At 68.1% G+C, this 55,056-nt stretch carries 52 protein-coding genes and 1 pseudogene (1 of these 53 only partly in view); 23 read left to right on the plus strand and 30 right to left on the minus strand.

Going from position 1 to position 55,056, the window contains the following annotated elements:
- A pseudogene (locus MAA8898_RS26460) lies at positions 1 to 214 on the plus strand (hypothetical protein); the annotation flags it as partial.
- A gap of 110 nt (positions 215 to 324) precedes the next feature.
- Here MAA8898_RS26460 and MAA8898_RS23765 read toward each other — a convergent pair.
- Genes MAA8898_RS23765 through yajC form a run of 5 tightly spaced genes read right to left on the minus strand, consistent with a single transcriptional unit; the run spans position 325 to position 4,357 of the window.
- Positions 325 to 678: an Mth938-like domain-containing protein gene (locus MAA8898_RS23765; protein WP_094023517.1), complete on the minus strand. Its 354-nt coding sequence runs from the start codon at positions 676 to 678 to the stop codon at positions 325 to 327.
- Positions 679 to 689: 11 nt separating this feature from the next.
- On the minus strand, positions 690 to 1,436 hold the full coding sequence (locus MAA8898_RS23770; RefSeq protein ID WP_094023518.1) for a sulfite exporter TauE/SafE family protein: 747 nt from the start codon (positions 1,434 to 1,436) through the stop codon (positions 690 to 692).
- Complete coding sequence (secF, locus tag MAA8898_RS23775) at positions 1,429 to 2,397, minus strand: protein translocase subunit SecF (RefSeq protein ID WP_094023519.1); 969 nt, start codon at positions 2,395 to 2,397, stop codon at positions 1,429 to 1,431. The genes MAA8898_RS23770 and secF overlap by 8 nt, the downstream gene beginning before the upstream one ends.
- A gap of 1 nt (position 2,398) precedes the next feature.
- Complete coding sequence (gene secD / locus MAA8898_RS23780) at positions 2,399 to 4,063, minus strand: protein translocase subunit SecD (protein ID WP_094023520.1); 1,665 nt, start codon at positions 4,061 to 4,063, stop codon at positions 2,399 to 2,401.
- Positions 4,064 to 4,069: 6 nt separating this feature from the next.
- A complete protein-coding gene (yajC, locus tag MAA8898_RS23785; protein WP_176445302.1) occupies positions 4,070 to 4,357 on the minus strand; it encodes a preprotein translocase subunit YajC in 288 nt (95 codons plus the stop codon).
- Positions 4,358 to 4,585: 228 nt separating this feature from the next.
- Between yajC and MAA8898_RS23790 the strand changes: the two genes are divergently transcribed.
- The 4 genes from MAA8898_RS23790 to lfb1 all read left to right on the plus strand — a co-directional run bounded on the left by MAA8898_RS23790 (position 4,586) and on the right by lfb1 (position 7,757).
- Positions 4,586 to 5,236, plus strand: coding sequence for a trypsin-like serine peptidase (locus MAA8898_RS23790; RefSeq protein WP_176445303.1), 651 nt, complete (start codon positions 4,586 to 4,588; stop codon positions 5,234 to 5,236).
- A gap of 77 nt (positions 5,237 to 5,313) precedes the next feature.
- Positions 5,314 to 6,606, plus strand: coding sequence for a serine--tRNA ligase (serS, locus tag MAA8898_RS23795; RefSeq protein ID WP_094023522.1), 1,293 nt, complete (start codon positions 5,314 to 5,316; stop codon positions 6,604 to 6,606).
- A gap of 31 nt (positions 6,607 to 6,637) precedes the next feature.
- Positions 6,638 to 7,339 carry a TspO-related membrane protein gene (locus tag MAA8898_RS23800; protein WP_094023523.1) on the plus strand — a complete coding sequence of 234 codons (702 nt, stop codon included), beginning with the start codon at positions 6,638 to 6,640 and terminating at the stop codon, positions 7,337 to 7,339.
- Between the two features lie 70 nt (positions 7,340 to 7,409).
- The gene (gene lfb1, locus MAA8898_RS23805) at positions 7,410 to 7,757 is read left to right on the plus strand and encodes an LIC10280 family protein (protein WP_245853608.1); all 348 of its coding nucleotides are present in this window, start codon (positions 7,410 to 7,412) and stop codon (positions 7,755 to 7,757) included.
- A gap of 312 nt (positions 7,758 to 8,069) precedes the next feature.
- On the opposite strand, the gene der is transcribed toward lfb1, so the two are convergent.
- The 3 genes from der to MAA8898_RS23820 all read right to left on the minus strand — a co-directional run bounded on the left by der (position 8,070) and on the right by MAA8898_RS23820 (position 11,871).
- Entirely contained in the window at positions 8,070 to 9,542 is a 1,473-nt protein-coding gene (gene der, locus MAA8898_RS23810; protein WP_094023524.1) for a ribosome biogenesis GTPase Der, read from the minus strand.
- A 274-nt stretch (positions 9,543 to 9,816) separates the two neighbouring features.
- Positions 9,817 to 11,154 (minus strand): PQQ-like beta-propeller repeat protein, encoded by a 1,338-nt coding sequence (locus MAA8898_RS23815; RefSeq protein WP_094023525.1) that lies wholly within the window; start codon positions 11,152 to 11,154, stop codon positions 9,817 to 9,819.
- Positions 11,155 to 11,214: 60 nt separating this feature from the next.
- Complete coding sequence (locus tag MAA8898_RS23820) at positions 11,215 to 11,871, minus strand: tetratricopeptide repeat protein (RefSeq protein ID WP_094023526.1); 657 nt, start codon at positions 11,869 to 11,871, stop codon at positions 11,215 to 11,217.
- Between the two features lie 355 nt (positions 11,872 to 12,226).
- Between MAA8898_RS23820 and MAA8898_RS23825 the strand changes: the two genes are divergently transcribed.
- The 3 genes from MAA8898_RS23825 to MAA8898_RS23835 all read left to right on the plus strand — a co-directional run bounded on the left by MAA8898_RS23825 (position 12,227) and on the right by MAA8898_RS23835 (position 18,275).
- Positions 12,227 to 14,173: an efflux RND transporter periplasmic adaptor subunit gene (locus MAA8898_RS23825; protein ID WP_245853610.1), complete on the plus strand. Its 1,947-nt coding sequence runs from the start codon at positions 12,227 to 12,229 to the stop codon at positions 14,171 to 14,173.
- Positions 14,170 to 17,886, plus strand: coding sequence for an efflux RND transporter permease subunit (locus MAA8898_RS23830; RefSeq protein WP_094023527.1), 3,717 nt, complete (start codon positions 14,170 to 14,172; stop codon positions 17,884 to 17,886). The genes MAA8898_RS23825 and MAA8898_RS23830 overlap by 4 nt, the downstream gene beginning before the upstream one ends.
- Positions 17,887 to 18,044: 158 nt before the next feature.
- A complete protein-coding gene (locus MAA8898_RS23835) occupies positions 18,045 to 18,275 on the plus strand; it encodes a hypothetical protein (protein ID WP_094023528.1) in 231 nt (76 codons plus the stop codon).
- Between the two features lie 63 nt (positions 18,276 to 18,338).
- Here MAA8898_RS23835 and MAA8898_RS23840 read toward each other — a convergent pair whose 3' ends face one another.
- The gene (locus tag MAA8898_RS23840; RefSeq protein WP_094023529.1) at positions 18,339 to 18,509 is read right to left on the minus strand and encodes a DUF2256 domain-containing protein; all 171 of its coding nucleotides are present in this window, start codon (positions 18,507 to 18,509) and stop codon (positions 18,339 to 18,341) included.
- Positions 18,509 to 20,020 (minus strand): FAD-binding domain-containing protein, encoded by a 1,512-nt coding sequence (locus MAA8898_RS23845; protein WP_094023563.1) that lies wholly within the window; start codon positions 20,018 to 20,020, stop codon positions 18,509 to 18,511. The genes MAA8898_RS23840 and MAA8898_RS23845 overlap by 1 nt, the downstream gene beginning before the upstream one ends.
- A 105-nt stretch (positions 20,021 to 20,125) precedes the next feature.
- Between MAA8898_RS23845 and pepN the strand changes: the two genes are divergently transcribed.
- The 5 genes from pepN to MAA8898_RS23865 all read left to right on the plus strand — a co-directional run bounded on the left by pepN (position 20,126) and on the right by MAA8898_RS23865 (position 25,302).
- On the plus strand, positions 20,126 to 22,678 hold the full coding sequence (pepN, locus tag MAA8898_RS23850) for an aminopeptidase N (protein ID WP_094023530.1): 2,553 nt from the start codon (positions 20,126 to 20,128) through the stop codon (positions 22,676 to 22,678).
- Positions 22,679 to 22,889: 211 nt separating this feature from the next.
- Entirely contained in the window at positions 22,890 to 23,021 is a 132-nt protein-coding gene (locus MAA8898_RS27145; protein ID WP_281252917.1) for a hypothetical protein, read from the plus strand.
- Positions 23,018 to 23,761, plus strand: coding sequence for an SDR family oxidoreductase (locus MAA8898_RS23855; protein ID WP_094023531.1), 744 nt, complete (start codon positions 23,018 to 23,020; stop codon positions 23,759 to 23,761). Before MAA8898_RS27145 ends, MAA8898_RS23855 begins: the two co-directional genes overlap by 4 nt.
- Positions 23,758 to 24,186 (plus strand): hypothetical protein, encoded by a 429-nt coding sequence (locus MAA8898_RS23860; RefSeq protein ID WP_094023532.1) that lies wholly within the window; start codon positions 23,758 to 23,760, stop codon positions 24,184 to 24,186. The genes MAA8898_RS23855 and MAA8898_RS23860 overlap by 4 nt, the downstream gene beginning before the upstream one ends.
- A gap of 252 nt (positions 24,187 to 24,438) precedes the next feature.
- Positions 24,439 to 25,302: a lysophospholipid acyltransferase family protein gene (locus MAA8898_RS23865; protein ID WP_094023533.1), complete on the plus strand. Its 864-nt coding sequence runs from the start codon at positions 24,439 to 24,441 to the stop codon at positions 25,300 to 25,302.
- Positions 25,303 to 25,357: 55 nt separating this feature from the next.
- Here the strand turns inward: MAA8898_RS23865 and MAA8898_RS23870 are convergent, their stop codons facing one another.
- Positions 25,358 to 26,176, minus strand: coding sequence for a transglycosylase SLT domain-containing protein (locus tag MAA8898_RS23870; protein ID WP_094023564.1), 819 nt, complete (start codon positions 26,174 to 26,176; stop codon positions 25,358 to 25,360).
- A 259-nt stretch (positions 26,177 to 26,435) separates the two neighbouring features.
- On the opposite strand from MAA8898_RS23870, the gene MAA8898_RS23875 reads away from it, so the two are divergent.
- Positions 26,436 to 27,671: a hypothetical protein gene (locus MAA8898_RS23875; RefSeq protein ID WP_141194937.1), complete on the plus strand. Its 1,236-nt coding sequence runs from the start codon at positions 26,436 to 26,438 to the stop codon at positions 27,669 to 27,671.
- A 72-nt stretch (positions 27,672 to 27,743) separates the two neighbouring features.
- The gene (gatB, locus tag MAA8898_RS23880) at positions 27,744 to 29,258 is read left to right on the plus strand and encodes an Asp-tRNA(Asn)/Glu-tRNA(Gln) amidotransferase subunit GatB (protein WP_094023535.1); all 1,515 of its coding nucleotides are present in this window, start codon (positions 27,744 to 27,746) and stop codon (positions 29,256 to 29,258) included.
- Between the two features lie 475 nt (positions 29,259 to 29,733).
- Here the strand turns inward: gatB and MAA8898_RS23885 are convergent, their stop codons facing one another.
- Entirely contained in the window at positions 29,734 to 29,991 is a 258-nt protein-coding gene (locus MAA8898_RS23885; protein ID WP_094023536.1) for a BolA family protein, read from the minus strand.
- Between the two features lie 73 nt (positions 29,992 to 30,064).
- On the opposite strand from MAA8898_RS23885, the gene MAA8898_RS23890 reads away from it, so the two are divergent.
- Positions 30,065 to 30,688: a J domain-containing protein gene (locus MAA8898_RS23890; RefSeq protein WP_094023537.1), complete on the plus strand. Its 624-nt coding sequence runs from the start codon at positions 30,065 to 30,067 to the stop codon at positions 30,686 to 30,688.
- Between the two features lie 156 nt (positions 30,689 to 30,844).
- Here the strand turns inward: MAA8898_RS23890 and msrB are convergent, their stop codons facing one another.
- Together msrB and MAA8898_RS23900 are read right to left on the minus strand one after the other, a co-directional pair.
- Complete coding sequence (gene msrB / locus MAA8898_RS23895) at positions 30,845 to 31,309, minus strand: peptide-methionine (R)-S-oxide reductase MsrB (protein WP_094023538.1); 465 nt, start codon at positions 31,307 to 31,309, stop codon at positions 30,845 to 30,847.
- A 114-nt stretch (positions 31,310 to 31,423) separates the two neighbouring features.
- Positions 31,424 to 31,978, minus strand: coding sequence for a fasciclin domain-containing protein (locus MAA8898_RS23900; RefSeq protein ID WP_094023565.1), 555 nt, complete (start codon positions 31,976 to 31,978; stop codon positions 31,424 to 31,426).
- Between the two features lie 234 nt (positions 31,979 to 32,212).
- Here MAA8898_RS23900 and MAA8898_RS23905 point away from each other — a divergent pair, with 234 nt between their 5' ends.
- The gene (locus tag MAA8898_RS23905) at positions 32,213 to 33,586 is read left to right on the plus strand and encodes an L-serine ammonia-lyase (protein WP_094023539.1); all 1,374 of its coding nucleotides are present in this window, start codon (positions 32,213 to 32,215) and stop codon (positions 33,584 to 33,586) included.
- A 73-nt stretch (positions 33,587 to 33,659) separates the two neighbouring features.
- On the opposite strand, the gene MAA8898_RS23910 is transcribed toward MAA8898_RS23905, so the two are convergent.
- From MAA8898_RS23910 to MAA8898_RS23960, 12 genes are all read right to left on the minus strand, one after another.
- Entirely contained in the window at positions 33,660 to 34,220 is a 561-nt protein-coding gene (locus MAA8898_RS23910; protein ID WP_094023540.1) for a helix-turn-helix transcriptional regulator, read from the minus strand.
- Between the two features lie 167 nt (positions 34,221 to 34,387).
- Entirely contained in the window at positions 34,388 to 35,146 is a 759-nt protein-coding gene (locus MAA8898_RS23915) for an ATP-binding cassette domain-containing protein (protein WP_094023541.1), read from the minus strand.
- Positions 35,147 to 35,377: 231 nt separating this feature from the next.
- Positions 35,378 to 36,706: a sigma-54-dependent transcriptional regulator gene (locus MAA8898_RS23920; protein WP_094023542.1), complete on the minus strand. Its 1,329-nt coding sequence runs from the start codon at positions 36,704 to 36,706 to the stop codon at positions 35,378 to 35,380.
- Positions 36,707 to 36,732: 26 nt separating this feature from the next.
- On the minus strand, positions 36,733 to 36,858 hold the full coding sequence (locus tag MAA8898_RS27150) for a hypothetical protein (RefSeq protein ID WP_281252918.1): 126 nt from the start codon (positions 36,856 to 36,858) through the stop codon (positions 36,733 to 36,735).
- The gene (locus tag MAA8898_RS23925; RefSeq protein ID WP_094023543.1) at positions 36,855 to 38,141 is read right to left on the minus strand and encodes a c-type cytochrome; all 1,287 of its coding nucleotides are present in this window, start codon (positions 38,139 to 38,141) and stop codon (positions 36,855 to 36,857) included. Before MAA8898_RS23925 ends, MAA8898_RS27150 begins: the two co-directional genes overlap by 4 nt.
- Entirely contained in the window at positions 38,138 to 39,352 is a 1,215-nt protein-coding gene (locus MAA8898_RS23930; protein ID WP_094023566.1) for a formate dehydrogenase subunit gamma, read from the minus strand. Before MAA8898_RS23930 ends, MAA8898_RS23925 begins: the two co-directional genes overlap by 4 nt.
- A 189-nt stretch (positions 39,353 to 39,541) precedes the next feature.
- A complete protein-coding gene (fdh3B, locus tag MAA8898_RS23935) occupies positions 39,542 to 40,135 on the minus strand; it encodes a formate dehydrogenase FDH3 subunit beta (RefSeq protein WP_094023544.1) in 594 nt (197 codons plus the stop codon).
- A 12-nt stretch (positions 40,136 to 40,147) separates the two neighbouring features.
- Entirely contained in the window at positions 40,148 to 43,048 is a 2,901-nt protein-coding gene (locus MAA8898_RS23940; RefSeq protein WP_094023545.1) for a formate dehydrogenase subunit alpha, read from the minus strand.
- A 141-nt stretch (positions 43,049 to 43,189) separates the two neighbouring features.
- Entirely contained in the window at positions 43,190 to 43,378 is a 189-nt protein-coding gene (locus tag MAA8898_RS23945) for a twin-arginine translocation signal domain-containing protein (protein ID WP_094023546.1), read from the minus strand.
- An 80-nt stretch (positions 43,379 to 43,458) separates the two neighbouring features.
- Complete coding sequence (locus tag MAA8898_RS23950; protein WP_094023567.1) at positions 43,459 to 44,070, minus strand: TorD/DmsD family molecular chaperone; 612 nt, start codon at positions 44,068 to 44,070, stop codon at positions 43,459 to 43,461.
- Positions 44,071 to 44,084: 14 nt separating this feature from the next.
- The gene (locus MAA8898_RS23955) at positions 44,085 to 44,738 is read right to left on the minus strand and encodes a DUF3306 domain-containing protein (RefSeq protein ID WP_094023547.1); all 654 of its coding nucleotides are present in this window, start codon (positions 44,736 to 44,738) and stop codon (positions 44,085 to 44,087) included.
- A complete protein-coding gene (locus tag MAA8898_RS23960; RefSeq protein ID WP_094023568.1) occupies positions 44,735 to 45,271 on the minus strand; it encodes a DUF3305 domain-containing protein in 537 nt (178 codons plus the stop codon). Before MAA8898_RS23960 ends, MAA8898_RS23955 begins: the two co-directional genes overlap by 4 nt.
- Positions 45,272 to 45,639: 368 nt before the next feature.
- Here MAA8898_RS23960 and MAA8898_RS23965 point away from each other — a divergent pair, with 368 nt between their 5' ends.
- On the plus strand, positions 45,640 to 47,589 hold the full coding sequence (locus MAA8898_RS23965) for a 4Fe-4S binding protein (protein ID WP_094023548.1): 1,950 nt from the start codon (positions 45,640 to 45,642) through the stop codon (positions 47,587 to 47,589).
- A gap of 17 nt (positions 47,590 to 47,606) precedes the next feature.
- Here the strand turns inward: MAA8898_RS23965 and MAA8898_RS23970 are convergent, their stop codons facing one another.
- Positions 47,607 to 48,362, minus strand: coding sequence for a c-type cytochrome (locus MAA8898_RS23970; protein WP_094023549.1), 756 nt, complete (start codon positions 48,360 to 48,362; stop codon positions 47,607 to 47,609).
- A 57-nt stretch (positions 48,363 to 48,419) separates the two neighbouring features.
- Between MAA8898_RS23970 and MAA8898_RS23975 the strand changes: the two genes are divergently transcribed.
- From MAA8898_RS23975 to MAA8898_RS23995, 5 genes are read left to right on the plus strand one after another with little or no spacing between them, the layout of a single operon-like run.
- The gene (locus tag MAA8898_RS23975) at positions 48,420 to 48,611 is read left to right on the plus strand and encodes a DUF6494 family protein (protein ID WP_094023550.1); all 192 of its coding nucleotides are present in this window, start codon (positions 48,420 to 48,422) and stop codon (positions 48,609 to 48,611) included.
- Positions 48,608 to 49,681, plus strand: coding sequence for an Mrp/NBP35 family ATP-binding protein (locus tag MAA8898_RS23980; RefSeq protein ID WP_094023551.1), 1,074 nt, complete (start codon positions 48,608 to 48,610; stop codon positions 49,679 to 49,681). The genes MAA8898_RS23975 and MAA8898_RS23980 overlap by 4 nt, the downstream gene beginning before the upstream one ends.
- Positions 49,678 to 50,391, plus strand: a complete 714-nt coding sequence (locus MAA8898_RS23985) for a biotin/lipoate--protein ligase family protein (RefSeq protein WP_094023552.1) — start codon at positions 49,678 to 49,680, stop codon at positions 50,389 to 50,391. Before MAA8898_RS23980 ends, MAA8898_RS23985 begins: the two co-directional genes overlap by 4 nt.
- Entirely contained in the window at positions 50,388 to 50,867 is a 480-nt protein-coding gene (locus tag MAA8898_RS23990) for a DUF6505 family protein (protein WP_094023569.1), read from the plus strand. Before MAA8898_RS23985 ends, MAA8898_RS23990 begins: the two co-directional genes overlap by 4 nt.
- Positions 50,848 to 52,830 (plus strand): sensor histidine kinase, encoded by a 1,983-nt coding sequence (locus MAA8898_RS23995; protein WP_094023553.1) that lies wholly within the window; start codon positions 50,848 to 50,850, stop codon positions 52,828 to 52,830. The genes MAA8898_RS23990 and MAA8898_RS23995 overlap by 20 nt, the downstream gene beginning before the upstream one ends.
- A gap of 140 nt (positions 52,831 to 52,970) precedes the next feature.
- On the opposite strand, the gene MAA8898_RS24000 is transcribed toward MAA8898_RS23995, so the two are convergent.
- The 3 genes in view from MAA8898_RS24000 to iolC are tightly spaced (at most 12 nt apart) and all read right to left on the minus strand, a layout consistent with a single transcriptional unit that may run on beyond the window.
- Positions 52,971 to 53,795, minus strand: a complete 825-nt coding sequence (locus MAA8898_RS24000) for a class II fructose-bisphosphate aldolase (protein ID WP_094023554.1) — start codon at positions 53,793 to 53,795, stop codon at positions 52,971 to 52,973.
- Positions 53,792 to 54,634 carry a 5-deoxy-glucuronate isomerase gene (locus tag MAA8898_RS24005; RefSeq protein ID WP_094023555.1) on the minus strand — a complete coding sequence of 281 codons (843 nt, stop codon included), beginning with the start codon at positions 54,632 to 54,634 and terminating at the stop codon, positions 53,792 to 53,794. Before MAA8898_RS24005 ends, MAA8898_RS24000 begins: the two co-directional genes overlap by 4 nt.
- Before the next feature lie 12 nt (positions 54,635 to 54,646).
- Positions 54,647 to 55,056, minus strand: the 3' end of a protein-coding gene (gene iolC, locus MAA8898_RS24010) for a 5-dehydro-2-deoxygluconokinase (RefSeq protein ID WP_094023556.1). The gene runs 574 nt beyond the window's last position; only the last 410 of its 984 coding nucleotides appear in the window; its start codon lies beyond the right edge, outside the window; the stop codon is at positions 54,647 to 54,649.

The following is a 55,056-nucleotide window of genomic DNA, read 5'->3' on the forward strand; positions in this document are numbered from 1 at the left end:
CCGCGCGCACCGCCCCGGCCTTCCCGCCCGGATCGACGCCGACGCGGAGCTTCGCGCCTTCATCCTCGCCCGTATCGACGCCTTGACCTTCCCCCAGCTCGAAGGCGAAGTGGCCAAGGCATTCCCGCCGGAACGCCGCGTGCGCAAGAGCGCTATCCACGTGTGGTGGCAGAAGCACCGCGACACCCGCGCGGCGAAATCCGGTCCGAGATAGTCCGAGGTCTGCGAGGGTAGTCCGGTATCAAAACCCTCTGTAACCCTATGTCAGGAACAGTTGTTACTACACAGCAGCGCCCCCTGCCGCCCCACCGCAAAGGCGCCCCCTCAGACCGGCAGCACCGCCAGCGCCACCCGGCGCCCCTCGCTCAGGAGCACGTTGTAGGTGCGGCAGGCCGAGGGCGAATTCATCGCCTCCACCGCCAGCCCCGCGTCCTCCAGCCGCGCGCGCAGACCGGCGGGCAAATGCGCGGTTTCGGCCCCGGTGCCGACGAACAGCACGTCGACCGCGCCGCACAGGCTCAGCAGGGCATCGGCATCCTCCAGCCCGCCCCAGGCGGACCGCCCCCGCGCCCAGAGCAGCATGGGCCCCTCGTGCGCCTCGCCCTTGACCCGGAAGAACCCCGGCCCGTAGCCCTCCACCGGCACCGCGTCGGTATAGACGATCTCGTTCAGTCGCATGTCGTGTCCCCCTATTCCCAGACCGGCAGCCCGGACAGGGCCGCCACCGCGATCAGCGCATAGGCCGCGCCCCGGTAATATCGTTCATGGGCGGGACGGAACAACCACCCGCCCAGCCAGTTCCCCGCCACGTTCGGCACCGCCAGCAGCACGCCCAGCAGCGCGCCCGCCAGCGTCACCCGCCCGAACCCCGCCATCCCCAGGATGATCAGGATGTCGAAGACGAAAAGGAACAGCAGGATGGTCGCCCGGATCACCGCCACCGGCAAGGGGCGCGCCATGTAGAACAGGATCACCGCCGGCCCCGGCAGCCCTGCCAGCCCGCCCAGCAGCCCGGCGGCGCCGCCGATCCCCGTCACCATCGCCCGCGTCACCCGCCCGTGCCAGCGCAAGCCCAGCATCAGCACCGCCAGCATCCCCAGCGTCACCAGGCTGACCGCGTAGCGGAACACCTCCGGTTCGGTCCGGGTCAGCAGCCACAGCCCGACCGGCAGCGCCAGCGCGCAGCCCAGCACCAGCCGCCCCAGGTCGCCCCGTTCGACCGAGGCCCAGGCCCGGCGCAGGTTCGGCAAGGGGCCGAAGATATCCATGAAGGTCAGCGCCAGCATCGCGCCAAACGGGCCGAGAAAGGGCGCGGCGACGGGCAGAAAGACCATCGCCGTGCCGAACCCGGTGAACCCCCGCACCAGCCCGCCCAGAAAGGCCGCCAGCACGATCCAGCCCAACCCCTCGGGGGCCGGGCCGAAGAGCTCAGGCATCGATGTCGCCGAACTGCGTGCCCGCGCCGTCGGCGGGCTTGGACCAGTCGCGCTTGACCCCCAGCCACATGACAAAGGCCGAGGCGACGAAGATCGACGAATAGGTGCCGACGAGGATGCCCCAGGTCATGGCAAAGACAAAGCCGCGGATCACGTCCCCACCCAGCACCAAGAGCGCAATCAGCGCCAGCAGCGTGGTGAAGGAGGTCATGAAGGTCCGGCTCAGCGTCTCGTTGATCGACCTGTTGAGCACCTCGCGCAGGTCCAGCGACTTGTACTTGATCAGATTCTCGCGCACCCGGTCGAACACGACGACGGTGTCGTTCAGCGAATAGCCGACGATGGTCAGCAGCGCCGCGATGATCGACAGGTCAAAGCGGATGCCCACCTCGGAAAAGATGCCGATGGTCAACACCACGTCGTGGATCAGCGCGATCACCGCGCCCAGCGCGAACTGCCATTCGAAGCGCAGCCAGATGTAGACCAGCACCGCAAAGATGGCGAGCGCCACGGCAATCACCGCCGTGCGGATCAATTCGCCCGACACCTTCGGTCCAACCGATTCGACCGAGACGAACTTGATGTCCGGCGCCACGGTCAGCAGCGCCGCCTCGGCCTTGGCGATCATCTCGGCGCTGACCGCTTCTTCGCCTTCCAGCGCGCCCAGGCGCACCATGGCGACGTTCTGCTCGGGGCCGAAGTTGGGGTCGAACACCTCCGAGATCACCACGTCGCCCAGCTGGATCGCCGCCAGCGCGTCACGGTAGGCGCCCACATCCACCGGCTGCGCGCTTTCGGTGCGGATCGTCGTGCCGCCGCGAAAGTCGATGCCGTAGTTCAGGCCGCGCACGCCAAAGCTGACCAGCGCGATCATCATCATGAAGGCCGAAATCCCCAGCCACAGCACCGGCCGCGAAAAGAAGTCGAAGTTGGTTTGGTCAGGGACCATTCGCAAACGCATGTCAGACCTCGATCGTTTTCGGACGGCGGCGTTCGAACCAGAAGACGATCAACAGCCGCGTGACAAAGATCGCCGTGAAGACGGAGGTCAGGATGCCAAAGCCCAGCGTGACGGCAAAGCCGCGCACCGGGCCGGATCCCATGACGTAGAGGATCACCGCCGTGATGAAGGTGGTGATGTTGGCGTCGGCGATGGCCGAGATCGCCTTTTCATAGCCCAGTTCGATGGCGCGGGCCGGTCCCCTGGCGGTCTTCAGCTCCTCGCGGATCCGTTCAAAGACCAGCACGTTGGCGTCCACCGCCATGCCGACGGTCAGCACGATGCCGGCGATGCCCGGCAGGGTCAACGTGGCCCCGATCAGCGACAGCAGGCCGAACAGCAGCGCGATGTTCACGATCAGCGCGATGTTGGCAAAGACGCCGAACAGCCCGTAGCTGAGCAACATGAAGACCAGCACCGCCGCAAAGGCCACCGAGGTAGCGACCTTGCCGGCGTCGATGCTGTCCTGCCCCAGTTCCGGGCCGATGGTGCGTTCCTCGAGGAACACCATCTTGGCCGGCAGCGCCCCGGCGCGGAGCAGCACCGCGAGGTGGGTCGATTCCTCGACCGTGAAGTTGCCGGTGATGATGCCCGATCCGCCGGCGATGTGGCTCTGGATCACCGGGGCCGAGATGACCTCGTTGTCCAGCACGATGGCAAAGGGCGAGCCGATGTTGTCCGCCGTGTAGTCGCCGAACTTGCGCGCACCGGACGGGTTGAAGGTGAAGTTCACCGCCGGGCGGCCGTTCTGGTCAAAGCTGGGCTGGGCGTTGGTCAGCTCCTCGCCGGTGACCACGGGGGCGGTTTCGAGGATGTAGAAAACCCCCTCCTGGTCGAGCGAGGGCAGCACCTCGTTGCCGACACCGGGCCGTTCGTTGACGTTGTCGGTGCGGCCGACGACGGGCTGAAAGGTCAGCTGCGCCGTGGTGCCGATGATGTCCTTGAGTTCCTGCGCCGAGCCGATGCCCGGCACCTGGATCAGGATCCGGTCGAACCCCTGGCGCTGAATCGTCGGCTCTCGGGTGCCGACCTCGTCGATCCGGCGGCGGATGATCTCGAGGCTCTGTTGCAGCGTGCGTTCGTCCAGCGCGCTGCGTTCGGCCTCGGACAGGGTGATGACCAGTTCGTCATTCTCGCCCCTGATTTCGATGTCGGTCGATCCGGCGCCGGTCAGCGACACCACCGGACGCGCCAGGCCGCGCGCCAGTTCGATGGCGCGGGCCATGCCGGCGGGTTCCGAGATCTTGACCCGCAGTTCGCCCGGGGTGGCCATCGGTTGCAGGCGGATGGTGCCCACGGTGTCGCGCTCGTCGCGCAGCACGTCGCGGATCTCCGGCCACAGCGCCTCCATCCGCGCCTCGTAGACGTCGGCGACCTGCACTTCAGCCAGCAGGTGCGCCCCGCCGCGCAGGTCGAGGCCCAGGTTCACCAGCCCCGAGGGCAGGAACGACGGCCAGCTGGCCGCCGCATCCCGGTTCTCGGTCGTGTCGAGCCCGTTCTCGATCGCCTTCACGGCATCGTTATGCTGCTCGACCCGGGTGTAAAAGGCATTCGGCATCGCCAGCAGCAGGCCAGTGACGACAACCGCCCAGACCAGGACGCGTTTCCAGAGATCGACCTGCATCATGGGAAATCAGCTTTCGGCCGGTTCGGTCTTGGACAGCACCTGCGCGACAGTGGCCTTGACGACGCGGACGCGGACGCCCTCGGCGATCTCGACCTCGATCTCGCGTTCGTCCTTGACCTTGACGACCTTGCCGATCAGCCCGCCCTGGGTCACCACCTGGTCGCCCCGGCGCAGAGCGTTCACCATGTTCTGATGCTGCTTCATCTTCTTCTGCTGCGGACGGATGACGAGAAAGAAGAAGATCGCGAAGATCGCGACCATGAAGAAGAGCGACGACATCGCTTGCGGATCCATGGGATGCTCCTGTTGATTGCGGCGGGGCACCCCCCGCGAAATTTTCGCGGAACCTATGCGCGGCGCTGCGCAGATGCAAGGCGGGCGCGCGGCCATCGCGGCTTTATCGCGGCCGCTGAGCCGAATTCGACCGCCGCCGCGCCCCGACGGTTTCCTGTGCTGGCTTGTCGCCACCCCCGGGCCGGACTAGCTTTCCTCGGCGAACAGGGCCAACCGCGAAAGGCGCCCATGCTGCGATTGCTGTCCTGTCTTGTCCTGCTGCCCCTGCCGCTGCTGGCGGAGACGTCGATCGGGCGGCTCAACACCACCGGATACCGCGTGTCCGAGATGTGCACCGCCAGCCTCGTCGCGCCGGGCCTTGCGCTGACCGCCGCGCATTGCGTCACCCGCCCCGAGGACGGTTACCTCAAGCGGATCACCGACATGGTGTTCGTCGCCGGCTGGGACGGCGAAGGCCACAGCGGCGCGGCCCACGTCAAGGCGGTGCGCGTCCACCCCCTGGCCTTTGTCGACGGCCGCTTTGACCTGCGCCACGACATCGCGCTGGTCGAACTGGCGACCCCGGTCGACCAGCCGCCGCTGCGCATCGGATCGGTCGCGCTGCCCGGGCCGCTGACCCTGGTGGGCTACCGCCACTCGCGGCCGCACCGGCTGACCGTCACGCCGCTGTGCTACGGCACCGAGATTGACAGCCTGTGGCGCATCGACTGCCGGGTGGAACAGGGCCAGAGCGGCGGGCCGGTCATGGCCGGAGAGGGCGACGCGCGGCGCATTGTCGCCGTGATTGTCGCCGTCACCCGCGACGAACAGGCGCTGGCGGTGCCGGTGGACGGCTGGTTGCGGCGACAATTCGCGGCAGGGGCGGGAGTTTGGCCTTGATCGCGGGTCGCCCCTCTACCCTCCTCGGACGGGATAGGGCATAACCCGCCCGACTCGATTGCACTCTGGAGGAGACGATGCACGACATCCGCGCCATCCGCGACAATCCCGAAGCCTGGGACGCGGCGCTTGTCCGCCGTGGGGTGGGGCCGCTGTCGTCCTCCGTTCTCGACCTCGACAAGGCGCGCCGCGCCGCCATCACCGCCGCCGAAGAGGCCCAGGCCGAGCAGAACCGCGCCTCGAAAGAGGTGGGCAAGGCCAAGGCCGGCGGCAATGAGGCCGAATTCGAACGCCTGCGCGCGCTGGTGGCCGAAAAAAAGGCCGAAGTCGCCGCGATGCAGGACAAGGCCAAGGGGCTGGACGCCGAGCTGACCGCCCTGCTGGCCGGCATCCCCAACCTGCCGCTGGACGACGTGCCCGAGGGCGCGGACGAGAATGACAATGTCGAGATCAAGCGCTGGGGCACACCCCGGACCTTCGATTTCGCACCGAAAGAGCATTATGAGATCGCCGGCGTGACGCCGGGCATGGATTTCGAGACGGCGGCCAAGCTGTCGGGCGCGCGCTTTGTCGTGCTGTCGGGCGCGGTGGCGCGCCTGCAGCGGGCGCTGGCGCAATTCATGATCGACACCCATGTCGAGGAAAACGGCCTGACCGAGGCCTGGACCCCCGTGCTGGTGCGCGAGGACATGATGTACGGCACCGGACAGCTGCCCAAGTTCGGCGAGGACAGCTACCAGACCACGAACGGCTGGTGGCTGGTGCCCACCGCCGAAGTGACGCTGACCAACATCGTCAACGGCGTGCTGGTCGACGAGAACTACCTGCCCCGCCGCTACGTCGCGCATACGCAGTGCTTCCGCTCCGAGGCGGGCAGCGCGGGCAAGGACACCGCCGGCATGCTGCGCCAGCACCAGTTCGAAAAGGTCGAGATGGTCTCGATCACCCATCCCGACCACAGCCGCGCCGAGCATGACCGCATGACCGCCTGCGCCGAGGGCATCCTGGAACGGCTGGGCCTGCCCTACCGCACCGTGGTGCTCTGCACCGGCGACATGGGTTTCGGCGCGCGCCGCACGCATGACATCGAGGTCTGGCTGCCCGGCCAGAACACCTACCGCGAGATCAGCTCGGTCTCGGTCTGCGGGGATTTCCAGGCGCGTCGGATGAACGCACGCTTCCGTCCCGCAGGCAGCGGAAAGCCGGATTTCGTGCACACGCTGAACGGCTCGGGCCTCGCCGTGGGGCGCTGCCTGATCGCGGTGCTGGAGAACGGCCAGCAGGCGGATGGCTCGGTCGATCTGCCGGCGGTGCTGCACCCCTACCTTCGCGGCCGCACCCGGCTGACCGCCGAAGGGGTGCTGGCATGACGCGGACGGCGCAAGACCCGGCGCAGGTGGCATGACCCGGCTCTGGTCCCTTCTCTGCGCGCTTGCGGCGCTGGCCTTCGCGGCGTCGCCCTTCGTGGTGACCGGGTTCAACGGCTTCGAGCCGTCGCAGTTCCCGGTCCCGCTGGAGGACCCGCCGGTGCAACCCGCGGGCTACGCCTTTGCGATCTGGGGGCTGATCTACCTCTGGCTGATCGCCGGCACGCTGTTCGGAGCCATCGCGCGCGGCGACGACATCGACTGGGAACCGATGCGCAAGCCGCTCTTTGCCAGCCTCGCGCTGGGGGCGGTCTGGCTGCCCGTGGCGCAATGGTCGCCGGTGCTGGCGACGGTGCTGATCTGGCTGATGCTGGCCACCGCGCTGGTGGCGCTGTTCCGTGCCGGGGACACCGACCGCTGGCTGCAACAGGCGCCGGTGGCGATCTACGCGGGCTGGCTGTCGGCGGCCTCCTGCGTGGCGCTCGGCGTGGTGATCGGCGGCTACGGCTGGTTGCCGCCCACCCCTGCCGCGCTGTTGGCGCTGTCGATCGGCATGGCGCTAGCCGTCACCATGCAGTACCGCCTGCACCGCGCACCGGAATACGGCATCACGGTGATCTGGGCGCTGATCGGCGTGGTGGTCTCCAACTGGCAGCCGTTCAACGCCGCCGTGATCGGGCTGGCCGTGCTCGGCATGATCGCCATCCTGGGCGTCCGCGGCACCGACACCGAGTAAGCGGCTGGACAGCCCGCCCGCCCGCCGCCTAGGCTGACCATCCCTGTCCCGCTGCGAAAAGGCCTCCGTGATGCGCGCCCTTCTCCTCGCCGCCCTGCTGACCGCCACGCCGCTTGCGGCGCAGGACACAGGCCAGTTCACCGACCTCACCGGCAGCTACCGCGTCGAGGGCCGCAACCCCGACGGCTCGGCCTATTCCGGTACGCTCACGCTCACCGCCAGCGGCCCGCGCTACATCGGCGACTGGACCATCGCCGGGCAAAGCTTTCGCGGCAGCGGCACGCTCGACGGCCGCATCCTCACCCTGCAATGGTCCGAAGGCGCCGAGCCGGTGGTCTATGTCCTGATGCCCGACGGCGCATTGCACGGCACCTGGGCCGACGGCCGCGCCCTCGACCGGCTCGAACCGCAGCGCTGACCACCCCACCGCCTGCCGTCCGCAAGTGCCTGTTTCCCGGAGCCATCCCTCGCAGATGCCGGAAAGAGGCGGGCGGCGCGGGCGTGCAAGGGGGCGGCACGCCCCGCCGCAGGCGGCTTGCCCTTGCAGGCCCGTGTCGGCTGTCTCAGGCATCGGTCTGCGAGGGATGGCTCCGGGACACGGGCACGGGCCTGTTTGCAGGTGAGTCCGGAGCCTTCTTTCGCGCGTCCGCAGGACGCGCGCCGGTCGCCCCGCGCCAGCGGGGCGAAACCCCTCTCGGCTCCAAATCCAAAGCCGGCGCGGAAGGCCCGCTCAGGTCTTCTTGGCCTGCAAGCTGCCCAGGTGCTTCTTCAGTGCACCGGCGTTCTTCTTGCGTCGGCCCTTGTAGGGGTTCTTGTCCCCCTGCCCGCGCATCATCAGCCGGATCGGCGTGCCCGGCATGTCGAAATCCTCGCGCAACCCGTTCACCAGGTAGCGCGAATAGCTCTCCGGCAGCTTGTCGGGATGCGAACACATCACGACAAAGCCCGGCGGCCGGGTCTTGGCCTGCGTCATGTAGCGCAGCTTGATCCGGCGGCCCTGCGGCGCCGGCGGCGGATGGCGCTGGATCATGCCGTCCAGCCAGCGATTCAGCTGCCCGGTCGACACCCGTCGGTTCCACACGTCGTAGGCCTGCATCACCGCCGCCTGCAGTTTGTCCAGCCCCTTGCCGGTGCGCGCCGACACGGTCACCAGCGGCGCGCCGCGCAGCTGCGGCAGGGCCAGCTCGAACTGCTCGCGCAGCCACTTCAGCTTGTCCTGCTTCTCGTTCTCCACGTCCCACTTGTTGACCGCCACCACCACGGCGCGGCCCTCGCGCTCGGCGAGGTCGGCGATCTTGAGGTCCTGAGTCTCGAAGGGGATCGCCGCGTCCAGCAGCACGATCACCACCTCGGCGAACTTCACCGCGCGGATGCCGTCCGAAACGGACAGCTTCTCCAGCTTTTCCTGCACCTTGGCACGCCGCCGCATCCCGGCGGTGTCAAAGATCCGCGTCGGCACACCGCCCCAGTCCGTGGTGACGGAAATGGCATCCCGCGTAATCCCTGCCTCCGGCCCTGTCAGCAGGCGGTCCTCGCCGATGATCGCGTTGATCAGCGTGGACTTGCCCGCGTTCGGACGCCCCACCACGGCCACCTGCAAGGGTTTGTCCAGCGTCGGCACGCGGGGGCCGGCCTCGATGTCGTCGCCGTCCTCGTCGGACACAACCACATCCGTCTCCGGGGCATCCGCCTCGGCGCGCGCGGCAAAGGCATCCGACAGCGGCAGCAGGATCGAGTACAGTTCGTTCATCCCCTCGCCATGCTCGGCCGACAGCCGGATCGGCTCACCCAGGCCCAGGCCATAGGCCTCGATCACCCCGGCGTCGGCGGCCGATCCCTCGGCCTTGTTGGCCGCCACGATCACATGCGCCGACCGCTTGCGCAGGATCTCGGCAAAGATCTCGTCGTCGGGCAGGATGCCGGCGCGGGCGTCGACCAGGAACAGGCAGATGTCCGCCATGTCCACGGCGCGTTCGGTCAGCCGGCGCATCCGCGCGGGCAGCGAATCGTCGGTGGCGTTCTCCAGGCCGGCGGTGTCGATCACGGTAAAGCGCAGGTCGCCCAGCCGCGCCTCGCCCTCGCGCAGGTCGCGGGTCACGCCCGGCTGGTCGTCGACCAGCGCCAGGCGCCTGCCGACCAGGCGGTTGAACAGGGTCGACTTGCCCACATTGGGGCGGCCGACGATGGCGAGCGAGAAGGTCATGAGCGGCTCCGAGGATCAGGCGCGGGGCTTAGCGCATTTTCGACAGGGTGGAAAGGGCAAGGGCATCGACCGGCTTTGGCCTCGAGCATGTCCGCCAGACCCTGGCCCCGCACGCCGAAGCCACACCAATCCTCTTTGGTCCTTCAAGTATCCCGGGGAGAGACGCGCCAAAAGCGCGGCGGGGGCAGCGCCCCCCGCCCGAGCCGCCGGCCAAAGGCCGGCGCGCGAGACGACCAGCGCGCGCGTCAGCGCGCACCTTCGGATTGCGCGTCGCTCAGCGGTAGGCGTGCAGCACACCCTTGCGCGACACCACGTAAAGCGTGCCGTTGGCCACCACCGGGCGGGTCGTGGCGCCGCCGGGAATGGCGATTTCCTGCACCAGCGCCCCGTCCACCGGGTTGAATCCGCGGATCTTGCCGTCCGAACTGGCCACGATCAGCCGACCGCCCGCCAGGATCGGCCCATGGTTGGCAAAGGCCTTGTTGCGGCGGCGGTTCGGGTTGCGCTTTGGCTCATAGCCCGGGAGGTCCTGGGTCCAGATGACCTCGCCGGTGGCAGAGTCGAGGCGCACCAGCTCGTTCAGGTCCGACACGAAGAAGACCGAGCCGCCCGCCGGCCACATCGGCCCCAGCGCGCCGTACTTGGCCGTCCACAGCCGCTCTCCGTTGTAGATCGACAGCGCCACGGTCCGGCCGGAATGGTTGCCGGCATAGATCGTGTCGCCCTCGATCAGAGGATCGCCGGTGATGTCGTCGATGCCCGCGATCGTCAGCCCGCTGCGACGGCCCAGCAGGTCGGCGTTCCAGACCTGAAGTCCGCCCTGCCGAAAGGCGCCCTTGACCGCGCCGGACCCGAAGGCAAAGACCACGTACTTGTCGTTGATGGCCGGCGCCGGGGCCCCGACGATGTTGTTGAAATCCTCGGTGCCGTCGATCTGCCAGCGCACGCGGCCGTCCTTGGCCTCGACGGCCCAGGCGGTGCGGTCGCCGGAGACGACGTAGACCAGGCCATCGCGGTAGCTGGGCGCGCCGGTCGCGGTGTTGTCCAGGTCCTGCTCCCACAGCTTGCCGCCCGTCGCCGGGTCGAGCGCGGTAAGCTTGCCAAAGCCCGACGACACGAACAGCGTGCCCTCGCCGTAGGCCAGCCCGCCGCCCTGTCCTTCGGGCGCCTTGTCACGCTGCGGCACCAGCGCCGCGGTCCAGAGCGCCTGCCCCGACAGCGCGGTCGCCTGCACCCGGTGATCCGAATCCATCGTGAAGATACGGCCGCCCGCCACGATCGGATCGACGTTGAGCCGGGTCTTGCGGCCGTCGCCCGCGCCGATCGAGACCGCGAAGGCCTGCGTCAGGTTCTGGCCCAGCGCCGGATGGGTGACGCGCACATGCGGCGAGACCGGGCTTTGCGCCCAGTCCGTGTTGGTGGTCATGGCGGGGGCGGAAAAGGCGCGCGCCTGCGGCACCTCCACCTCTTCGGGCGCGGTGCCGTCGGCGTAGTCGCCGGTCAGGGCGTCGCGGACGTTCATCCGTTCGCCCGGCAGGATGGTTTCACGTTCGGAACATCCGGCCGCGAGAAGCGCCGCCAACGAGATCAGCAAAGAGGTCTTGCGCAGCATCTGGATGCCCTTTCGTCACCATCCGGGGCACTTCCCCCCGACGCGTGCCCCAGGCGGGGCTTAGTTCGCGGGCGGCTCGCCGCCCAGCGCCACAATCAGTTGCGAGGCGCGCCGGCGCAAGCCCTGCGTCGCCTCGGAATCCTCGGCAAGGCGTTTAAGGCGCTCCTGCGCCGCCGCCGTTTCGCCGGTTTCGATGTCGATCAGCGCCAGTTGTTCCTCGGCCAGCAGCCGCAGCGGCTGTCCCGGAACGGCCAGCGCCTCGAACCCGGCGCGGCGTTCCTCGACCGGCAGCAGTTTTTCGCCACGGGTCAGCGCCTTGTAGCTGGCGATCTGGCGGTAGATCGACGGGATTTCCGCGTTGGCCGCGACCTGTTGCAGCCGCGCGACCGCCTCGGCATCGTTGCCGGCGCTGGCCTCTTCCGCCGCGGTCAGCAGCGTCAGGATCGCCTGGGCCCCGGCCTGCGGTGCGGAAATCTGGCCAAGTGCGGCGATGCGCGCGGCCTCGTCTTCCTTGCCCAGCGCGGTCAGGATGCTGTCGCCGAATTCCTGCGCCGCGCGCTCGGTCGAGGCGATGTGCCATTCGCGGTACGCGGTGCCGCCGACGATCAGCAGCACGATCGCCACGCCGACCCAGCCCCACTTGCGCATCAGCGCGAACAGCCGGTCGCGCTTGACCTCTTCGGTCACCTCATCGATGAAACTGTCGGTGTCGCTCACCCGGGCCCCCTAGGCTTGTTTTCCTTCTCTTACATGCCATGTCCGGCACTGCCAAGGCGGGAACGGTCCCCGGGGCGTCTTGGGTCCGTCCAACGCAGCGGGGGCGAATCTCCGCACCCCGGCTCCGCACCCGCAACAAGACCACGTGAAAAATGTATCTAATCGCCGAATTTCCGCCGCTTGGCGCTGCAAAAGCGGGTGCCGCGCTTGAACAGGCATGGGGGAAACCCTAAAACTGAACGACACGGTTCAGGCAAGGCGGCGGGCGAGTCCCCGCCGGCTGGAACGGCCGTAACCAGGGAAAGCGCCGGGGCCGGAGGGCGGGCGCCACAGGGATACTGACCAGATGCGCATCATGTCGATCTTGACCGCCGGCCTCGTCGCGGTGCTGCTCTACGCGCTGGTGATGGACCGCGACCGGCTGATGAGCTTTGCCCGAGACACGGCGCCGACCGCCCTGGCGGAGGATCCATCACCCGTGGACGCCACGCCGCCGGCCGCCGAAACGGCCGTCGTCCCGCCTGCCCCGGTCTCCGGCGACGCGCCGCTGCCCGAGGGCGCGGTGCGGGTCATGGCGCGCCGCTCGGTCGCGCAGGTGGTCGACAGCGCGGTGATCCTGCGCGGCGAGACGCGGGCCATGCGCGAGGTCGAGGTGCGGGCCGAGACCTCCGGCAAGGTCGTCTCCGAGCCGCTGCGCAAGGGCGTGATGGTCGAGGCGGGCCAACTGCTCTGCCAGATCGACCCCGGCACACGCGACGCCAGCCTGCAGGAGGCGCTGGCGCGGCTGGCCGAGGCACAGGCCCGCCTGCCCGAGGCCGCCGCCCGGCTGGCCGAAGCGCGGGCCCAGGTCCCGGCGGCCCGCGCGCGCATCCTCGAGGCCGAAGCCGCGGTGCCCGCCGCCGAAGCACGGCTGGCCGAGGCGCAGGCCGGCGTTCCCGCCGCCGAGGCGCGGCTGGCCGAGGCCAAGTCACGCATCCCCGAGGCCGAGGCCCGCCTGGCCGAGGCAACCGCGCGGGTTCCCGAGGCCGAGGCGCGGCTGGCCGAGGCCGAGGCCCGCGTTCCCGAGGCCGCCGCGCGGCTGAAAGAGGCCGAGGCCGCCGTGCCCGCGGCCCGAGCCGCCCTCATCGAGGCCGAGGCCCGGACACCCGAGGCCGAAGCCCGCGTCAGGGAAGCCGAGGCCCGCGTGCGCGAGGCCGAGATCAACCTGACCGCCGCCCAGTCGCTGGCGCGCGATGGCTTTGCCGCCCAGACCCGACTGGCCGCGGCCGAAGCCACGTTCGAAGCCGCCAAGGCGCAGGCGCAATCCGCGCAGCTGGGCCTGAAGTCTGCCGCCGCGGGCATCGAGGCGGCCAAATCCCGGGTGCAGGGCGCGCTGGCCGGCGTCGAGACGGCCAAGAGCGGCATCATCAACGCCGAGGCCGGGGTGAAATCCGCCAAAAGCCAGCTGGAATCGGCCAAGGCCGGCATCCAGGCCGCCGAAAGCCAGATCCAGAATGCGCTGGCCGGGGTGCAGAGCGCCGAAAGCCAGATCCAGGGCGCCAAGACCGCCGTCGCCTCGGCCCTGTCGGGCGTCGAGGGCGCCAAGGCCGCGGTGATCCTGGCCAAGTCGCAACTCGAAGGCGCGCTGGCCGGGGTGCAGACCGCCATGACCGGCGAGGAAAGCGCCCGCAGCGCGATCCAGTCGGCCGAAGCCTCGGTCGCCGTGGCGGAAAAGGAAATCGAGCGGCTGAAGATTCACGCGCCCTTTGCCGGGCTGCTGGAAACCGACACCGCCGAACTGGGCGCGCTGATGCAGCCGGGGGCGGCCTGCGCCACGGTGATCCAGCTGAACCCGATCAAGCTGATCGGCTATGTCCCCGAGACCGAGGTCGCCCGGGTCGAGGTGGGCGCGCGCGCCGGGGCCCGTTTGACCAATGGCAAAGAGGTGGTCGGCGTGGTGAGTTTCGTGTCGCGCAGCGCCGACCCGGCCACGCGCACCTTTTCCGTCGAACTGACGGTGGACAACGCGGATCTCGCGATTCGCGATGGTGAGACCGCCGAGATCGCCATCGAGGCCGACGGCGCCAAGGCACACCTGCTGGCCTCCTCCACCCTCACCCTGAACGACGAGGGCCGGCTGGGCGTGCGCACCGTCACCGAGAATTCCTCAGCCAAGTGGATGAACGTCGCCATCCTGCGCGACACCCGCGACGGCGTCTGGGTCACCGGTCTGCCCGATACCGTCGACGTGATCACCGTCGGCCAGGAATTCGTCACCAACGGCGTGATCGTGGTACCGAGTTACGAGGACACCATTCAATGACCGGGATCGTCGACTGGGCCGCCGCCCGTGCCCGAATGATCATCGCCTTCGTCGCCCTCAGCCTGATGGCCGGGGGCTACGCCTATGTCTCGCTGCCCAAGGAGGGCGAACCCGACATCGAGATCCCCGCGCTGTTCGTCTCGGTCCCCTTCCCCGGCATCTCGGCGGCGGACGCCGAAAAGCTGCTGGTCAAGCCGATGGAGACCGAGCTTTCGGACCTCGACGGGCTGAAGTCGATGACAGCGACCGCCTCAGAAAGCTATGCCGGCGTGGCGCTGGAATTCGAGTTCGGCTGGGACAAGACCAAGATCATCGCCGACGTGCGCGACAGCATGAACAGCGCCGAGGCGCAGTTTCCCGAGGGCGCCGAGAAATACTCGATCAACGAGATCAACTTTTCCGAGTTCCCGATCCTGATCGTCAACCTGTCTGGCCAGGTGCCGGAACGCACGCTGAACCGGGTGGCCAAGGACCTTCAGGACCGCATCGAGGGCATCGACGCGGTGCTCGAGGCGGGCATTGCCGGTAACCGCGACGAGATGCTGGAGGTGGTGATCGACCCGCTGCGGCTGGAAAGCTACAACGTCACCTTCGACGAGTTGATCCGCGTGGTGCAGAACAACAACCAGCTGATCGCCGCCGGCGAGGTCGAGACCGAGGGCGGCACATTCGCGGTCAAGATCCCCTCCAGCTTTGACGATCCGCGCGACGTCTTCGACCTGCCGGTCAAGGTGAACGGCGACCGGGTGGTGACGCTGGGCGATCTGGCGTCGATCAACCTGACCTTCGAGGACCGCCAGGGCACCGCCCGCTTCAACGGCGAGCCGACGGTCGCCTTGCAGGTGGTCAAGCGCAAGGGTTTCAACATCATCGACACCGTGGCCGAGGTGGAGCGCGTGGTCCGCCAGGCCGAGGCCGACTGGCCACCGGAACTGCGCGCCGTCCTGACGGTGGGCCTGTCGAACGACCAGAGCCGCCAGGTCGAAAGCATGGTCAAGCAGCTCGAAGGATCGGTGCTGACCGCCATCGCGCTGGTGATGATCGTGGTGCTGGCCTCGCTGGGCCTGCGTCCGGCGCTGCTGGTGGGCTTTGCGATCCCGACCTCGTTCCTGCTGTGCTTTCTGCTGCTCGCCCTGATGGGGGTGACGATCTCGAACATCGTGATGTTCGGGCTGATCCTGGCGGTGGGGATGCTGGTGGACGGCGCCATCGTGGTGGTCGAATACGCCGACAAGCGCATCGCCGAAGGCACCGGCCCGATGCACGCCTATGTCGAGGCCGCCAAGCGGATGTTCTGGCCGGTGGTGTCGTCCACCGCGACGACGCTTTGCGCCTTTCTGCCGATGCTGTTCTGGCCCGGCGTGCCGGGCGAATTCATGGGGATGCTGCCTGTCACGCTGATCTTCGTGCTGTCGGCCAGCCTCGTGGTGGCGCTGGTCTACCTGCCGGTCATGGGCGGCGTGTCGGGCCGGTTCTCGCGCAACATCCACCGCGCGGGACTGGCGCTGCGGCGCGCGGCCCCCTGGCCGGTGCGCGTGGCGCTGGTGCCGGTGGCCCTGCTGGGGCTGTTCATCGGCGCGATGATGGTGCTGAACCCGGACTACCTGTGGCAGACCGACGAGATCGGCTTTGCCGCGCGGCTGCCCGGCATCGTTGTCTTCCTGCTGTTCGCGGTGATTTCCTCTGTGGTGATGGACGCCGCCGCGATCCAGCGCAAGCCGCGCCGGGTCGAGGCGGGCTATCGCCGCAATGCCTTTGGCTGGTTCATCAAGATGATCGCCGGCAACCCGGTGATGCCGCTGGTCACCGTGGGCGCGATCATCTTCTTGGTGATAAACGTGTTTTCCTACTTCGGCGAGAACAACAACGGCGTCGAATTCTTCGTCGACAGCGAACCGGAGATGGGCATCGTCTACGTCCGCGCGCGCGGCAACCTGTCCCTGGCGGAAAAGGACGCGCTGGTGCGCCGCGCCGAGACGATGGTGCTGGCCGATCCGGGCGTGCAGAGCGCCTTTGCCTTTGCCGGGGACGGCGGGCTGAACAACAACACCGGCGGCGCCGAGGCGCCCAAGGACACCATCGGCCAGATCCAGTTCGAGACGATCCCCTGGGAGGACCGCGCCGCCTATGCCCGCAGCCACGCGACCGAAGTCTCGCTGGCCGATCTGGACGGCGACGTGGTGATCGACCGGCTGACCGCCCAGCTGGGCAGCATCCCGGGGGTCCAGATCGAGATCCTGAGCCAGGCGCGCGGCCCGGCCTCGGGCAAGCCGGTGCACCTGCGGCTGACCGGCGACAACTGGGATGACCTGATGGCCGCCGCCGGAACGGCGCGGGCGCAGTTCGACGCCCTGCCCGGGCTGACCCTGATCGAGGACACCCGCCCCCTGCCCGGCATCGACTGGCAGATCGACGTCGACATCGAACAGGCCGGCCGCTACGGCGCCGACGTGGCCACCGTGGGCGCCATGGTGCAGCTGGTGACGCGCGGCATCCTGCTGGACACCATGCGCGTCGATTCCAGCGACGAGGAAATCGACATCCGCGTCCGCCTGCCCGACGAGGACCGCGTGCTGTCGACGCTGGACACCCTGAAGGTGCGCACCCGCGACGGGCTGGTGCCGCTGGCCAACTTCGTGCAACGTACCCCGGTCAAGCAGCTGGCCGAGATCAACCGCATCGACCAGAAGCGCTATTTCGACGTCAAGGCCGGGGTGGCAGACGGGCTTGTCAGCCTTGTGCGCGGCACGGGCGACGCGGCGCAGGTGCTGGCCTACGGCACCGCCACGCAGACCGGCGACCAGGTGCCCTTTGCGCACGGCGAGGCGGTGCACTACGTGTCGCCCGACTTGCTGCCGCAGTTGCAGGCGGCGGGCGAAGCGCTGCGCGTGGTGCCGGTCAATGCCAACGAACGCATCGCGGCGGTGACACGCTGGCTGGAGACCGCGCCGCTGCCGGCGGGCATATCGTGGGAATGGACCGGCGACCAGGAGGAACAGGCCGAAAGCCAGGCCTTCCTGATGTCGGCCTTTTCGGCGGCGCTGTTCCTGATGTTCATCATCCTGCTGGCGCAGTTCAACAGCTTCTACAACTCGGTGCTGGTGCTGCTGGCGGTGGTGCTGTCCACCACCGGGGTGCTGATCGGGATGCTGGTCATGGGGCAGTATTTCTCGATCATCATGACCGGGACGGGGGTCGTCGCGCTGGCCGGGATCGTGGTGAACAACAACATCGTGCTGATCGACACCTACCAGGACTACGCCCGCTACATGCCGCGGATCGAGGCCATCGTGCGCACCGCGCAGGACCGCCTGCGCCCGGTGCTGCTGACCACGATCACCACCATGGCGGGCCTTGCGCCGATGATGTTCGGCCTCAGCCTCGACTTCTTCGGCGGCGGCTATTCGATCGACAGCCCGACCGCGCTGTGGTGGAAGAACCTGGCCACGGCGGTGGTTTTCGGCCTGGGCATCGCGACGGTGCTGACGCTGGTCTTTACCCCGTCGATGCTGGCGATCCGGGTCTGGTTCACCACCTACGTGCTGTGGTTCGCGCGGCTGCTGGCGCGGCTCAGCTTTGGCCGCGGCAGCCAGGCGGCGCGCGACTGGGCGCTGACCCGCGCGGCACGCCAGGTGAAATCGCCCGAGATCATCTGGGACGAAGACCCCGCCCCGGCGTTGACACCCGCGCCGGAACTGCGCGCGGCGGAATGACGGCACCGCCGGGCACCCTGCCCGGCGGCCCTTTGCCGATCCGAAATCACGGATTTATTTCAGCACCTTGCGGGCGGCAGCGGCTTTGCTAAATGAGCGCTCGACGGCACAGAGCCGTTGTTGCGCGGGCGTGGCCCGCATGTGGAGTTCACAGTTAAATGAAAAAGACCATGATTGCCCTGATGGCCGCCCTGACGGTTGCAGGCGGCGCAGCCTATGCCGAAGTGGCGGATGCCGACGGCGACGGCGCCTACAACATGGACGAAATGAAGGCCGCCTACCCGGACCTCACCGAAGAGGTCTTTGGCCAGATCGACACCGACGCGAACGGCACCATCTCCCCCGAGGAGCTTGAGGCTGCCATCGCTGCCGGCACGATCGCAGGCTGATCCCTCACACGGGCGATGTTGGGGCGTCCCGGGCAACCGGGCGCCCCTTTTTCATGGCACGCGTCAGGAGCGGGTCTTGCCGCCCTTCGCCTTGCCTCTCCCGTCCCGGCAGCGGTCCGAGCAGTAGCGCACCTGGTCCCAGTCCCGCTCCCATTTCTTGCGCCATGTGAACGGACGGCCGCAGGCCGCGCAGGTCTTTTGCGGCAGGTCGGATTTCTTCACACCGCGGGGCATCAGAAGTCAAAGCTCTGCTGGCGGTCGTCCCGCGCCTTGCGGCCCGGCCGGGGGGCGCGGTCATTGACGAAGTGGCGCTGCGGGTCCTTGCGCGAGGCATGTTTGCGCACCACGCGCTGCGCCTCATCACGAAACGTCTCCCTCTTGCGCAGCGCCCAGAGCGCATCACGCGCCGTCCGCGCCGCCTCCTTCACATCGACGATGGGCGCCGGGTAGTCGACCTTGCCGTCCCAGCGCCAGGGTTCCTGGTGGAAAGCACCGGGCACATCGCGCAACTCGGGGCACCAGCGGCGGGTGAATGCCCCGTCCGGGTCCTGGTCAAACCCCTGTTTCACCGGGTTGTAGATGCGCAAGCTATTGATGCCGGTGGTGCCGGACTGCATCTGGCACTGGCTCCAGTGGATGCCGGGCTCATAGTCGGTGAACAGCCGCGCCAGGTGCCGCCCGGTGATCTGCCAGGGCAGCCAGAGGTGATAGGACGCCACGCTCATCAGCATCGCGCGCATGCGGAAGTTCAGCCAGCCGGTGGCGATCAGCGACCGCATGCAGGCATCGACAAAGGGCAGCCCGGTCTCGCCCTTTTCCCAGGCGGCGAGGCGGGCCGCATCCGGCGGCATCGGGCGCAGCCCGGCATGGGCGCGGTGCAGTTCGCGCCATTCCAGCGCCGGTTCGTCCTCCAGCTTCTGGATGAAGTGGTCGCGCCAGGCCAGCCGCGACTGGAAACTGCTCAGGCTGCCGGACCAGCCGGTGCGCGTGCCCTTGACCTCACGCTGGCGATCCGTTGTCGCATGGACCACCTCGCGCGGGGTGATGACGCCCAGCGCCAGGTGCGGCGACAGGCGCGAACAGGCCCGCGCGCCGGTCAGCGGCGAGGACATGTCGCTGCGGTAGCTCTGCCCACGCTCGGCCGAGAAGCTGTTCAGCAGCCGTTCGGCCTGCACGCGCCCGCCGCGTTGGCGTTCCGGGCAGGGATCGGGCGCCAGGCCCAGCGCCGCCGCAGAGGGCAGCGGATCAGAGCGCAGGTTGACCCCCGGCAGCGCCCTGGGAGCGGGCAAGGGATCGCGCGCGATCACCGCGTTGCGATGCGCGGCCCAGCCGTCGCGGTCATGTCGCCCCCGGCGGATGGCGGAATGCGGCAGTTCCTCCCACCGCACGCCCTGCCCGCGCGCCCAATCCGCCACCGCGCGGTCACGGGCAAAGGTCCAGCCGTTGCCCGTCTCCTGCGTGCTGACCAGCGCCGTCGCATCGGTCCCCTGCCGCACCGCCTCCAGCACCTCGACCGCCGCACCCACCCGGATCACCAGGTCGCTACCGAGTGCGCGCAGGGCATTTCGCAGCCCCTCCAGCGTCTCGCACAGAAACGCGTAGTGCCGGGCCGAGGCATCGGGCTGCCGCCACAGCCCCGGCTCGACGATGTACAAGGGCACGATACCGCCCAGCGCCTGCGCCCGCAGCAGCGCCGCGTTGTCCTGCACGCGCAGGTCACGCTTGAACCAGAGGATGGTGGACATCCGCTCTCCCATCAGCCGTCCCGGCATTGCAGCCCTGTCGCCGGGCGCCTAAAACTCTAGGTCAAAGGCCATCCGTTTCCAGATGCGCGCAGATGCGAGGACCCCATGAAAGACGCTGCCCCCAAGACGATCTACCTCAAGGACTACACCCCCTTCGGCTGGCGGGTCGAGGATGTGCATCTGACCTTTCGCCTGGCCCCCCGCGCGACGCGGGTGATTGCGAGAATCCACTTCGCCCCCAATCCGGAGGCCCCGGCGCAGGACTTCTTTCTGCATGGCGAACAGCTGACGCTGATCCGCGCCGCCATCGACGGGGTCGAGGTCACACCCGAACTGACCGAAGAGGGCCTGCGCTGCGCGGTGCCGGACGGCCCGTTCCTGTGGGAAAGCGAGGTCGAGATCGCGCCCGAGGCAAATACCGCGCTGGAAGGGCTCTACATGAGCCGCGGCATGTACTGTACCCAGTGCGAGGCCGAAGGCTTTCGCAAGATCACCTATTACCCGGACCGCCCCGACGTGATGAGCGTCTTTACCGTGCGGGTGGAGGGCGATCTGCCGGTGCTCTTGTCGAACGGCAACCCGGTCGCGCGCGGCGACGGCTGGGCCGAATGGCACGATCCCTGGCCGAAACCCTCCTACCTCTTTGCGCTGGTCGCCGGCGACCTGGTGGCGCATCCGGACCGCTTCACCACCCGGTCGGGCCGTGACGTGGAATTGAACATCTGGGTGCGGCCGGGGGACGAGGGCAAATGCGCCTTCGGCATGGAGGCGCTGAAGAAGTCGATGACATGGGACGAGGAGGTCTATGGCCGCGAATACGATCTCGACGTGTTCAACATCGTCGCGGTCGACGATTTCAACATGGGCGCGATGGAGAACAAGGGGCTGAACATCTTCAACTCCTCCGCCGTGCTGGCCAGCCCCGAGACCGCGACCGACGCCAACTTCGAGCGGATCGAGGCGATCATTGCGCACGAGTATTTCCACAACTGGACCGGCAACCGGATCACCTGCCGCGACTGGTTCCAGCTCTGCCTGAAGGAGGGGCTGACGGTGTTCCGCGACCAGCAGTTCACCGCAGATGTCCGGTCCGCCGCGGTGGCGCGGATCGACAACGTGGCCATGCTGCGCGCCCGCCAGTTCCCCGAGGACCAGGGCCCGCTGGCGCACCCCGTCCGGCCCGAAAGCTTTCAGGAGATCAACAACTTCTACACCGCGACGGTCTACGAGAAGGGCGCCGAGGTGATCGGCATGCTCAAGACGCTGGTCGGTGACGAAGGCTATGCCAAGGCGCTGGACCTCTACTTTGACCGCCACGATGGCGACGCCGCGACGATCGAGGACTGGCTGAAGGTGTTCGAGGATGCGACGGGGCGCGATCTGGCGCAGTTCAAGCGGTGGTATGCGCAGGCCGGCACGCCGCGGGTGAAGGTGGCCGAGGACTGGGCAGACGGGACCTATACCTTGACCTTCACCCAGCACACGCCGCCGACCCCCGGGCAGGCGCAAAAGCTGCCGCAGGTTATCCCGATGGCGGTGGGCCTGCTGAACCCCAACGGCGACGAGGTCGTGCCGACCACGGTGCTGGAGATCACGCAAGCCGAGCAGAGCTTTACCTTCGAGGGGCTCGCCGCGCGGCCAGTGCCGTCGCTGCTGCGCGGCTTCTCGGCGCCCATCGTGCTGGAACGCGAGGCAAGCCGCGAGGAACGCGCCTTTCTGCTGGCGCATGACACCGATCCGTTCAACCGCTGGGAGGCCTCGCGCCTGCTGGCGCGCGAAAGCCTGGTGGCGATGATCTGCGACGGCGCCGGACCGGACGAGGCCTGGCTCGACGGGCTGGAGCGGCTCTTGCGCGACGACACGCTCGACCCGGCCTTCCGCGCGATGATGATCGGCACGCCGTCGGATTCGGAACTGGCGCAGGTGCTGTTCGAACGTGGCGTGGTGCCGGACCCCGACGCGATCTGGGCCGCGCAGGAGACGCAGTTGCAGGTCAAGGCCGAACGCTGGGCCGACCTGCTGCCGAGGCTCGCGGCCGAAGGCCAGGTGACGGAGCCTTATCGTCCGGACGCCGCACAATCCGGCAAGCGGGCGCTGGGGGCTGCGGCGCTGATGCTGACGACGCGGCTGGATGGCGGCAAGGCAGCGGCGGAACAGTTTGCCAGCGCGGACAACATGACGCTGCAACTGTCGGCCCTGGCGCAACTGGTGCGCGCCGGACGCGATGCCGAGGCGCTGGCCGCCTTCGAGGCGCAGTGGCGGCATGACCGGCTGGTGATGGACAAGTGGTTCGGCCTGCAGGTGGGTGCCGCGGCGCCCGACCAAGTGGTGCCACGGGCCGAGGCGCTGACCGGGCATCCGGATTTCGATCTGAAGAACCCCAACCGGTTCCGCGCGGTGATGGGCGCGCTGGCGGCGGCGCACGCCGGGTTTCACCGCAAGGACGGCGCGGGATATCGGCTGCTGACGGATTGGCTGATCCGGCTGGACGACCTGAACCCGCAGACCACGGCGCGGATGTGCGCGGCCTTCCAGACGTGGAAACGCTACGATGCCGGACGCCAGGCCTTGATCCGCGAACAGCTGGAGCGGTTGCGGGACAAGCCGAAGCTGAGCCGCGACACGGGAGAGATGATCGGGCGCATCCTGGGGGCCTGATCGCGGCGGCAGGGGCAAGGGCCAAGGCGCTTCGAAGCGCCTTGGTCACCGCCGTTCGAACGGCGCGCCCAACGGCCTTGCAAGGCCGTTCCAAGCGGTTTCGAAACCGCTTGAAAGCCGCTTCGAAGCGGCTTTCCCCTATGCCTCCGAAGCGCTTGCCGCGCAGCAGCAAACCGGGATAGCCTGTCCCAAACCGCTTTCGGAGACCCTCATGCTGCTTGCCGTCGTCCTGCTGGGGGCGTTTGTCACCGCCCACCTCATACTGTCGCCGCCCTCGCCAAAGGCCCTGCCCGTTCGCGTGCGCGCGCGCCGCGCCCTCAGTCGCATCGGCCACAAACGATGAACAGCCTGCTGATCGTCACCGGCGCCAGCGCCGGCATCGGCGCCGCCACCGCGCGCATGGCGGCGTTTTCCGGCTGGCAGCGGATCGTCGTCCACTACGGCCAGGACAAGGCCGGCGCCGAGACCACCGCTTCGATGGTCGAAAGCATGGGCGCGCAGGCCTACCTGTTGCAGGCCGATGTCTCCAAGCCCAAGGCCATCGAGAAGATGTTCGCCAAGCTGCAAGAGCTCAAGCCCGGCCCGGTCGGCCTGGTGAACAACGCGGGCATCGTCTCGCCGCAAGGCACGATCGCGGACCTGACCCCGGAGCGGGTGCAGAAGGTCTTTGCCGTCAACGTCTTCGGCGCGATCGAAGTGGCGCGGCAGACGGTCGGGCTGATCCGCGCCTGGGGCCACGGCGGCGGCATTGTCAACATCTCCTCGGCGGCCGCGCGGCTGGGTTCGGCCAACCAGTACATCGACTACGCTGCCACCAAGGGCGCGATCGACACCTTCACCCTGGGCCTCGCGGACGAACTGGCGCCCGAAGGCATCCGCGTGAACGCCATCCGCCCGGGCCTGATCGAGACCGCCATCCACGCCAAGGGCGGCCAACCCGACCGGCTGGAAAAGCTTGGCCGCACCCCGCCCATGCGCCGGCCCGGCACTTCCGAAGAGGTGGCCGAGGCGGTGCTCTGGCTGCTGTCGGAACGCTCTTCCTACGTGACCCGCACCATCCTGGACGTGGCAGGCGGACGGTGACACCCCTGCGGCACGAGGCCTCCGGGCGCTCGACCCGCGCCCTTGTCGTCCTGCTGACTGTCTGGACCGGGGCGCTGCTGCTCTGGACGCTGCTGGAGGCCTCGGCCTGGATCGTCGGGGCGCTGATGCTGGCCTCGCTGCCCGCGGCGGTCGATTTTGCCAAGGGACGCAAGGCCGGGCTGGTGCTGGACGACACCCAGCTGCGCTGGTGGTCCGGCCGCGCCACCGGCGAGGTCGCGCTGAACCGGTTGGAGCGCGTCCGCTTCGAGACGCGACTCGATCTGTCGGTCCGGGTCCGGCTGGTGATCGAGGGCGGTCGTCGACTCACGCTGCCGCCTGATTCGCTGCCACCCCACCCGCGCCTGCAAGAGGCGCTGGACGCTCGCGGCATCCGCACGGAACGCCATCACTTCTCGCTATTGTGACCGTGCCAGACCCGCGTCCACTCTGGCAAAATATTGAAACATATTGGTTTTCGAAAAACATGCGCCCCTGACGGACACCCTTTTCCGGCGTTGTGGCACGGACACGCCCGCGCCAAATCCACCGCTCCCCGATGGCAAAGCATCGCCCAAGGCTTATGTGACGCGGGTGCACCCGGCCCGGCGTTGGTGTAAACTGGTCCGCAAGGCGCGCCCGTCATGGAAGTGTCACGAAGTTAAGATCCTGGGGCTGAAATGAAAGACCGCATCGACCCGTTGATCGCCCAGCGCGCGCCCTGGCTGTTTTCCAACTCCCTGTTCGTCCGGCCGATCCGGGCAGTGCTGAATCGCATGCTGGGTTACGAAAAGACGCTGGAAATCGGCGGCATGGTCAAGGACATGCCGGCGGACGAGATCATGCGCACCATGGCCCAGATGCTGGCCCGCGACGTCGAGGTGACGGGCCTGGAAAACCTGCCCCGACAGGGTGCTGCGCTGATCGTGGCCAACCATCCGACCGGCATCGCCGACGGCATCATGCTGCACCACGCCCTGAGCGAGATCCGCCCGGACGCCTACTACTTTGCCAACCACGACATCCTGCGCGTGCTGCCGCAATACGCGTCGATGATCGCCCCGGTGGAATGGCGAAAGGAAAAGCGCACCCATGCCAAGACGCGCGAGACCATGGAATACACCCGCCGCGCGGTCGACGAAGGCCGTCTGGGCGTGATCTTTCCGTCCGGACGCCTGGCCAAGCGGCGCGGGCTGTCGCTGCATGAACGGCCCTGGATGGCCAGCGCCGCGATGATCGCGCGCAAGTTCGACCTGCCGGTGATCCCGGTGAACATCCGGGCGCGCAACTCGGTGCTGTTCTATCTCTTCGACCTGCTGCACCCGACGCTGCGCGACATCACCCTGTTCCACGAGACGCTGAACAAGGCGCGCCAGCCCTACCGGATCACCATCGGCGAACCGATCTCGCCCACCGCCCTGCCGGCCAAGTCGGAAGACGGCATCGAGATGCTGCGCAAGGCGACGTTGGCGCTGGGCGGACCAAAGGCTCCGGCGGTCTCCCTGGTCGATGCCACCCGGCGGCCAAGCTGGCTGAAGGCCTGACCACGGCCCACCCTGACGAAAGATGCCGCGGGCGTCGGCCGCGCTGCCGCGATGCTCAACTGTCCTTGGGCAGCAGGCTCGCAGACCCGGGATGCGGCGCCTTGTGGACCGGACCGGACCGCGGCAATGCCTCTTCGAACCCCAGGCCGGCGGGGCGCGCGACCGGCCGGAGCGACCGCGCCAGCCCGGTGCAATAGCTCTGCGAGCGCGTCCAGGCCATGATGTCCTCGCGCTTGCGCCTCGAGTGGAACGGCCCCCAATCGGCCGCGATGCCGCGCATGCCGCGGCTGATCACGCCGTCGCGCGGCACCGTCACCGCCATGATGCGCAGCGCGCAGGACAGGTTGTCCTCGGGGTCCTTCAACTCGGAGCCGCTGCGCGCTCTGCACTTGTAGAACCGCGCCGTCGGCGGGTAGATCTGGGTCAGCCCGTACCACCGGCCGCCACCGCCCACCGCCGTGGGGCGGTGCGTGCTCTCGTGCCAGGCCAGCGCCGAGATCAGGCCCACCCAGAACGCTTCGCGGTGCGCGCGGGCGGCGCTGGGATAGGCCGGGCAATAGTTGGCGATGTCCTTCGGCACGATGTCCGGCAGGTGATCGGCGTGCGCGTGCAAGGATTGCAGCGCCGCGAGGCTCCAGCTACGGCTGCCGGGGATGTCATCCCACCGCGCCTTGGGCACGACGATGGTTTTGCGCGCCTTGGGACGCAGCGACACCGGCACCGCAAGCGCCGATATCAGGGACTCGGCCTCGGAGGACCGAGCCGTGTGCGCCGGGGGCAAAGGCCCGAGCGCGGCGCCCTGGGGATCGGGGTTCGCCAGCAGCGGCTGACCGATCAGGCCAAGGCAGGTGAGGAGGGCAGCAATACGTGACATTTCGCCGGAATAGGTCGCCCAGAGCGCCTGACGATGCAAGCGCGACACAGGTCGCATGTCCGAAATCCGCCGATCGGCGCCGCCCTGTCCACCCGTGGGGCGGCATTGTCCCGTTCTTCGCAACATGTTGTTGTCCCAACGGCTTCGAGGTCCGGCTATGGCCGGGATAAGGCCCGGGCAATTCCCGCGTGGCGCCGCCTTTTGGCCCCGAATCGCAGGCAGAGTCGGCCTCATGTCAATGCGTGACCTGTTGCCAAACATGCGCTCCCTGAGCCTGCGGCTGTCGGCCGGATGGCCGGAGACGGCCATGGCCGACCCCGAAGCCAAACCCAGGAGGCCCATCACCCGGGTGCCGCCGCTGCGGCCCCCGATCGAGATCCCGGTGGCCGATCCCGGCCCCGATGCCGAACGTGCCGCAGAGCTTCGCGCGCGCGGCCAGTTCCTGGCCCGCCAGGAGGACTGGGAGCGGCTGGCCCAGGAGATGCTCCAGGCCGACAGGGCGCGCGCCAGGACACCGGGGCTTCGGTCGGTCGCCGACCTGCTGTCGCAGGGCGCGCGCAGCGATTTTGCGGACGCCATCGCGCTGGCGCTGGGGTCCGGGAACATGGCCGAGGTGGCCGCGGTGCTCGGGTCGGTCGATGCGCTGCGCGACGACATGCCGGACTGCCCCGCCATCGCCCATGTCGCCGCCATGACATACGTGGATGCCGCGTCCGCCTGCCGCGCCGCCGGCGGCACGCCGGACGGGGACCAGACCCTGCGCAAGGCGCGGGCGCGCTACCTTGCCGCCGCGGCGGCGCTGAACGACTTGTTCGACCCCTTCGAATGGGACAGCCCGCTCTGGGCCGCGGTGCGCTGCGCCCTAGTCGAGGCCGACGCCAAACCGCGGGATCGCGTCGCCGATGACTACGAGGACCTGATCGACCTCGATCCCGGCAACCCGCACCACCTCAGGAGCTTTGGCAACGACCTGCGCCCGACGCGTTTCGGCGACTGGGAGGTGCTGGACCGGCAGGCACGGCGCACCGCGGCGCGCACCGCCGATGTCTGGGGCGTGGGCGGCTATGCCTGGGTCTATTTCGGAGCGCTGGGCCGCGACAAGGCCGCGCTGCGCCGGCTGGACGCCGAACTGTTCGTCGAGGGTCTGCACGACATCCTGACCCGGCACCGGACCCAGGACATGGCCAACCGGCTGGCCGCACTGACCGGCTACACGCTGGGCGGGGTGGCAACGGGGGGCGGCGCATTGCACCGGCTGGCGGACTGCCTGGGCTGGATCGCCCAGGACCACCTGCGCGAACTGCACCCGGTGATCTGGGCCGAGGCCGCGCCGCCGATCACCGGCAGCATCGCGCTGGCCGAGGACGCCGACCCGTGGCGCCGTGGCCGGGCGCGCGCGCTGTCCAGCCTGGCCGCCTACTACGCCCCTGCGCTGGAGGCCGGCCGCAGGCTGGTCTTCACCGACGACGGGCTGCGCATGGTCAGACACGACTGACGCGCGCCCCTTGCCCCCTGCCCCGGCCTGTTCTAGACCGCTTCGCAATCTTCCTGTGCAAGAGGACGCGTGATGCTGGATCTGACCTATGAAGCGCCCAAACCCAAGGTGATCGCCGGGGCCAGGCACGACTGGGAACTGGTCATCGGCATGGAGGTGCACGCCCAGGTCGCCAGCGAGGCCAAGCTGTTCTCGGGCGCCTCGACCAGGTTCGGCGCCGAGCCGAATTCCAACGTCTCCTTTGTGGATGCGGCGATGCCGGGGATGCTGCCGGTCATCAACGAATACTGCATCGAACAGGCGGTGCGCACCGGGCTGGGCCTCAAGGCGCAGATCAACCTGGTCAGCGCCTTCGACCGCAAGAATTACTTCTACCCCGACCTGCCGCAGGGCTACCAGATCAGCCAGCTGTATCACCCGCTGGTGGGCGAGGGCGAGATCATAGTCGACATGGAACCGGGCATCGCCCGCAAGGTGCGGATCGAGCGCATCCACGTCGAACAGGACGCCGGCAAGTCGATCCACGACATGGACCCGCACATGTCCTTTGTCGACCTCAACCGCACCGGCGTCGCCCTGATGGAGATCGTCAGCCGCCCCGACATCCGCGGCCCGGAGGAAGCCGCCGCCTACATCGCCAAGCTGCGCCAGATCCTGCGCTATCTCGGCACCTGCGACGGCAACATGCAGAACGGCTCGATGCGGGCGGACGTCAACGTGTCGGTCTGCCTGCCCGGCCAGTACGAGAAATACCAGGCGACGCAGGATTTCAGCCACCTCGGCACGCGCTGCGAGATCAAGAACATGAACTCCATGCGCTTTATCCAGCAAGCCATCGACTACGAGGCGCGGCGCCAGATCGCCATCCTGGAAGCCGGCGGCAAGATCGACCAGGAAACCCGGCTCTATGACCCGGACAAGGGTGAGACGCGGTCGATGCGGTCCAAGGAAGAGGCGCACGACTACCGCTATTTCCCCTGCCCGGACCTGCTGCCGCTGGAAATCGAGCAGGGCTGGGTCGACGACATCCGGGCCTCGCTGCCGGAACTGCCGGATGCCAAGAAGGCGCGCTTTGTCGCCGATTTCGGCCTGTCCGAGTATGACGCCGGCGTGCTGACCGCCGACGTGGTCAATGCCGACTACTTCGAAAAGGTGGCGGCCGGCGCAGGCGACGGCAAGCTGGCCGCGAACTGGGTCATCAATGAACTTTTCGGCCGGCTCAAGAAGGACGACCGAGACATCACCGACAGCCCGGTCAACCCCGACCAGCTGGCCGGGATCATCCGGCTGATCACGTCGGACGCCATCAGCGGCAAGATCGCCAAGGACCTGTTCGAGATCGTCTACACCGAAGGCGGCGACCCCGAGAAGATCGTCGAGGACCGCGGCATGAAGCAGGTCACCGACACCGGCGCCATCGAGGCCGCGGTGGACGAGATCATCGCCGCCAACCCGGCGCAGGTGGAAAAAGCCAAGGCCAACCCAAAGCTGGCCGGCTGGTTCGTGGGCCAGGTGATGAAGGCCACCGGCGGCAAGGCCAACCCCAAAGCCGTGAACGACCTGGTGGCGGCGAAACTGGGCCTCTGACCGGCCGAGGCCGGGGCATCCCCGGTCTCGCCTCTTTCTGGGCGGTCTCCCGCCAGTAGCCTCTTGGTCCTATTGCATCTGGCGGAAAGCCGTGGGTCAAGGCAACTGACCGATTCGAAGGTCAGGCCAAAACCCGCGGCCGACTGGCCCGACTCAGCCCCGAACACCCGTTTCAAGGGGAAAATCGCCGATTTCGCCCCTCGAAAGCAGGTTTTCCACCGGAAAATGCCTGCATGCAGGGGATTCCGGACTCACGCTGCCAACGTGAATTGTGTTAATATTCTGTTACCGGAGGAGGATATTTCCCGGGTGCGTCAGAGTTGATCGACGCGATTCCAAAAAGATTGTAGTCGGGGGATTTCATACGTTTGTTCACAGAACGTAGGGGGCGCCGTCCATGGGACGCGCCCCTTTTTTCTGTTTCCCCGCTTTCTGCTTCCGATGTCGGACAGGGACCTTGGCGGCCCTGCCCCGATCAGCCGTCGATATCGAGCGCGAGCGCGTGGATTTCGCGCACCAGTTCCGGCCCGAGAGCCGCGTGCACCGCCCGGTGACGGGCGATGCGGCTTTGCCCCTGGAACGCGGGCGCGCGCAGGGTGACGTGAAAGTGGCTTTCGCCGCTGCCATCGTCCCCGGCATGGCCGGAGTGCCGCGCACTGTCGTTGCGCACCTCCAGCTGGGTCGGCTGGAACGCCGCTTCGAGTTTGATCCGGATGTCGTCGGCGCGTGACATTTTTCGCGTATCCCCCTGTAACTTCATCGGGGATAGTCTATGCTCCGGTGTCCGAGTCGAGAAGAGGTGCAAGATGAGCAAACCTGACCCCTTCGGTTTCGACATGTCCGTGAAGTCCGCGAAGAAAAAGAACCCGCGCGGACGCAAGGGCATGACCGGCGCGCAGGAGACCTCGACGAGGATCTGCGACCACGACGGATGCGAAGAAGCCGGAAAATTCCGCGCGCCTAAGGCGCCGGACGTGCTGGACGACTTTTACTGGTTCTGCCGGGATCACGTCCGCGAGTACAACCTTCAGTGGAATTTCTTCGACGGCAAGACCGAAGCCGAAATGAACGCTCAGCAGAGCGCCGACAAGGTGTGGGAGCGCAAGACCAAGGACTGGCGCGACCCCGAGGCCAAGGCCTGGGCCCGCCTGGGCATCGAGGACCCGCACCAGGTTCTGGGGGACAAGGCCACGCGCAACCCCGGAAAGAAAGGGACCGGCACCCGCAAGCTGCCGCCGACCGAACGTCGCGCGCTCGAGATCCTCGACGCCGAGGATCACCTGTCCAAGGCGGACATCCGCAAGATCTACAAGAGCCTGATCAAGGTCCTGCACCCCGACATGAACGGCGGCGACCGCAGCCAGGAAGACCAGCTGCAATTGGTCGTCTGGGCATGGGAACAGATCAAGGACAGCCGCAGCTTCAAGTAGTGCCTTGCGGCGAATTCCCGCTCAGGTTTAATTTTTCTTGTCGACGCTCTGGGCCAGGTTGCGTAGCGTGGGGGTACATTAGTTCCACGAATCCCCCACTCACGGCACCGGGCGCCTGGCAACAGCCAGGCGCCCGTTTCGTTTCTCGCGCCTGATTCAGGCAGGCCGGAAAGTCAGCGACACGCCATTGAGGCAGTGCCGTTTGCCCGTGGGCGGCGGGCCATCGTCGAAGATATGACCCAGGTGCGAACCGCAGCGGCGGCAATGGCATTCGGTGCGCAGCATGAACAGCTTGCGGTCGCGTCTGGTGCCGATGGCATTGGGCAGCGATTCCCAGAACGACGGCCAGCCGGTGCCGCTGTCGTACTTCGCGCTTGAGGCGTACAGCGGCAGGTCGCAGCCCCGGCACAGGTAGGTTCCGGCGCGCTTCTCGTCGTTCAGCGGCGAGGTAAAGGCGCGTTCGGTGCCTTCCTCGCGCATGACGCGGTATTCCGCGTCGCTGAGCATGGCGCGCCATTCGGCCTTGGTCCGGGTGATTTCGAAACTGCCGCTGGCCGCCTGGGCCCCGCGCCCGAAAAACGGCAGGGCCGCCCCTGCGGCTAGGAAATTACGTCGGTTCACGGTGACCTCCAGTGGTGTTGCGGATAAAGGATGCGCGCCCGGCACGATCGGGACAAGCAACGGGCGCGCACGATTGCGCGAGGGCCGGGACAAGGCCCTGCGCGCGGCTTCGGTTTATTGCTTGGGCAGCATCACGCGGTCGATCACGTGGATCACCCCGTTGGACTGCTGCACATCGGCGATGGTGACCGTGGCCTCGCGGCCATTCTCGTCCGTCAGCACGATCTTGTTGCCCTTCATCCGCGCCTGAAGGGTGCAACCGCCCAGCGTGGCCACCGGGTGGCTGCCGCCGTCATCGGCGATCATGCCCGCAATCGCGTCTGACATCGCCTTGGCGCCGACCACGTGACAGGTCAGGATCTGCGTCAGCTGCGCCTTGGCGCCCGGCTGCAACAGGGCGTTCAGGCTCTCGTCCGAGATCATGCCAAAGGCCTTGTTGGTGGGCGCGAAGACGGTAAAGGGGCCTTCGCTGTTCAGCGTGTCGACAAGGCCCGCCGCCTTGACCGCGGCGACCAGCGTGGTGTGGTCGGCGGAGTTCACGGCGTTCTCGACGATGGTCTTGTTGGCGAACATCGCCGCACCGCCGACCATCGGATTGCCGGTGTTCGCGGCCAGTGCAGGCACGGCAAGGCAGATGGCGAGCGCGGAGAACGTGAGTTTCTTGGTCATCATGGGTCCTTTCCCTGTGGTGCGGTCGCGGCTGCGACCGGGTGTCCGGCGCCGGTCTGCGGCGTGGATGTCAATAGTCACGACAGCCCGGCGGAAAGAGTTTCGGCCAGTCGATCACAGGATGATCACCGCTGCGTGAGCGGCCCCGCGCCTTTGACACCTGCCATGTCGCTTTCGCGTCGGCGCGGCCGGCCGCTTGCGCTATGACAGGGCCAGCCAAACCGGAGTCAGCGCATGTTTCTGTCGGTCTTCGAGATGTTCAAGGTCGGGATCGGCCCGTCGTCCTCGCACACGATGGGGCCCATGGTGGCGGCGGCGCGGTTTCTCGACGCGCTGCGGGCCGCGCCGTTTCACGCACACGGGCTGAAGGCGACGCTGCACGGCTCGCTGGCTTTCACCGGCGTCGGCCATGCGACCGACCGCGCGACGGTGCTGGGCCTCGCCGGGTTTGTCCCCGAAACCTATGACCATGCCAAGGCCGAGGCGGCGCTGGCCCGCATCCGCGAGACAGGGCGCGTCGCCCCGCCCGGCCTGCCCGAACTGGTCTTTGACCTCAAACGGGACCTGGTGTTCGACTTCGGGCCGAACCTGCCGGGCCACGCCAACGGCATGGTCATTCGGGCGACCGACGCGCAGGGCGACGTGATCCTGCAGGAAACCTATTACTCGGTCGGCGGCGGCTTTGTCCTGACGGCAGCCGAACTGGCGGCCGGCAAGGCCACCGACCAGGGCGCGCCGATCCCCTACCCGTTCAAGAGCGCCGCAGAAATGCTTGAGATGGCGCGGAAATCCGACCTGAGCATCGCTGGCATGAAACGCGCCAACGAGGTGGCGCGCGGCACCGCGGACGGGCTGGAAAAGGGCGTTGCGCGGATCTGGGAGGTGATGGAAAACTGCATCGACCGCGGGTTGGCCGCGTCGGGCGAACTGCCGGGCGGGCTGCGGGTCAAGCGGCGCGCCAAGGACATCCATGACCAGCTGCTCGCCGAACGCGGGCGCAACCAGTCCGCCCCGCACACGATCAACGACTGGATGAGCATGTACGCCATGGCGGTGAACGAGGAGAACGCCGCCGGCGGGCAGGTCGTCACCGCGCCCACCAACGGAGCGGCGGGCGTGGTGCCCGCGGCCATCCGCTACTGGCTGGACCACGTGCCGGGCGCCTCGCGCCGCAACATCCCCGAGTTCCTGCTGACCGCCGCAGCGATCGGCGGGCTGGTGAAATACAACGCCTCGATCTCGGGTGCCGAGGCGGGCTGCCAGGCCGAGGTCGGATCCGCCTCGGCCATGGCGGCGGCGGGGCTGTGCGCGGTGCTGGGCGGCACACCGGAACAGGTTGAGAACGCGGCCGAAATCGCGCTGGAGCATCACCTGGGGATGACCTGCGACCCGGTCAAGGGGCTGGTCCAGGTGCCCTGCATCGAACGCAACGGCCTGGGCGCGATCAAGGCGGTCTCGGCGGCGTCCCTGGCGCTGCGCGGCGACGGCACGCACCTGGTGCCGCTGGATGCCTGCATCGAGACCATGCGCCAGACCGGCCTCGACATGAGCGAGAAGTACAAGGAAACCTCGCTGGGCGGGCTGGCGGTCAACGTGCCGAACTGCTGACGCTTCCGGCAGAAAAATTTGATACATGTGAAAGACTTGCGGCACTTACCTCAAGCAATGCACAAAGCGTTGTTCAGGTCGTCACGCGCACCAGCATGAACTTGGCGCCCTGCGCGCGGTCGGTGCTCAGGCGCACCTCGCCGTGCTCGCGGTAGCGCAGCGCGTCGCCGGGGGCGAGGGTGTAGCCGGCGCCCTCGATCCGCACCTGGAGGTTGCCGGACAGCAGAAGCAGGTGATGCTCCTGCCCGACGACCTCGGGGGCATCCTGCACCATGTCGGTGTTCGGCGTCATCTTGCATTCCACCACCTCGGCCGCCAACGCGGCGGCGGCGGGTGAGACAAAGCGTTTCGCCAGCCCGGTTTCGCCGTCGCGCCAGACCGGCTGTTCATCCCGGGTGACATGGGCGGAAAACCCGTCCTCGATCATCGCAAAGAGGCGCGACAAGGTCATGTCGTGCGCCTTGGCCAGACGTGACAAGACATCCGCCGAGGGGCTGACCTCGGCGTTCTCAAGCCGCGAGAGAGCGGCACGGCTGACCCCGCTGGCAGCAGCGAGTTGATCCAGCGTCCAGCCGCGGGCAGCGCGCAGCGCCGACAGGCGCCCGGCAAGGCGGACCGTCAGATCGCTTTTCATTCCTATCCCCCCGGGAAACTATCCCGTATCCGGAATTAGATACGGTTTCCCGAAAAAACGCAACATTCGCAGCGGCACAAGCTGTGGACAATCGGTTCGCTCGGGGGACCGGGGGCGCAACACGTTCGGCGGTTTCGATCGACGCCCGGCGCGGCGCCGTTTCAGGCTCAGATCACCAGCCCGCCTGAGACATGCGCGCGCGCCGCCGCGGTCTGTGGGCGCGGAAAGAACTGCGCGACCGGCGCGTGTTCCAGCACCTTGCCGCCATGCACAAAGATGACATCGTCGGCGATGCGGCGGGCCTGTCCGATGTCGTGCGTCACGAACAGCACCCGCGTGCCCTGCGCCACCGCCTGGTGCACGATCTGTTCGATCCGGTTGACCGAGGCGGGGTCGAGGCTGGCGGTCGGCTCGTCGAGGAACAGCACCTCGGGCTGGGTGGCCAGCGCGCGGGCCAGCGCGAGGCGCTGCGCCTCGCCGCCTGACAGCAGGCGGGCGGGTTGCCGCGCCTTGTGCGCAAGGCCGACGTGTTCCAGCAGGGAATCGCGCCGGTCCAGCGGCAGGCCGCGCGCCCGCAGCGCGAAATCCAGGTTCGCGGCGACCGAGCGGCGCAACAGCACCGGGCGCTGAAAGACCATGGATTGCCGCGCCGTGACCTCGCGTGGGGCCCTGCCGTTCCAGTCGATGGTGCCGGAGGTTGGTTGCACCAGGCCGTGCAGCGTGCGGATCAGCTGGCTCTTGCCGGCCCCGTTGGGACCAAGGATGACGGTGCAGCCGCGCGGCCCAAGCTCGAGGTCCAGCCCCTGCAGGATGCGCCGCCCGCCCAGTTCCAGGCAGAGGTTCGACACCCTGAGCGGCAGCAGCGCGCCTGCGCCCGGGGTCGCGCCGACAAACCGCGCAGGACCGTGCAGCACCGCGTCATCCATGGCACGCCGCCCTCCGGGAATCGGGCGGCATGGCCGTCTCGGCGGAGGTCTTCGGCGCGGCCATCATCGCGGTCGCTGCGAGATTTTCCATGACGTGCACCCCTTCCCGTTCATGGTAGGGAAAGACAGGCATGGTCCACAAGGGAAACCTTGGTCCTACTTGCCCGGATCGGGCGCTTTCCAGCCAGGGATTCCGTGACAACGCGGGAAATCCTGCACTTCGCCGGGGCGTCACGCCCCCCAGCTGGCCACCTTGCGGTCGATCGTCTTGCGCGACACGCCCAGCCGCCGCGCCGCTTCGGCCCGGTTGCCGCCGGACAGCTCCAGCACGTGCAGGATGTGCCGCTGCATTGCCAGGTCGAGGTTCTCGATCGCCTTCTGCCCGGTGATCGCGCCCTGCCCGGCGAATTCCTCGGGGAAGGCGCCCAGGATGACCGAGCGTTCGATCAGGTTGCGCAATTCGCGGACGTTGCCGGGCCAAGAATAGCCGCTGAGCTTCATCAGCGTCTCGTCGTCCAGTGTCAGCGGCGGCAGTCCCAGCGCGCGCGTGAAGTGCTGCATGAAATGCGCGGCCAGGTCGACGATGTCCTCGACCCGGTCGCTGAGCGGCGGCATCTCGATGCGCAGCACGTTGATGCGGTGGTAAAGGTCGGCGCGGAACCGGCCCTGGGCCACCGCCTTTTCCAGGTCCGTGTTGGTGGCAAAGGTCAGGCGCAGGTTCAGCGGAATCTCACGCTCGGCGCCGATCGGGCGGATGCGCTGATCCTCGAGCACGCGCAGCAGCGCGGCCTGCAACGTTTCGGACATCTGCGCCACCTCGTCGAGGAACAGCGTCCCGCCTTCGGCCAGCAGGAAGAGGCCGGGGCGCAGGCGGTCGCCCTCCACCGCGCCGAACAGTTCGGCGGCGATGCGGTCGGGCGCGATGGCGGCGCAGTTGACCGCGACAAAGGGGCGTTCGGCCCGCGCGGCCATGCCGTGCAGCGTGCGCGCGGCCAGCTCCTTGCCGGTGCCGGTCGCACCGGTGAACAGCACCGGCGTCGGCAGCGGTGCCAGCTTTTCCAGCATGCTGCGCAGCGCCGCCATGGGCGGCGAGCGGCCGATCAGCTGGGTCGACCCTTCGGTCGACAGCGCATGTCGCAACAGCCGGTTGTCGCGCCGCAGCGCGCCCCGGTCCAGCGTCCGCGCCACAGCCCCAATCAGCTGGTTGGCGCGAAACGGCTTCAGCACAAAGTCCGAAACCCCCGCCCGCAGCGCGGCGATGGCGGTTTCGAGGTCGGCATAGGCGGTGATCAGCACCGTTTCCGAATACAGCCCTTTGCGGCGCTGCTCGGTCACCCAGTCGATCCCCGACCCGCCCGGCATCTTGTTGTCGACGACGATCACGTCGAACTGCGCCTCGTCCAGACGTTCGGTCGCCTCGCGCGCGGATCCGGCCTCGGCCAGCCGATTGACGCGCGGGCCCAGCGTCTTGCCCAGGAAATTGCGCATCCCCGGCTCGTCATCGACGATGAGAACCGAAGCGGCGCCCAGCGCGCGTCCATAGTCATCCAGCGGGGACATGCCTTGGCCTTTGCGCGGGACCACGATCAGTCGAGACGGACGTTCGGGCTCGAATACACTTCGGCCGAGGAAAAGCCCAACTGGTTGAGACCGTACCAGGCCCCGGCGGCGATCAGGATGGCGGCGGCGAAACCGGCGAACATGGCTTTCATTGGGAGGCTCCCGTTGCGGATTTGAGAAAGGCAATGAGGTCGGCGCGATCCGAAGGCTGCGCGATGATCTGCATCGGCATCTTTGACCCTGGGATATAGTGATCCGGACCCTCGTCGAAAAGCGCGTCGATGGTCTGGTCGGTCCAGACCAGCCCGGCGGTCTGGAGGGTCTGCGAGTAGCTGTAGCCCGGCAGGCTGCCCGCCGGACGGCCAAAGACGCCGTGCAATGTCGGCCCGGCCTTGCGCGAGAGGCCGGGCGTCAGCGCGTGGCAGATCGAGCATTTGCGCATGAACTGGCGTTCACCGTTGGACATGGTTTCCGGGTCGCGCAGGAAACTGCGCTGGCCCGAGCCTTCGGGCGCCTCCAGTTCGTCCAGCAATTCGACCGGCCAGGCATAGACAACGTCGTCGAGGCCCCCGGCGTAGACCACCCGCCCGTCCGGCGAAAAGGCCAGCGCCCAGACCGGCCCGTGCCGCATGGCGCGGAAATCGCGGGTGATGCGCCAGTCGGCGGTGTCGACGATCATGATGTAGCCGTGGCCATCGCCCACCGCCAGTTGCGCCGTCCCGGGATGCCAGGCCATCGACAGGATCGGCCGCCGGTCCAGCGTGAAATCGGCGATCTGCGCGCCGCTTTCGGGGTCAAGAACCCGGGTGCCGCCGTCGACCGCGCCATAGGCCAGCCAGCCGTCCCCCAAGAGCAACCGGTTGATGCCAAAGCCATGCTCGACCAGTGGCAAGGCGCTGTTGCCGCTGTCGAGGTCATAGCGCAGCAGCACGCCGTTGGAGGTGGCGGCGAACAGCGTCCTGCCGTCAGGCGTATGGGTCACGGCGTTCACGCCGGCACCGGGATAGGGCAGCTCCCCTGCCCGGCCGCCCTCGATCAGCGGCCAGAGGCGGATGCTGCCGTCCCAGCTGCCGCTGGCGACATGGCTGCCGTCCGGCGCCACCGACAGCGTCGTGACCTTGCCCAGGTGGCGGCCCAGCTCGCGCACCTCGGGGCGCCATTGGCGGACGGCGAAATCGTCGCCGCCCGAGATCAGCTGCCCCTGCGGCCCCAGCGTCAGCGCGGTGACGGCTGCGGCGTGGCCCTCCAGCCAGAGCGGCGTTCCGCCGGACCACAGGCCCACGGAGTTGTCGAAACTTGCGCTGGCCACCTGCCCGTCGGGGGTGACGGCCAGCGCCATGACCGGCCCGCCGTGCCCCTTGAGGGTGGTGAAGTCCTGGGCCCCGGCGGGCAGTCCCAGGGCCGCCAGGGCCAGCACGACCGCGCCGCGCATCATTCCGCCGGGTGCGCCCCGGACGGAGCGGACTTGCCCTTGGCGGCCTCGCGGGCCTTGACCTCGTCGAGCCAGATCGAGTGGTGCTGGTGCGCCCAGGCCTCGTCGACCTCGCCCGATCCCATGGCGTCGTAGGCGCCTTCCATCCCGACCGAGCCGATGTAGATATGCGCGATGATGATCGCCATCAGGCCAAAGGCGACGATCGCGTGCCAGGCCTGCGCCAGCTGCATCTCTTCCTGCGGGCTGAGCGCGGTCGGCAGGGCGTCGTATCCCAGCCACTGCGGAATGCCGATGTCGTTCAGGATCGCAAAGGTCTTGGCAAACAGCGGCAGTTCGAAGGGGAACAGCAGCGACAGCCCCGACAGCGAGATCGAGCCGCCCAACAGGATCACCGACCAGAAGATAATCTTTTGCCCGGCGTTGAATTTCTTGGCCGGGGGGTGGTTCTTGCCGATGATGCCGCCCGCCTGGGCGAACCAGGTGATGTCGGTGCGGTTGGGGATGTTGTGCCAGACCCAGAGCAGGAACACGAACACCAGCGCCAGCATGAAGGGCCAGGCAAAGTTGTTGTGCACGAACTTCGAGCCGGTCAGCAGGACCGAGTTCACCTCTGGTCCGAACACCGGCAGGATCAGCGTGCGCCCGAAGAGGACGATCAGCCCCGACAGCCCCAGCACGATGAAGGACCCGGCCAGCAGCCAGTGCGAGAACCGCTCGAACGCCTTGAAGCGGGTGACCGTGCGGCCGGTCATCGGCTCGTCGATCCTGATGCGTCCGCGAACGAGGTAGAACAGCACCAGCGCGCCGATGGTGCCCAGCAGCAGCCAGCCGCCATAGGTGGCCAGCGGTCCCTTGCGGAAGCTGTACCAGGCCATGCCACCGTCCTGCACGAGAACGCGCGCGACATCGCCGCCGGCAGAGACGGTGATGTCGGCGGTGTCAAAGCGCAGCGCGCGCCACAGGTCGGGGTCCGAGGCGCCGCCCAGCGTGCCCAGCTGTTCGGCCATGGCCGCCGCGCTGTCCGGGTCGCCGAATTCCTTGCGGAAGCTCAGGTCGACCTTCTCGCCGCGCTGGCGGGCCAGGATGTCCTCAAGTGTCTGCGCGCCGCCGGTGGCCTCGCGCGCGGCGGCCAGCACGGCCGGATCCGTGCCCGGCGCTGCCGGCGGTTGCAAGTAGACCGCCAGAACGGCAATGCCGATCGCCAGCAGCATGAACCATCCAAAACCGCTTGACCGTTTCATCATGTCGTTCCCCGTGATCAGTCTTTCCCGGTCCGCGACCGCTGTCCGCGCCGCAAGGTCCGGGAGTCATCCACACCCAAATGAGGGAGGCCCGGCAATGCGGGCCTCTCCCGTTGTCGAAGAGAATGGGCGGGGCAACGCGCCCCGCCCGAAGACGGCTCAGCCGCCCTTCTGGTCGTAGGCGGTGCCCCAACCCCAGGCGCCCGAGCCGAAGCCACGGGCCACCACACGCTCGCGGTAGATGGCCGAGACGATGTCGCCGTCACCGGCGAGCAGCGCCTTGGTCGAGCACATCTCGGCGCAGATGGGCAGCTTGCCCTCGGCGATCCGGTTGCGTCCGTACTTGGCGAACTCGGCCGTCGAGTGGGTCTCTTCCGGGCCGCCGGCGCAGAAGGTGCACTTGTCCATCTTGCCGCGCGAGCCGAAGTTGCCGGCCTGCGGGAACTGCGGCGCGCCGAAGGGGCACGCGTAGAAGCAGTAGCCGCAGCCGATGCAGAGGTCCTTGGAGTGCAGGACCACGCCTTCTTCGGTCTGGTAGAAGCAGTCCACCGGGCAGACCGCCATGCAGGGCGCGTCCGAACAGTGCATGCAGGCCACCGAGATCGACCGTTCGCCCGGGGTGCCATCCTGGATGGTCACCACGCGGCGGCGGTTGATCCCCCACGGCACCTCGTGCTCGTTCTTGCACGCGGTCACGCAGGCGTTGCATTCGATGCAGCGCTCGGCGTCACAGAGGAATTTGGATCTTGCCATTTCTGGGTCTCCTTACGCGGCAGTGATCTTGCAGAGCGTACACTTGGTCTCCTGCATCTGGGTGACCGAGTCGTAGCCATAGGTCTGCGCGACGTTGGTGGATTCGCCGAGGACGTAGGGGTCCGCGCCGTCGGGGTATTTGGACCGTCGGTCCTCGCCCTGGAAGTGACCGCCGAAGTGGAAGGGCATGAAGGCAACGCCCTCGCCCACCCGCGGGGTGACCATCGCCATGACCTTGACCTTGCCGCCTTCCGGGCCTTCGACCCAGACATCGGCCCCGTCACGAATGCCGAGGTTGTTGGCATCGCGCGGGTTGATCTCGACGAACATGTTCTGCTGAAGCTCGGCCAGCCAGGGGTTGGACCGGGTTTCGTCCCCGCCGCCCTCGTATTCGACCAGACGGCCGGAGGTGAGGATGATCGGGTAGTCCTTCGAGAAGTCCTGCTTCTGGATCGACGCGTAGAGCGTCGGCAGACGGTAGAACTTGCGGTCCTCGTAGGTCGGGTAGTCGGCCACGAGATCGCGGCGGTTGGTGTACAGCGGCTCGCGGTGGAGCGGCACGGGGTCGGGGAATTCCCAGACCACGGTCCGCGCCTTGGCGTTGCCGTAGGGGGCGCAGCCGTGCTTGATGGCCACCCGCTGGATGCCGCCCGACAGGTCGGTCTTCCAGTTGGTCTTGGGTCCGGCCACCGCCTCGATGGCGGCCTTTTCCTCTTCGGTCAGATCACCGTCCCAGCCGAGGTCCATCAGCATCTGCATGGTGAATTCCGGGTATCCGTCCTGGATCTCCGAGCCCACCGGGTAGACGCCTTCGGCCAGCAGGTTCTGGCCGTTGCGCTCCACGCCGTAGCGCGCGCGGAAGGGCAGACCGCCCTCGGCCACGGGCTTGGACATGTCGTACAGGTTGGGCGAGCCGGGATGGTTCATCTCGGGCGTGCCCCAGCACGGCCATGGCAGGCCGTAGTAGTCGCCGTCGGCCGGACCGCCGATCGCCTGCAACGTGGTGCGGTCGAAGGTGTGCTGGTTGGCCATGTGCAGCTTGAGCCGCTCCGGCGACTGGCCGGTATAGCCCACCGTCCACATGCCGCGGTTGATCTCGCGCAGCGTGTCCTCGATGTTCGGCGTGATGCCGTCCTCTTCCAGCGCGATGTTGCGGAACAGCCGGTCGTGGAAGCCGAACTTCTTGGCAAAGAGGCCGATGATCTCGTGATCGGGCTTCGACTCGAACAGCGGCTTGATCACTTGCTCGCGCCACTGCAACGAACGGTTCGACGCGGTGACCGAGCCGACGGTCTCGAACTGGGTCGTGGCCGGCAGCAGGTAGACGCCGTCGGTCCGGTCATGCAGCACCGCCGACACCGTCGGGAACGGGTCGACCACCACCAGCATGTCGAGCAGTTCCATGGCCTTCTTCATCTCGACCATGCGGGTCTGCGAGTTGGGCGCGTGGCCCCACAGCACCATGGCGCGAACCTTGTTCGGCTGGTCCATGTTCTCAGGTTCCTCGAGAACGCCGTCGATCCAGCGGCTGACCGGGATCCCGGTCTCGTACATCAGGTTCTTGTCCTTGCCGTCGGCGCCCTGGATGGTGTCGAACTGGCTTTCGAGCCAGTCGAAATCCTCACCCCAGACACGCGCCCAGTGCTGCCAGGACCCCTTGGCCAGGCCGTAGTAGCCCGCCAGGGTGTGCGACAGCACGCCAAGGTCGGTCGCGCCCTGCACGTTGTCGTGGCCGCGGAAGATGTTGGTGCCGCCGCCGGAGGTGCCCATGTTGCCCAGCGCAAGCTGCAGGACGCAGTAGGCGCGGGTGTTGTTGTTGCCGTTGGTGTGCTGGGTGCCGCCCATGCACCAGATCACGGTGCCGGGACGGTTGTTGGCCAGCGTCATCGCCACGCGGCGCAATTGGCTGCCAGGGGTGCCGGTGACACGCTCGACCTCTTCGGGCGTCCACTTGGCGACTTCTTCCTTGATCTGGTCCATCCCCCAGACGCGGGTGCGGATGAACTCCTTGTCCTCCCAGCCGTTCTCGAAGATGTGCCACAGCAGGCCCCAGATCAACGCCACGTCGGTGCCGGGACGGAAGCGGACATATTCGTCCGCATGGGCCGCGGTGCGGGTGAACCGCGGGTCGCAGACGATCAGCGGCGCGTTGTTCTGCTCCTTGGCCTTCAGGACGTGCAGCAGCGAGACGGGGTGCGCCTCGGCCGGGTTGCCGCCGATGATGAAGATCGCCTTGGAGTTGTGGATGTCGTTGTAGGAGTTGGTCATGGCGCCGTAGCCCCATGTGTTCGCAACACCCGCAACCGTGGTCGAGTGGCAGATCCGCGCCTGGTGGTCGACGTTGTTCGTCCCCCAGTAGCGCGCGAATTTCTGGAACAGGTAGGCCTGTTCGTTGTTGTGCTTGGCCGAGCCCAGCCAGTAGACGCTGTCAGGTCCGCTTTCTTCGCGGATCTTCATCATCCCGTCGCCGATCTCGTTGATCGCCTGCTCCCAGGAGATGCGGACCCATTCGCCGTTCTCCTTCTTCATCGGGTACTTCAGGCGGCGTTCGCCGTGGGCGTGCTCGCGGACCGCGGCCCCCTTGGCGCAATGCGCGCCCAGGTTGAACGGGCTGTCCCAGCCGGGCTCCTGCCCGACCCAGACGCCGTCGCTGACCTCTGCCACGACGGTACAGCCGACCGAGCAGTGGGTGCAGACGGATTTCTTCAGCTCCACCTTGCCCAGGGCCGCGGCGGAGGCGGCGCTGGCCGGTTGCACGGTGCCGCCGGTGGCGGCAATCGCGGCAATCCCGCCGATGGCAAGGCCGGAGCCGCGCAGAAAGGCGCGGCGGTCAACCGAGGTTCTCGACACCTCGGAAAGGATCGAAGTCCGCTGGGGGCGTCGCGCAACCCCGTTGGTCTTTTTCCTCAACATGGTTCTCTCTCCCTGTAGCGCCCGTTGCATGACTGCGGCGCGAGGATATGGCGATGGCCTTTGGCAGTCGGGCGTCACGCAACCAGTCGCCTGGGGCCGTTGTGGGCAACGTCCGGACAGCTCCGGGCGCAGCGGGTCTGCTCAGAAGCGGGCGGAGTCGTAGTAGGCGCGGGTATGCGCGGTGTCCTGCATCTTGTCCGACGTCAGGTCAGGCTCGGCAGGGCCGGCTTCGGCCGCCGTGCCACTGGCCAGGGCAAGCGCGGCGGCGGGGGCCGAGGCGCTTGCCAGCTTGAGGAAATTGCGGCGCGAGGCCCTGGTTTCCTGGGTCATGAAAGTGTCTCCTTCCATGGGTTCCGGCAGTTGCCTGCCGCTCGAAAAGGGCAGGTTCCCCTGCCCGGCGTTGGTGTGCCTCACTCTGATCCGCCCAGGCGGAAGGCCTCGGCCTCGATCTCCATGAACAGCCGCCCGACAGTGCCGACGGGGGCGTAGAAGACCGAGTTCTTGGCGGCTTCGAGATCGGCGAAGAAGTGACCGGCCCAGGGGCCGATGTGCTTGTTGAAGAACTGCCGCTGGCGGTCCAGCGGGGCGGGCGGGCCAAAGCGGCCGACGATGATGGCGCCCATCATCTCCATCAGGCTGGCGATGTTGTCCTCGGGCTCGAACACGGTGTCGGCGCGTTCCAGCCCCAGCCGGGTCATGTCCTGCCGCAGCAGCGCCAGCGGCTTTTCGTTCAGGAACCCGGTGAGGTAGTACGAGGCATAGGGCAGCAGCTCGCCCCGGCCGAGGCCGATGAACAGCTTGTTGTACTCGGTCGCGGCGGTCTTGGGGCGGGTCACCTTGGCCAGCTTGGCCAGCGTGCCGATCGCCTGCCCCATCTCGCCCGCGTCGCCCGACAGCCCGGCCGTCTGGTCCAGCAACATGTCGTCCGGCGGGCCGGACAGCAGCAGGCCAAGAAAGTTGTAGAGATCGGCGCGGAGCCGGTCTTCTTCTGCAATGGGGCGGGTCTGGGCGGTTGCGGTCATCGGGTCCTTGTCGGTCATGAGGCGGCGTCGAAGCGGAACCGCATGCGGCGCGATGTGCTGGGCGCGGGCGGCGTGTCCTCGGCGTCGGTGTTTGCAGTCGGGGGTCCCGGCGCGGGGGCCGGGACGGGTGTCTCTTGTGCGGCCTGCAGTGCGGGGTCCGCCGCTTCGGCCAGGGCCTGCGCGTCCCGGACCTGGTCCGGGACCTCCGGCTCGGCTGCCCGCGCCGCGTCCTCCGCGGCCTTGGCGGCGTCCCGCTCGGCCTGCTCGGCGGCCTCCACGGCCTTGTCGAACATGCCCTTGCCCACCTTGTAGATGGTCTTCATGTTCGGGAGGACGGTCGCCTTGTCGGTGTAGTCGTTGCCGTAATCCACCAGCCCGTCGAGGTGCGAAAAGATCGGGTTCAGCCGCCACAACCGGCGCAGCGCGCGAGTGCGCAGGCGCTGCGGGATCACCGAGCGCAGCAGCGCCTGCACCTGTGCGCTGTCCTGAATCTCTTCCGGCGCGGGCAGGTTCAACTCGGCAAGGATCTCCTCGTCGGTGCGTTCCTCCAGCCGCTTTTCCTCGGCCCGCTTCTCCGCGGCCTCGCGGGCGTGGCGTTCGGCCTCCGTCTCGGCGGCGACGCCGGCGCGGCGGCGGGACCAGAAATCAGAGGAGCTGTCGCGGGTCATTGCAGGCGCCTCCGCCGCAGCGCCGGCGAGGCGTAGACATCCTCGGGCTTGCCGATGCGCGGATCGCCGATCCCGTCCTGCACGAGGTCGACCCGCAGCTTGTCCCGCTTGCGCTTGATGAAGACCTCTTCCTCGTGGAATTCCTCGACGAACTCGGCCACCCAGGCCAGCAGCGCGGGCGGCATCGGCACCTTTTCGATCATCTCCTCGCCGCTGTCGGCGTAGTCCTGCGCGTCGTAGGGCGACACGGTCACGGTCAGCACCTCAAGCGGGATGTCCTCCGCGTCGGTCTTGCGCAGCACGACATAGACGCTGGGCGTCTGGGAGCAGAGTTCATGCAGGTAGGCCTCGGTATCCGAGCCGTAGAGGTCCAGCGACAGCGTGGCGGCGTGGTACTCGGTCACCTCGCCTTCGCGGCGCATCTCGCGCCATTCGGCGGGTCCGGCACCGGGCAGCACGCCGGAGGCAGTCCAGACCCAACGGGCCCAGCGCGTGACGCCGGGCGCGCGGCGCAACACGACGCCGAGCGGCAGGTTTCGTTGCACCCTGATCTTTTGGCTCACTCCAGTCCTCCCTGATCCAAGTAAGGCGCAGGAAGACACCGCAAGGAAAGGGAAATTTCGTATACCGCGGCATCCCGGAGAGGTTCCGGACATTTTGGGCAGTCGTGCGCGGGACACGGGGCACGGATGGACGAATTGTCCAATCCGAGAGTTTCGCTCAAGAATCGGGAAAAACGCGTACGACCGAATCACGCAAGCGTGGGGTGGACCAAAGGCCAATGTCCCGCGACCCGGCGGCTTGGGATAAGTGGTTGTGGGCCGTTGCGAATCCTGTCTAGGGTCGGCACCGGATCAGCAGTCCAGAGCGCCGGACAGGTGTTCTCAGGGAGGAAAAGACCATGACCAAGTCATTGATAACATGTGACTGTCTGGGGACGCAGTCCATCGATTCCAAAGCCCTGTCCCGCACCACCGGGATGGACGTCCGCACGACCTGTACGGCACTCTGCACCACCCAGGCCGACCGCGCCGCAGCGGCGCTGCAAGGGGGTGACACAATTTTTTGCTGCGCCCAGGAATCACGTTTCTTCGAGTCGCTGGCCGAGGATCTGGGCGTCGAGTCCCCCCCGGTGCTGGACCTGCGCGACCGGGCCGGCTGGACCGCCGATGACCGGTCCACACTACCCAAAATGTCCGCCCTGATCGCGGAGGCGCTGCTGCCGGCCGCCCCGGAAAAGACGCTCGACGTGGTGTCCGAAGGGCTTTGCCTGGTCCTGGGCGCGCCCGAGGTGGCCCTGGCAGCGGCGGACCACCTGGCGACGCATCTGGGCGTGACGGTGCTGCTGCCCGAAGGGTCCGAAGTGCCCGACCGGCGCGACATCGACGTGATCACCGGCAAGCTGCGCCGCGCGTCCGGCGCTTTGGGTCAGTTCGAGGTGGTGATCGACCGCCTGCGGCAGGTCCAGCCCGGCGGGCGCGGCGGGCTGACGCTGACCGAGCCGCAGGATGGCGGCGTGTCGGACTGCGACATCCTGCTGGACCTGCGGGGCGCGACACCGCTGTTCCCGGCGCATGAAAAGCGCGAGGGCTACCTGCGCGCCGATCCGACCCACGCGCCCTCGGTCGCGGCGGCGGTGCTGGCCGCCTCTCACCTGATCGGCACCTTTGAAAAGCCGCTGTATGTCAGGACCGAGGCGCTGCTCTGCGCCCATTCGCGCGCCGAACAGACCGGCTGCACGCGCTGCCTGGACCTGTGCCCTACCGGGGCGATCACCTCGGCCGGGGATCATGTGACCGTCGATCCGATGGTCTGCGCGGGTTGCGGCGCCTGTTCGGCGGTCTGCCCCTCCGGCGCGATCAGCTACGACGCGCCGCCAGTCGACTTGACTTTCCGCCGGGTGCAGACACTGGCCAAGGCCTACCTGGACGCCGGCGGCACGGCCCCCCGGCTGCTGGTGCACGACGCGCACGGGGCCGAGATGATCAGCCTGTCGGCTCGCCACGGACGCGGATTGCCCGCCGACGTGATCCCGCTGGAGATGTCGGCCATCGGCGCCTTTGGCCATGCCGAGGCGGTGGCGGCGCTGGCGGCGGGCTTTGCCTCGGTCACGCTGCTGCCCGGTCCGGGCGCCGACCGCGACGCGCTGACAGCACAGGTGGCGCTGGCGCTGGCCATCGGCGGTCCAGACCGGATCCGCCTGCTCGACACGCCCGACCCGGACGCGATGTCCGACGCGCTCTACGATGAGACTGCCCCTGCCCCGGTCGCCGCCCCCGTGCGCCCGATGGGCACCCGGCGGCAGATCACCCGCCAGGCGGCGCGCGCGCTGCACGGACCCGAGGCGCAACTGCCCCTGCCCCAAGGCGCGCCCTACGGCGCGGTTCTGGTCGACACCGATGCCTGCACGCTGTGCCTGTCCTGCGTGTCGCTCTGCCCCTCGGGCGCGCTGGGCGACAACCCGGACAAGCCGCAGCTGCGTTTTCAGGAGGATGCCTGCCTGCAATGCGGCATCTGCGCGACGATCTGCCCGGAAAAGGCGATCACGCTGGAGCCGCGCCTCGACCTGACCGAAGCCGCACTGCGCCAGGAGGTGCTGAACGAGGAAGAGCCCTTTGCCTGCGTCGAATGCGGCGCGCTCTTTGCCTCGCGCTCGGCCGTCGAGCGGATCACCGAGAAGCTGTCGGCGCACGCGATGTTCCAGACGCCGGAAAAGCTGCGCATGTTGCAGATGTGCGAAAACTGCCGGGTGCAGGCGCAGGTTCTGTCCAAGGACAACCCCTTTGCCGGCGGCGAACGTCCGCGCATCCGCACGACCGAGGATTACCTGTCCAAGCGGCGGGATCACTGACCGTGACGACCGCCGCCCTACTGCCGCTTGAGCGGCGCGCCAAGATCGGCCGCGGGCATCGCGGCGACATAGGCGACAACCGCCTCGATCTCGTCCAGCGTCATCTCAACCGGGGCGATCGGCGGCGGCCGGTGCGGCGGGAATGGCGGCGTGACCCCCGACACGATGGTGAACGACGGATGCGGGTTCAGCGCATAGAAGGCGAAGAACCGATCCTCCCAGTCCGCCAGCGACCGCAGCACGGAAAAGCTGGGGGTCGAGCCGATGCCATAGCCCCGGCTGGCCTCATCGACGACATGGCAGCGGACGCATCTCGAGCGGCTCACCTTGTGGCCCAGTTCGGCGTCGCCGTCATAGGTGACGCTGACCACCTCGATGGTTTCGGGCGGCGGGCCGAACAGCGCCGCGCCCTCGGGCGTGTAGCTGACCACGGTGTTCAGGCCGATGTCGGAGGTCAGCCAGTCGGCCAGCTTCTGCACGCCCTCGGGGCCGCCCTCGGTCCGCGCCATGTGCCAGATCGTGTCGAGCCCGGCAAACAGCGGCGTGCCTTCGTCCCCCAGGCTGAGGTCCGCGCTGCCGGGATCGTCCACCAGCTCGACCCGGACGCGCGTCTTGAGCGTGAAGCGCGGGAGGATATGTTTCACCAGGCCGCTGTCCAAAAGGGCGGCAGGCGCGTACAGACGCACCGGGCGGTCCTGGGCTTCGGCAAGCGCCGGAGGGAGGGCAAGGCCGAGAGCCGCGGCTCCGGCAAGGATCGAAAGGCGCAAGGTCATGCGGGCATGCTAGGCCCGCGCGCGGCTTCGCGTCAATTGCAACGGGAGGGAGACGGAATGAGCGAAGATTTCAACATGTCCATGAGGAAGTTCCTCAAGCAGGTGGGCGTCACCTCGCAGCAGGCCATCGAAGAGGCCATGCGCGGGACGGACACGGCGGGCAAGAGCTATGCGGTCAAGGCGGTGATCACGATCCCCGAACTGGGGCTGAGCCACGAAGTGACCGGCGAGATCAAGGGGCAGGAATGACACAGACAACTCTTGGACGGGACATCATCCTCGACGTGCTGAAGACCGTCACCGACCCCGTCGGCGGCAGCGACATCGTTTCCAGCGGCGTGGTGCGGGCACTGAACGTGGACGGCGGCGCGGTGCGCTTTGTCATGGAGATCCCGCCGAAATACGCCGAGATCTACGGTCGCGTGAAGGCCGATGCCGAGGCCAAGCTGAAGGCGCTGGACGGCGTCGACAGCGTGTCGATCGTGCTGACCGGCCACGCGGACAAGGCGCCGCCCGACCTCGGGATGAAGAAGAAGGCCGATCCGCAGGGCCCGCAGCGCATCCCCGGCGTGAACCACATCATCGCCATCGCCTCGGGCAAGGGTGGCGTGGGCAAATCCACAGTATCGTCGAACCTCGCCTGTGCGCTGGCCGCGCAGGGACGGCGCGTGGGCCTGCTGGACGCCGATGTCTACGGCCCTTCGCAGCCGCGGATGCTGGGCGTGTCGGGTCGTCCCGCCTCGCCCGATGGCAAGACGATCCTGCCGCTGCGCAACCACGGCGTGACGATGATGTCGATTGGCCTGATGACCAACGAGGATCAGGCCGTGGTCTGGCGCGGGCCGATGCTGATGGGCGCGTTGCAGCAGATGCTGATGCAGGTGCAGTGGGGCGCGCTGGACGTGCTGCTGGTCGACCTGCCGCCGGGCACCGGCGACGTGCAGATGACCCTCAGCCAGAAGGCGCATGTGGACGGGGCGATCATCGTCTCGACGCCGCAGGACGTGGCGCTGCTGGACGCGCGCAAGGGCATCGACATGTTCAACCAGCTCAAGGTGCCGATCCTCGGCATGGTCGAGAACATGAGCACGCACATCTGCTCGAACTGCGGCCACGAGGAACACGTCTTTGGCCACGGCGGCGTGGCGGCGGAGGCGGCCAAGCTGGGCGTGCCGCTGCTGGCCGAGGTGCCGCTGGACCTGCAGATCCGCCTGGCTTCGGACGGCGGCGCGCCAATTGTCGTCACCCGGCCGGACGGCCCGCAGGCGCAGGCCTTCCACGCCATCGCCCGCGCGCTGGTGGCGCAGGGGGTGGCATGAACACGCCCGCCGGAACGCCGATGACCTTCCCGCCCGCGATGAGCGGCGAGGACGTGCACGGCGATCCCTTTGACGGCGCCGTGATGCGCGCGATCCGGGGCTGCGACGCGGGGCTGGTCTGCCACCGCGTCGCGGCCGACCGGATGGGCGCGGCGCTGGTCTTTACCCCCGAGGTGCCCCTGGCCAAGGCGATGGCCATGCTTCCACTCTGCGGTGTCGGGTTCCAGAATGCGCTGGGCGCGCTGGCCCCGCCGGAGGTGGCTGTGCACCTGGCCTGGGCCGGTGGCATCCTGATCAACGGTGCCGCCTGCGGCGCCTTCCGCGCCTGCGCCTCGACCCAGGATCCGGCGGCGGTGCCGGACTGGCTGGTGGTGGGCTTCGACCTGCCGCTGCTGCTGGCCGCCGTGCCGGGCAACGTCCCCGACCAGACCGCGCTGTATGAAGAGGGCTGCGCCGACGTCGACCCGCACCTGCTGATCGAGGCCTGGGCGCGGCACACGCTGAACTGGATCGCCCGCTGGGAAGACGAAGGCACCAAGCCGCTGCACGCCGAATGGCGCGGACTCGCGCATGGTATGGGCGAAACCGTGGTCGAGGACGGCCGCAGCGGCACTTTCCTCGGTGTCGACGAGGATTTCGGCATGTTGCTGCGCGACGCCCAGACCACGCACCTGATCCCCCTGACGACCCTGCTGGAGGAAGCGCCATGAAACTGGCCCGCGCCATCCACTTTGACGAAAGCGACCAACACGTCTTTGCCAGCCCCGCGCGCACCGGCGAATGGTGCATCCCGGGCGGCTTCGAGTTCTCCAACTGGACCGAGGGCGACCTGACCGGCAAGGCCCGGCAGGCCTTTGCCAACGGCTGGCTGGGTCTGGAGACCGGCGGGCGGGTGACCTTTGTCGCCGTCAGCCAGGCCGAACCCGCCGAGGTGCAGGCCCTGACGGACCTGCTGGCGCAGCACTTCGTGACCTACTACGGCGCCCCATCCGTCGAGGCCGCGCGCCCGGTGGCCGCCGAGGAAATCGCCCAGATGGCCGAGCTCTGCGCGGACCACGCGCCCAACACCCTGCTCACCGTCGCGCGCGAGCTGACCGATGCCGGCGCGCGCGAAGCCTTTCGCGTGATCGAGGCGTCGGACGCGGGGCTCGAGCAGTTCGCGATCCATGGGTCGCTTGACGACTGACCCCAGCGGCCGGCGCGTCGGCTCGGTCCGGCTGCGCCTGCTGGTGCTGGCGCTCGCGCCGATGACGGTGCTGATGCCCCTGCTGCTGGTGCTGGGGATGACGCGCTGGACCGCCGACTATGACGCGCTGCTGATCGCCAACGTCGACTCCGACCTGCGCATCGCCGAGCAGTACCTGGCCCGCATCATGACCACCACAGGCGACGAACTGACCGGCGTCGCCGAAAGCGCCGAGTTCCTGCGCGTGCTGTCCGACAACGGCCCGGCGCTGGACCGCTACCTGTCGGACAAGCGCGCGGCGCTGGCGCTCGACTTCCTGTTCTTCCTGACCGAGGACGCGGCACTGGGCGATGCCTCGCGCTGGCCGGTCGTGGTGGCGGGGCTGGACGGCAAACCGGCGACCGAGATCGACATCTTTTCCGCCGCCGACCTGGCCGAACTGCCCGGCGACCTGGCCGAACGCGCCCGCATCCCGCTGATCCCGACCGAGGCGGCCGTGCCGACCGACCGCACCGTCGAGGACCGCGGCATGGTGGTGCATTCGGCCGCGCCGGTGCGGCTGAACGGCCATGCCGGTGTGCTGGTGGGGGGAATCCTGCTGAACCGCAACCTGCAATTCATCGACACCATCAACGCGCTGGTCTACCTCAACGCCGTCACCGGGGGCGAACGGCAGGGCACCGCGACGCTGTTTCTGGACGACGTGCGGGTGTCGACCAACGTGCGCCTGTTCGAGGACGTCCGCGCCCTGGGCACGCGGGTCTCGGCGGTGGTGCGGCAGGCGGTGCTGGGCGACGGGCAGACCTGGCTGGACCGCGCCTTTGTCGTCAACGACTGGTATATCTCAGGCTACATGCCGGTGACCGACAGCTTTGGTCAGCGGGTGGGGATGCTCTACGTCGGCTTTCTCGAGGCGCCCTTCACCGCGGCGAAACGCGAGGCGATGCTGTGGATGCTGGCCGCCTTTGCCGCCGTCATGCTGCTGTCGGTGCCGCTGTTCTTTCGTCTCGCACGCGGGATCTTTGCGCCCTTGGAGCGGATCACCCGGACCATGCGGCAGGTCGGCGCGGGCGATCTGTCCGCGCGCTACGGCGATGTCGGCGCGCGGGACGAGATCGGCCAGGTGGCGGCGCATCTCGATGACCTGCTGGGCCAGGTGCAGGACCGCGACGTCCGCCTGCGCGCCTGGGCCGAAGAGCTGAACCAGCGCGTCGAGGAGCGCACCAGCGAATTGCGCGAGGCCAACGCCAAGCTGGAAGCCACCTATCGCCAGTTGGTGATGAACGAGAAACTCGCCTCGATCGGCGAGATCACCGCCGGCGTCGCGCATGAGATCAACAACCCGGTGGCGGTGATCCAGGGCAATGTCGACGTGATCCGCGAGGCGCTGGGCGACAAGGCCGAGCCGATCAGGACCGAGCTGGACCTGATCGACCGGCAGGTCGCACGGATCGACGCCATGGTCGGCAAGCTGCTGCAATTCGCCCGGCCCAGCGAGTTCCACAGCTACGACGGCGCCGTCCCGCTGGCGCCGCTGATCGAGGATTGCCTGCTGCTGGTCGAACACGTCCTGTCCAAGAGCGCCATCACCGTCGAGACGCGGCTGCACGAGGCGCCCGAGGTGCGCGCCGACCCCGGCGAGATGCAGCAGGTCGTGATCAACCTGGTGATGAACGCGGCGCAGGCCATGGGGCACGACGGGCGCCTGGTCCTGACCCTGACGGCCGAGACGCGCGACGGCCGCCCCGGCGCCTGCCTGACGGTGCAGGACAACGGCCCGGGCCTGCCCGAGGGGCTGGAGGACACGGTGTTCGACCCCTTCTTCACCACGCGGCAGGGCGAAGGCACCGGGCTGGGGCTGTCGATCTCGCAGACGCTGGTGCAGCGGGTGGGCGGGCTGATCACCGCCGGCAATGCGCCCGAGGGCGGCGCATGGTTCCGGGTCTGGCTGCCGGCGGCGTGAGCGTCTTCCGGTCTCTTGGCAGCGCGTGACACACCAGGGGTCACACGCTTTGCCCTGACCCAATGTGCCGCTCCGACATCCACAGACCTGGCGCGGGCACCGGCCCTGGCCGCGCCCGACACCTTCCCTGCTCCCGCCCCCTACCGCATCGTCCGCAATACGCGCCGCGTCGCCGCCACCATCGGCGCGTGCGTGTCGCGCAGGATCTGCACCCGGTCAAAGCGGTCCGGATCGGCGTTCACCGCCTTCCGCAGGGCCGCGCCAAAGGCCATGCGCAGCTCGGTCCCGATGTTGAACTTGCAGATGTGCGAGCCGCGCGCCAGCGCGCGGCGCTGCGCCTCGGGCACGCCCGAACCGCCGTGGATCACCAGCGGCACGTCGGTCAGCGCCTCGATGTCGCGGATGCGCGCCTCGTCCAGCCCGGCCCCCTGCCCCTGTTGCAGGTGCAGGTTGCCGACCGAGACCGCCATGGCATCCACCCCGGTCTCACGGGCAAAGCGCGCCGCCTCGTCCGGGTCCGTCCCGGCCGAGGCCTCGCCGCCGGAATAGCCGACAAAGCCGATCTCGCCCTCGCAGGACACCCCCGCCGCATGGGCCATGGCGGTTATCGCCGCCGTCTCGTCGATGTTCTGCGCCAGGGGCTTGCGCGAGCCGTCGTACATCACCGAAGTGAATCCGCAGTCGATCGCCTCGCGGCACTCCGCAGCGCTGTGGCCATGGTCGAGATGCGCCACCACCGGCACCGACGCCCCTTCGCCCAGGTGCCGGAACATCGCCGCCAGCACCGGCAGGGGCGTATTTTCACGGCAGGACGGACCGGCCTGGAGGATCACCGGCACGCGCTCTTCTTCGGCCGCCTCGACAAAGGCGCGCATGTCCTCCCAGCCCAGCGTCACCAGCCCCGCCACCGCGTAGCCGCCGCTCAGGGCCGGTTGCAGCACCTGTGCCAGCGTCACGAGGCTCATTTGAACTTGGCCACCATGTCGAGGATCCCGGGGATCGTGTGCAGCTGTTCGGCGTGGGTCGGCTGGAAATACTGCTTGAGCGAGCGTTGGCCGAGACCGCCGAGGATGGTGAAATAATACATCTCGTAGCCCGGCATCACCACGCAGGGGTGATAGCCCGAGCGCAGGCACATCGTCGAGCCGTCGACCACGTGGTAAGCCTCGCCCACCGCGTCGCCCTCCTGCTGCAACAGCTGCATGCCGGACCCCTTGGAGGGGCGAAAGCGGTAGTTGTAGGTCTCGTCATGCCGGGTCTCGTCCGGCAGGCGGTCGGTGTCGTGCTTGTGGCTGGGAAATCCGGACCAGCCGCCCTGCCCCACGGTGTACAGCTCGCTCACCAGCAGGCGGCCCACCTTGCCGTGCTGCTTCTGCCCCAGGATGTGCTTGATCTTGCGGTGCGTCTTGGTGTCGTCCGAGCCGTACTGCACCAGGTCGATGTCGTCGCCGCGCACGTCGAAGGGCTCCAGCACCTGGTCGAACTTCGCCCCGGCGACAAAGACCTCGGTCGCCTCGCTGACGCAGGTGATCCGCACCCGGGCGCCCACGGGCACATAGACGCCCTCCGGCTCGCCGTCCCAGACGTCGACACCCCGGTTGCCCACGGCAGGGAATGTCGCGCCGTCCACGTCCACGTCCACCGTCCCGGTGGCGGGCACGACGCAGGTCTCGTAGCTCGGCACGGCGTAGTCGAAATGCTCGCCCCGCGTCAGCTTTACGATGTTGAAATAGGTCAGCGGGACCAGCGCGTCCTCGGCATCGACGATGGGCTTGTTGGCGTTGTCATAGGGGGGGATGTGCATGGCGCGGTCCTTTCAGGGTAAGGTGGGGCCGGGATGGGTGGCAAGGAAGGTCTCGAGCTCGGGCAGGGTCGGCATGGCGGGGGCGCAGCCGGGCCGCGAGACGACGATGGAGGCGCAGGCCGAGCCGCGCAGTACCGCGTTGCGCCAGTCGTGCCCCGCCGCGAGCGCAGCCAGCAAACCAGATAGGAAACTGTCGCCCGCGCCGACCGGCTTCAGCGCCGTGACCGGGTAGATGCCGGTGCGGATCTCTTGCCCCCCGGCCAGCGTGATCGCCCCCAGCGGACCCATCTTGTAGATCACCACGCGGCCCGGACGGGCGGCCAGCTCACGCGCCTTGTCCAGCCCCTTGTCGAGACTACCGGCCATGAAGCCGAACTCCTCGTCGTTGCCGACGATCAGGTCGCTGGCCTCGCCTGCGCGGG

Origin of the sequence: Antarctobacter aquimaris (assembly GCF_900184945.1) — a bacterium.
GTDB classification, from domain to species: domain Bacteria; phylum Pseudomonadota; class Alphaproteobacteria; order Rhodobacterales; family Rhodobacteraceae; genus Maliponia; species Maliponia aquimaris.

What these genes read in the sequence shown, in the direction of transcription:
- MAA8898_RS23890 (WP_094023537.1), top strand. Translation starts at nt 30,065, where the DNA reads ATGAGCAAACCTGACCCCTTCGGTTTCGACATGTCCGTGAAGTCCGCG.
- MAA8898_RS23945 (WP_094023546.1), bottom strand. Translation starts at nt 43,378, where the DNA reads ATGACCCAGGAAACCAGGGCCTCGCGCCGCAATTTCCTCAAGCTGGCA.
- MAA8898_RS23790 (WP_176445303.1), top strand. Translation starts at nt 4,586, where the DNA reads ATGCTGCGATTGCTGTCCTGTCTTGTCCTGCTGCCCCTGCCGCTGCTG.
- MAA8898_RS24000 (WP_094023554.1), bottom strand. Translation starts at nt 53,795, where the DNA reads ATGAGCCTCGTGACGCTGGCACAGGTGCTGCAACCGGCCCTGAGCGGC.
- MAA8898_RS24005 (WP_094023555.1), bottom strand. Translation starts at nt 54,634, where the DNA reads ATGCACATCCCCCCCTATGACAACGCCAACAAGCCCATCGTCGATGCC.
- MAA8898_RS23885 (WP_094023536.1), bottom strand. Translation starts at nt 29,991, where the DNA reads ATGTCACGCGCCGACGACATCCGGATCAAACTCGAAGCGGCGTTCCAG.
- MAA8898_RS23815 (WP_094023525.1), bottom strand. Translation starts at nt 11,154, where the DNA reads ATGCTGCGCAAGACCTCTTTGCTGATCTCGTTGGCGGCGCTTCTCGCG.
- MAA8898_RS23965 (WP_094023548.1), top strand. Translation starts at nt 45,640, where the DNA reads ATGACCAAGTCATTGATAACATGTGACTGTCTGGGGACGCAGTCCATC.
- pepN (WP_094023530.1), top strand. Translation starts at nt 20,126, where the DNA reads ATGAAAGACGCTGCCCCCAAGACGATCTACCTCAAGGACTACACCCCC.
- MAA8898_RS27150 (WP_281252918.1), bottom strand. Translation starts at nt 36,858, where the DNA reads ATGAAAGCCATGTTCGCCGGTTTCGCCGCCGCCATCCTGATCGCCGCC.
- MAA8898_RS23865 (WP_094023533.1), top strand. Translation starts at nt 24,439, where the DNA reads ATGAAAGACCGCATCGACCCGTTGATCGCCCAGCGCGCGCCCTGGCTG.
- MAA8898_RS23995 (WP_094023553.1), top strand. Translation starts at nt 50,848, where the DNA reads ATGGGTCGCTTGACGACTGACCCCAGCGGCCGGCGCGTCGGCTCGGTC.
- MAA8898_RS23900 (WP_094023565.1), bottom strand. Translation starts at nt 31,978, where the DNA reads ATGACCAAGAAACTCACGTTCTCCGCGCTCGCCATCTGCCTTGCCGTG.
- MAA8898_RS23835 (WP_094023528.1), top strand. Translation starts at nt 18,045, where the DNA reads ATGAAAAAGACCATGATTGCCCTGATGGCCGCCCTGACGGTTGCAGGC.
- MAA8898_RS23985 (WP_094023552.1), top strand. Translation starts at nt 49,678, where the DNA reads ATGAACACGCCCGCCGGAACGCCGATGACCTTCCCGCCCGCGATGAGC.
- yajC (WP_176445302.1), bottom strand. Translation starts at nt 4,357, where the DNA reads ATGGATCCGCAAGCGATGTCGTCGCTCTTCTTCATGGTCGCGATCTTC.
- secF (WP_094023519.1), bottom strand. Translation starts at nt 2,397, where the DNA reads ATGCGTTTGCGAATGGTCCCTGACCAAACCAACTTCGACTTCTTTTCG.
- MAA8898_RS23870 (WP_094023564.1), bottom strand. Translation starts at nt 26,176, where the DNA reads ATGTCACGTATTGCTGCCCTCCTCACCTGCCTTGGCCTGATCGGTCAG.
- MAA8898_RS23905 (WP_094023539.1), top strand. Translation starts at nt 32,213, where the DNA reads ATGTTTCTGTCGGTCTTCGAGATGTTCAAGGTCGGGATCGGCCCGTCG.
- MAA8898_RS23875 (WP_141194937.1), top strand. Translation starts at nt 26,436, where the DNA reads ATGCGCTCCCTGAGCCTGCGGCTGTCGGCCGGATGGCCGGAGACGGCC.
- MAA8898_RS23855 (WP_094023531.1), top strand. Translation starts at nt 23,018, where the DNA reads ATGAACAGCCTGCTGATCGTCACCGGCGCCAGCGCCGGCATCGGCGCC.
- der (WP_094023524.1), bottom strand. Translation starts at nt 9,542, where the DNA reads ATGACCTTCTCGCTCGCCATCGTCGGCCGCCCCAATGTGGGCAAGTCG.
- secD (WP_094023520.1), bottom strand. Translation starts at nt 4,063, where the DNA reads ATGATGCAGGTCGATCTCTGGAAACGCGTCCTGGTCTGGGCGGTTGTC.
- MAA8898_RS23910 (WP_094023540.1), bottom strand. Translation starts at nt 34,220, where the DNA reads ATGAAAAGCGATCTGACGGTCCGCCTTGCCGGGCGCCTGTCGGCGCTG.
- MAA8898_RS23920 (WP_094023542.1), bottom strand. Translation starts at nt 36,706, where the DNA reads ATGTCCCCGCTGGATGACTATGGACGCGCGCTGGGCGCCGCTTCGGTT.
- MAA8898_RS27145 (WP_281252917.1), top strand. Translation starts at nt 22,890, where the DNA reads ATGCTGCTTGCCGTCGTCCTGCTGGGGGCGTTTGTCACCGCCCACCTC.
- MAA8898_RS23990 (WP_094023569.1), top strand. Translation starts at nt 50,388, where the DNA reads ATGAAACTGGCCCGCGCCATCCACTTTGACGAAAGCGACCAACACGTC.
- MAA8898_RS23980 (WP_094023551.1), top strand. Translation starts at nt 48,608, where the DNA reads ATGACACAGACAACTCTTGGACGGGACATCATCCTCGACGTGCTGAAG.
- lfb1 (WP_245853608.1), top strand. Translation starts at nt 7,410, where the DNA reads ATGCGCGCCCTTCTCCTCGCCGCCCTGCTGACCGCCACGCCGCTTGCG.
- MAA8898_RS23970 (WP_094023549.1), bottom strand. Translation starts at nt 48,362, where the DNA reads ATGACCTTGCGCCTTTCGATCCTTGCCGGAGCCGCGGCTCTCGGCCTT.
- serS (WP_094023522.1), top strand. Translation starts at nt 5,314, where the DNA reads ATGCACGACATCCGCGCCATCCGCGACAATCCCGAAGCCTGGGACGCG.
- MAA8898_RS23930 (WP_094023566.1), bottom strand. Translation starts at nt 39,352, where the DNA reads ATGCTGCTGGCGATCGGCATTGCCGTTCTGGCGGTCTACTTGCAACCG.
- MAA8898_RS23800 (WP_094023523.1), top strand. Translation starts at nt 6,638, where the DNA reads ATGACCCGGCTCTGGTCCCTTCTCTGCGCGCTTGCGGCGCTGGCCTTC.
- MAA8898_RS23955 (WP_094023547.1), bottom strand. Translation starts at nt 44,738, where the DNA reads ATGACCCGCGACAGCTCCTCTGATTTCTGGTCCCGCCGCCGCGCCGGC.
- fdh3B (WP_094023544.1), bottom strand. Translation starts at nt 40,135, where the DNA reads ATGGCAAGATCCAAATTCCTCTGTGACGCCGAGCGCTGCATCGAATGC.
- MAA8898_RS23975 (WP_094023550.1), top strand. Translation starts at nt 48,420, where the DNA reads ATGAGCGAAGATTTCAACATGTCCATGAGGAAGTTCCTCAAGCAGGTG.
- gatB (WP_094023535.1), top strand. Translation starts at nt 27,744, where the DNA reads ATGCTGGATCTGACCTATGAAGCGCCCAAACCCAAGGTGATCGCCGGG.
- MAA8898_RS23830 (WP_094023527.1), top strand. Translation starts at nt 14,170, where the DNA reads ATGACCGGGATCGTCGACTGGGCCGCCGCCCGTGCCCGAATGATCATC.
- MAA8898_RS23940 (WP_094023545.1), bottom strand. Translation starts at nt 43,048, where the DNA reads ATGTTGAGGAAAAAGACCAACGGGGTTGCGCGACGCCCCCAGCGGACT.
- MAA8898_RS23825 (WP_245853610.1), top strand. Translation starts at nt 12,227, where the DNA reads ATGTCGATCTTGACCGCCGGCCTCGTCGCGGTGCTGCTCTACGCGCTG.
- MAA8898_RS23845 (WP_094023563.1), bottom strand. Translation starts at nt 20,020, where the DNA reads ATGTCCACCATCCTCTGGTTCAAGCGTGACCTGCGCGTGCAGGACAAC.
- MAA8898_RS23770 (WP_094023518.1), bottom strand. Translation starts at nt 1,436, where the DNA reads ATGCCTGAGCTCTTCGGCCCGGCCCCCGAGGGGTTGGGCTGGATCGTG.
- MAA8898_RS23840 (WP_094023529.1), bottom strand. Translation starts at nt 18,509, where the DNA reads ATGCCCCGCGGTGTGAAGAAATCCGACCTGCCGCAAAAGACCTGCGCG.
- MAA8898_RS23925 (WP_094023543.1), bottom strand. Translation starts at nt 38,141, where the DNA reads ATGATGCGCGGCGCGGTCGTGCTGGCCCTGGCGGCCCTGGGACTGCCC.
- MAA8898_RS23915 (WP_094023541.1), bottom strand. Translation starts at nt 35,146, where the DNA reads ATGGATGACGCGGTGCTGCACGGTCCTGCGCGGTTTGTCGGCGCGACC.
- MAA8898_RS23765 (WP_094023517.1), bottom strand. Translation starts at nt 678, where the DNA reads ATGCGACTGAACGAGATCGTCTATACCGACGCGGTGCCGGTGGAGGGC.
- MAA8898_RS23950 (WP_094023567.1), bottom strand. Translation starts at nt 44,070, where the DNA reads ATGACCGCAACCGCCCAGACCCGCCCCATTGCAGAAGAAGACCGGCTC.